This window comes from Mycobacterium sp. (assembly GCF_035697385.1).
GTDB lineage: Bacteria > Actinomycetota > Actinomycetes > Mycobacteriales > Mycobacteriaceae > Mycobacterium.
On record NZ_DASSCY010000103.1, the window covers coordinates 1 to 42880 of the forward strand.

Annotated in this window: 44 protein-coding genes; 15 read left to right on the forward strand and 29 right to left on the reverse strand. The window is 65.4% G+C overall.

Translation table 11 applies throughout. The features are described 5' to 3' along the window. The 9 genes from VFH65_RS09045 to VFH65_RS09085 all read right to left on the reverse strand — a co-directional run. On the reverse strand, positions 1-597 hold a 597-nt coding region (locus tag VFH65_RS09045), incomplete at its 3' end, for a ferrochelatase (protein WP_353320809.1). Further along, on the reverse strand, positions 597-1406 hold the full coding sequence (inhA, locus tag VFH65_RS09050) for an NADH-dependent enoyl-ACP reductase InhA (protein WP_353320810.1): 810 nt from the start codon (positions 1404-1406) through the stop codon (positions 597-599). The genes inhA and VFH65_RS09045, both read right to left, overlap by 1 nt. Positions 1407-1421: 15 nt before the next feature. Beyond that, entirely contained in the window at positions 1422-2186 is a 765-nt protein-coding gene (gene fabG1, locus VFH65_RS09055) for a 3-oxoacyl-ACP reductase FabG1 (RefSeq protein WP_353320811.1), read from the reverse strand. Between the two features lie 135 nt (positions 2187-2321). Continuing rightward, positions 2322-3329 carry a VWA domain-containing protein gene (locus VFH65_RS09060; protein ID WP_353320813.1) on the reverse strand — a complete coding sequence of 336 codons (1008 nt, stop codon included), beginning with the start codon at positions 3327-3329 and terminating at the stop codon, positions 2322-2324. An 88-nt stretch (positions 3330-3417) separates the two neighbouring features. Continuing rightward, positions 3418-4362: a DUF58 domain-containing protein gene (locus VFH65_RS09065; RefSeq protein ID WP_353320814.1), complete on the reverse strand. Its 945-nt coding sequence runs from the start codon at positions 4360-4362 to the stop codon at positions 3418-3420. Further along, the gene (locus tag VFH65_RS09070) at positions 4359-5498 is read right to left on the reverse strand and encodes an AAA family ATPase (protein ID WP_353320815.1); all 1140 of its coding nucleotides are present in this window, start codon (positions 5496-5498) and stop codon (positions 4359-4361) included. The genes VFH65_RS09065 and VFH65_RS09070 overlap by 4 nt, the downstream gene beginning before the upstream one ends. Positions 5499-5653: 155 nt before the next feature. Further along, positions 5654-6388, reverse strand: a complete 735-nt coding sequence (ripB, locus tag VFH65_RS09075; protein WP_353320816.1) for an NlpC/P60 family peptidoglycan endopeptidase RipB — start codon at positions 6386-6388, stop codon at positions 5654-5656. Then, positions 6382-7812 carry an NlpC/P60 family peptidoglycan endopeptidase RipA gene (ripA, locus tag VFH65_RS09080; RefSeq protein WP_353320817.1) on the reverse strand — a complete coding sequence of 477 codons (1431 nt, stop codon included), beginning with the start codon at positions 7810-7812 and terminating at the stop codon, positions 6382-6384. The genes ripB and ripA overlap by 7 nt, the downstream gene beginning before the upstream one ends. Positions 7813-8052: 240 nt before the next feature. Continuing rightward, the gene (locus VFH65_RS09085; RefSeq protein WP_353320818.1) at positions 8053-8631 is read right to left on the reverse strand and encodes a DUF6676 family protein; all 579 of its coding nucleotides are present in this window, start codon (positions 8629-8631) and stop codon (positions 8053-8055) included. A gap of 229 nt (positions 8632-8860) precedes the next feature. Here VFH65_RS09085 and acnA point away from each other — a divergent pair, with 229 nt between their 5' ends. Both acnA and VFH65_RS09095 read left to right on the forward strand, forming a co-directional pair. After that, positions 8861-11674 carry an aconitate hydratase AcnA gene (gene acnA, locus VFH65_RS09090; RefSeq protein WP_353320819.1) on the forward strand — a complete coding sequence of 938 codons (2814 nt, stop codon included), beginning with the start codon at positions 8861-8863 and terminating at the stop codon, positions 11672-11674. A gap of 6 nt (positions 11675-11680) precedes the next feature. After that, complete coding sequence (locus VFH65_RS09095; protein WP_353320821.1) at positions 11681-12250, forward strand: TetR/AcrR family transcriptional regulator; 570 nt, start codon at positions 11681-11683, stop codon at positions 12248-12250. On the opposite strand, the gene VFH65_RS09100 is transcribed toward VFH65_RS09095, so the two are convergent. The 9 genes from VFH65_RS09100 to VFH65_RS09140 form a co-directional block, all read right to left on the reverse strand. Then, positions 12247-12435 carry a helix-turn-helix domain-containing protein gene (locus VFH65_RS09100; protein WP_353320822.1) on the reverse strand — a complete coding sequence of 63 codons (189 nt, stop codon included), beginning with the start codon at positions 12433-12435 and terminating at the stop codon, positions 12247-12249. The two genes, VFH65_RS09095 and VFH65_RS09100, sit on opposite strands and share 4 nt — an antisense overlap. A gap of 90 nt (positions 12436-12525) precedes the next feature. After that, on the reverse strand, positions 12526-14163 hold the full coding sequence (locus VFH65_RS09105; protein ID WP_353320823.1) for an ABC-F family ATP-binding cassette domain-containing protein: 1638 nt from the start codon (positions 14161-14163) through the stop codon (positions 12526-12528). A gap of 39 nt (positions 14164-14202) precedes the next feature. Then, on the reverse strand, positions 14203-15057 hold the full coding sequence (locus VFH65_RS09110) for an enoyl-CoA hydratase (protein ID WP_353320824.1): 855 nt from the start codon (positions 15055-15057) through the stop codon (positions 14203-14205). Between the two features lie 31 nt (positions 15058-15088). Further along, positions 15089-15454 carry a thioredoxin gene (gene trxA / locus VFH65_RS09115; protein ID WP_353320826.1) on the reverse strand — a complete coding sequence of 122 codons (366 nt, stop codon included), beginning with the start codon at positions 15452-15454 and terminating at the stop codon, positions 15089-15091. A 66-nt stretch (positions 15455-15520) separates the two neighbouring features. Continuing rightward, positions 15521-15763 (reverse strand): anti-sigma factor family protein, encoded by a 243-nt coding sequence (locus VFH65_RS09120; protein ID WP_353320828.1) that lies wholly within the window; start codon positions 15761-15763, stop codon positions 15521-15523. Beyond that, entirely contained in the window at positions 15760-16392 is a 633-nt protein-coding gene (locus tag VFH65_RS09125; protein WP_353320830.1) for an RNA polymerase sigma factor, read from the reverse strand. Before VFH65_RS09125 ends, VFH65_RS09120 begins: the two co-directional genes overlap by 4 nt. Positions 16393-16412: 20 nt before the next feature. Beyond that, the gene (locus tag VFH65_RS09130; RefSeq protein ID WP_353320831.1) at positions 16413-17126 is read right to left on the reverse strand and encodes a flavodoxin family protein; all 714 of its coding nucleotides are present in this window, start codon (positions 17124-17126) and stop codon (positions 16413-16415) included. After that, positions 17116-17760, reverse strand: coding sequence for a hypothetical protein (locus tag VFH65_RS09135; protein WP_353320832.1), 645 nt, complete (start codon positions 17758-17760; stop codon positions 17116-17118). The genes VFH65_RS09130 and VFH65_RS09135 overlap by 11 nt, the downstream gene beginning before the upstream one ends. A 225-nt stretch (positions 17761-17985) precedes the next feature. Further along, positions 17986-18924: a methionyl-tRNA formyltransferase gene (locus VFH65_RS09140; RefSeq protein WP_353320834.1), complete on the reverse strand. Its 939-nt coding sequence runs from the start codon at positions 18922-18924 to the stop codon at positions 17986-17988. A gap of 320 nt (positions 18925-19244) precedes the next feature. On the opposite strand from VFH65_RS09140, the gene VFH65_RS09145 reads away from it, so the two are divergent. The 3 genes from VFH65_RS09145 to VFH65_RS09155 are packed head-to-tail and all read left to right on the forward strand — an operon-like array spanning position 19245 to position 22397. After that, entirely contained in the window at positions 19245-20633 is a 1389-nt protein-coding gene (locus VFH65_RS09145; RefSeq protein WP_353320836.1) for a UDP-glucose dehydrogenase family protein, read from the forward strand. Continuing rightward, positions 20626-21453, forward strand: coding sequence for a glycosyltransferase family 2 protein (locus tag VFH65_RS09150; RefSeq protein WP_353320838.1), 828 nt, complete (start codon positions 20626-20628; stop codon positions 21451-21453). Before VFH65_RS09145 ends, VFH65_RS09150 begins: the two co-directional genes overlap by 8 nt. 35 nt (positions 21454-21488) lie before the next feature. Beyond that, a complete protein-coding gene (locus VFH65_RS09155) occupies positions 21489-22397 on the forward strand; it encodes an ATP-grasp fold amidoligase family protein (RefSeq protein ID WP_353320839.1) in 909 nt (302 codons plus the stop codon). A gap of 12 nt (positions 22398-22409) precedes the next feature. Here VFH65_RS09155 and VFH65_RS09160 read toward each other — a convergent pair whose 3' ends face one another. Next, a complete protein-coding gene (locus VFH65_RS09160; protein ID WP_353320841.1) occupies positions 22410-23288 on the reverse strand; it encodes a bifunctional helix-turn-helix transcriptional regulator/GNAT family N-acetyltransferase in 879 nt (292 codons plus the stop codon). Positions 23289-23298: 10 nt separating this feature from the next. Then, entirely contained in the window at positions 23299-23853 is a 555-nt protein-coding gene (locus VFH65_RS09165; RefSeq protein ID WP_353320843.1) for a hypothetical protein, read from the reverse strand. A gap of 126 nt (positions 23854-23979) precedes the next feature. Between VFH65_RS09165 and VFH65_RS09170 the strand changes: the two genes are divergently transcribed. Then, complete coding sequence (locus VFH65_RS09170; RefSeq protein ID WP_353320844.1) at positions 23980-24270, forward strand: hypothetical protein; 291 nt, start codon at positions 23980-23982, stop codon at positions 24268-24270. Positions 24271-24272: 2 nt separating this feature from the next. Here VFH65_RS09170 and VFH65_RS09175 read toward each other — a convergent pair whose 3' ends face one another. The 7 genes from VFH65_RS09175 to VFH65_RS09205 are packed head-to-tail and all read right to left on the reverse strand — an operon-like array spanning position 24273 to position 30501. Next, positions 24273-24620: a metal-sulfur cluster assembly factor gene (locus VFH65_RS09175; RefSeq protein WP_353320846.1), complete on the reverse strand. Its 348-nt coding sequence runs from the start codon at positions 24618-24620 to the stop codon at positions 24273-24275. Continuing rightward, the gene (gene sufU / locus VFH65_RS09180; protein WP_353320867.1) at positions 24595-25074 is read right to left on the reverse strand and encodes a Fe-S cluster assembly sulfur transfer protein SufU; all 480 of its coding nucleotides are present in this window, start codon (positions 25072-25074) and stop codon (positions 24595-24597) included. Before sufU ends, VFH65_RS09175 begins: the two co-directional genes overlap by 26 nt. After that, entirely contained in the window at positions 25071-26321 is a 1251-nt protein-coding gene (locus VFH65_RS09185; protein ID WP_353320847.1) for a cysteine desulfurase, read from the reverse strand. Before VFH65_RS09185 ends, sufU begins: the two co-directional genes overlap by 4 nt. 1 nt (position 26322) lies before the next feature. Continuing rightward, positions 26323-27090 carry a Fe-S cluster assembly ATPase SufC gene (gene sufC / locus VFH65_RS09190; RefSeq protein WP_353320848.1) on the reverse strand — a complete coding sequence of 256 codons (768 nt, stop codon included), beginning with the start codon at positions 27088-27090 and terminating at the stop codon, positions 26323-26325. Beyond that, positions 27087-28265, reverse strand: a complete 1179-nt coding sequence (sufD, locus tag VFH65_RS09195) for a Fe-S cluster assembly protein SufD (protein WP_353320849.1) — start codon at positions 28263-28265, stop codon at positions 27087-27089. The genes sufC and sufD overlap by 4 nt, the downstream gene beginning before the upstream one ends. Then, positions 28265-29710 carry a Fe-S cluster assembly protein SufB gene (gene sufB / locus VFH65_RS09200; RefSeq protein WP_353320850.1) on the reverse strand — a complete coding sequence of 482 codons (1446 nt, stop codon included), beginning with the start codon at positions 29708-29710 and terminating at the stop codon, positions 28265-28267. Before sufB ends, sufD begins: the two co-directional genes overlap by 1 nt. Further along, a complete protein-coding gene (locus tag VFH65_RS09205; RefSeq protein ID WP_353320851.1) occupies positions 29707-30501 on the reverse strand; it encodes a helix-turn-helix transcriptional regulator in 795 nt (264 codons plus the stop codon). The genes sufB and VFH65_RS09205 overlap by 4 nt, the downstream gene beginning before the upstream one ends. Before the next feature lie 24 nt (positions 30502-30525). Here VFH65_RS09205 and mptB point away from each other — a divergent pair, with 24 nt between their 5' ends. The 6 genes from mptB (at position 30526) to VFH65_RS09235 (ending at position 36702) form a co-directional block, all read left to right on the forward strand. Next, a complete protein-coding gene (gene mptB / locus VFH65_RS09210; protein ID WP_353320852.1) occupies positions 30526-32235 on the forward strand; it encodes a polyprenol phosphomannose-dependent alpha 1,6 mannosyltransferase MptB in 1710 nt (569 codons plus the stop codon). Then, positions 32226-33164: an ABC transporter ATP-binding protein gene (locus VFH65_RS09215; RefSeq protein WP_414688387.1), complete on the forward strand. Its 939-nt coding sequence runs from the start codon at positions 32226-32228 to the stop codon at positions 33162-33164. The genes mptB and VFH65_RS09215 overlap by 10 nt, the downstream gene beginning before the upstream one ends. Continuing rightward, complete coding sequence (locus tag VFH65_RS09220; protein WP_353320855.1) at positions 33161-33934, forward strand: ABC transporter permease; 774 nt, start codon at positions 33161-33163, stop codon at positions 33932-33934. Before VFH65_RS09215 ends, VFH65_RS09220 begins: the two co-directional genes overlap by 4 nt. 52 nt (positions 33935-33986) lie before the next feature. After that, positions 33987-34883 (forward strand): DMT family transporter, encoded by an 897-nt coding sequence (locus VFH65_RS09225; RefSeq protein WP_353320856.1) that lies wholly within the window; start codon positions 33987-33989, stop codon positions 34881-34883. A gap of 10 nt (positions 34884-34893) precedes the next feature. Further along, entirely contained in the window at positions 34894-35682 is a 789-nt protein-coding gene (locus tag VFH65_RS09230; protein ID WP_353320858.1) for a hypothetical protein, read from the forward strand. Positions 35683-35760: 78 nt separating this feature from the next. Next, a complete protein-coding gene (locus tag VFH65_RS09235) occupies positions 35761-36702 on the forward strand; it encodes a COX15/CtaA family protein (protein ID WP_353320869.1) in 942 nt (313 codons plus the stop codon). On the opposite strand, the gene VFH65_RS09240 is transcribed toward VFH65_RS09235, so the two are convergent. Next, entirely contained in the window at positions 36640-37578 is a 939-nt protein-coding gene (locus tag VFH65_RS09240; RefSeq protein ID WP_353320860.1) for an ATP-grasp domain-containing protein, read from the reverse strand. The genes VFH65_RS09235 and VFH65_RS09240 overlap by 63 nt on opposite strands. Positions 37579-37599: 21 nt before the next feature. Between VFH65_RS09240 and VFH65_RS09245 the strand changes: the two genes are divergently transcribed. Continuing rightward, a complete protein-coding gene (locus VFH65_RS09245) occupies positions 37600-38571 on the forward strand; it encodes a quinone oxidoreductase family protein (RefSeq protein ID WP_353320861.1) in 972 nt (323 codons plus the stop codon). Positions 38572-38794: 223 nt separating this feature from the next. On the opposite strand, the gene VFH65_RS09250 is transcribed toward VFH65_RS09245, so the two are convergent. Continuing rightward, positions 38795-39718: a heme o synthase gene (locus tag VFH65_RS09250; RefSeq protein ID WP_353320863.1), complete on the reverse strand. Its 924-nt coding sequence runs from the start codon at positions 39716-39718 to the stop codon at positions 38795-38797. A gap of 194 nt (positions 39719-39912) precedes the next feature. Here VFH65_RS09250 and tkt point away from each other — a divergent pair, with 194 nt between their 5' ends. Together tkt and tal are read left to right on the forward strand one after the other, a co-directional pair. Beyond that, on the forward strand, positions 39913-42003 hold the full coding sequence (gene tkt / locus VFH65_RS09255) for a transketolase (protein ID WP_353320865.1): 2091 nt from the start codon (positions 39913-39915) through the stop codon (positions 42001-42003). A gap of 22 nt (positions 42004-42025) precedes the next feature. Next, positions 42026-42880, forward strand: an 855-nt coding sequence (tal, locus tag VFH65_RS09260; protein WP_353320866.1) for a transaldolase, incomplete at its 3' end; no start/stop codon positions are given.

Consider the following 42880-nt stretch of genomic DNA (forward strand, 5'->3'; position numbering starts at 1 on the left):
GGCAACAAGGCGCGACGCGTAGCCCACCTGGCGGCTGTAGAGGTCTGGGCCACAACGGGACTGGGCGGCCACCGGAATCGAGTGCGCGGTGAAGACCAACCGCGCATCGTCGGGCACGGTCTGCGCGGCGGCACGAATGGCCTCGGAGAACATGTCCACGAACAGCGGATGGTCGAAGTACTGGCGCATTTTCACCAGTTCCGGCGCGCCGTCACCGGCAGCCTGGCGCGCCCTCGCGATGTCCTCGACGTACTGCCTGCAACTGGAGTAGCCGCCCCACGCCGAGGTGGTGAACACCGCCGCGCGACGAATCCCGTTGTCGCGCATGGTCATGACGGTGTCCTCGACGTACGGCTCCCAGTTGCGGTTGCCGAAGTAGATCGGCAGGTCGATGTGCGCCCGCAATTGCTCAATCAGCGCGCGGTTGATGCCGTTGATCGGTGAGACCCCGCCGAAGTGCAGGTAGTGCTCGGCGACGTCGGCGAGGCGTTCCCGCGGGATGCCGCGGCCGCGGGTGACGTTCTCCAGGAACGGCATTACCTGTTCGGGACCCTCCGGCCCGCCGAACGACAGCAGCAGGACGGCATCAAAGTTCATTACAGCAATTGCGTGCTGGCGCCGCCGTCGGCGTAGATGACCGTTCCGGTGGTGGCGGGCAGCCAGTCCGAGATCAGCGCGCACACGGTGCGCGCGACCGGTGTGGGATCCTTCATGTTCCAGCCCAGAGGTGCCCGCTGATCCCAGCCCTCCTCCAGCAGCTGGATCTGATCCCCGGCCTCGGCGCCGAGCGCACCGCCGACGATGGCACTCATCGCGAGCGTGCGGATCGGTCCTGCCGCAACGAGATTGGATCGCACACCGTACTGCCCGGCCTCGCGCGCCACGAACCGGTTGACAGACTCCAACGCGCTCTTCGCAACCGTCATCCAGTTGTAGGCCGGCATCGCCCTGGTCGGGTCGAAGTCCATGCCGACGATGCCGCCGCCGCGGTTCATGATCGGCAGTAGCGCCTTGGCCAGCGAGGCGTACGAGTACGCCGAGATGTGGATGCCCTTGGCGACGTCTTCGTAGGGCGCGTCGAAGAACGGGTTGATGCCCATCCCCGACTGAGGCATATAGCCGATCGAGTGCACGACGCCGTCGAGCTTGTTGCCCTCGCCGATCACCTCGGTGACCCGCTCGGCCAGTGTGTCCAAGTGCTTTTCGTTCTGCACGTCGAGTTCGAGCAGTGGTGCCGGATTCGGGAGCCGATCGGCGATGCGCTGGATCAGCTTCAGCCGGTCGAATCCGGTGAGCACCAGCTCGGCGCCCTCTTCCTGGGCCACCCGCGCGATATGGAATGCGATCGACGAGTCGGTGATGATCCCCGTGACGAGGATGCGCTTGCCTTCGAGAAACCCTGCCATGTCAGTCCTTTGCTTCTAGTGGCCCATGCCCATGCCGCCGTCGACCGGGATCACCGCACCGGAGATGTAGCTCGCATCCTCGGACGCCAGGAAGCTGACGACCCCGGCGACCTCGTCGGCGGTGCCAACGCGCTTCGCGGGAATGAATTCCAGTGCGCCCGCCTGAATCCTCTCGTCCAGTGCGCGGGTCATCTCGGTGTCGATGTAACCCGGGGCCACCACATTTGCGGTGACGCCGGCCTTCGACAGCTCCCTGGCGATGGAGCGGGCCATGCCGATCAGACCCGCCTTGGAGGCCGCGTAGTTGGCCTGGTTGCCGATGCCCCAGGTCCCGGAGACCGAACCCACGAAGATCATCCGGCCGAACCGCTTCCTCTGCATGCTGCGCGATGCCCGCTGTGCCACCCGGAATGCCCCGGTGAGGTTCGCGTTGATGACCTTCTCGAATTTCTCTTCCGTCATCCGCATGAGGAACGCATCCGCGGCGATGCCGGCGTTGGACACCAGCACCTCGACCGGGCCCTGGTGCTCCTCAACCTCTTTGAAGGCGCGGTCGACAGCGTCGTTGTCGGTGACGTCACACTCGACGCCGAATAGCCCCTCGGGCACGCCCGATCCGCGGTGCGTCACGGCGACCTTGTGTCCGTCAGCGGACAGGCGCTGGGCGATGGCCAGCCCGATGCCCCGGTTTCCTCCTGTCACCAGCACAGATCGGGAAACGAAGGGTGGCCGGCCGCCGGCTGTTTGGCCAGCGGTATCGGCCAGAGCAGTGTCGGTCATGCCCGCCAACTTAATGCCTGGACTGGACGGACCCGAAATCGCCTCTTGCATGCGCCGAGATCGACACCAGCGCTGTTGTCGGCCAGAAATCACAACCCTCACGCAGATTTCGGCGATTCGGCGCCACTATCCGGCCTAGTTCGGCAGGCGCCGGTTGATCAGCAACGCCGCCAACGCGGCCAGCGCCAGCACCAGCGCGCCGAGCCGCAGCCAGCCCACGCTGGCGTCGCCCTTGATGGTCTCGTAGCCGATCTGCTCCTGCAGGTTGGTGAACACTTGCTTGAGCTGTTCGAGGCTGGAGGCGGTGTACGCCTCGCCGCCGGACAGGTCGGCGATCTTCTTGAGCATCTCGTCGTCGACCGGCACGGGCTGGCGCTGTTCGTTGATCTCGACGTAGCCGTACGGGGTGCCGAAGGAGACGGTGGATATCGGTACGCCCTGATCCTTGGCGGTGCGGGCGGCGGTATAGGCACCCTTGGGGTTATCGGGGTTCGACGGCACGGTCTCCTTACCGTCGGACATCAGCACGACCCGCGCCGGTGGTGGCTCGTCGCCGCCGCCGATCACCGCGCCGACGGTGGCGATGGCCTGCAGGGCGGTGAAGATGCCCTCACCGGTGGCGGTGCGGTCGGCCAGCTGCAGCTTGTCGATGGCGTTCTTGGTCGCTTCGCGGTTGGTGGTCGGCGATACCAACACCGTCGCCGTGCCTGCGTAGGCGATCAACCCGAGGTTGATGCCCGGCGTCAGCTGGTCGGCGAACTGCTTGGCGGCTTCCTGCGCGGCGGCCAGCCTGCTCGGTGAGACGTCGGTCGCCCGCATCGACTGCGACACGTCGATCACCAGCATCACGACCGCACGGTTGCGCGGAATCCGGACGTCATTGGTTGGCCCCGCCATCGCGACCGTGAACAGCACCAGCGAGGTCACCAACAGGATCGCAGGCAGGTGGCGCCAGCGCGTCGGCCGCTTGGGCGCCACGCTCTCCAGCAGCTCCATATTGGCGAACCGCAGCATGCGCCTCTGCCGGGCCAGCTGCACCACGATGTAAAGAGCAACGACCGCGAGGACCACAAGGAGGAAAAGGAAGAACCAAGCGTGTTCGAATCCCGACAGCGTCATCGGGCCGAGCAACGGTAAAGTCATGTGCTACTTATCATTTCAGTTGTGTCTAGCGAGGTCGCCGCTCTTCGCGCAAGCGCTCATCGTTGCCGTCTGCTCTTCGCGCAAGCGCTCATCGCCCGGCCATCGCCCCACGCCGACGCGTCGCCACGAACCGCACCACGTCGGCGATCCAGTCCCGATCGGTGCGCAGCGACAGCAGCGGCGCATCGCAACGCCGCAGAGTGCGCGCCACCTCGGCGCGGTGCGCGGCCGCGGCCTTCGCGAAGTCGGACCGCAACTGCTCGTCGATGGTGAACTCACGGGTGACCCCGGTTTCGGGGTCCTGCAGAATGACGTCCCCGATCGGCGGCAGTTCGACGTCACGCGGGTCCAGCACCTCGATGCCGAGCACCTCGTGCCGTCCGGCGATGGCCCGCAGCGGGCGCATCCAGTTGATCGGTCCGAGGAAGTCGCTGACGATCACCGCCATACCGCGGCGCCGCTCAGGCCTGCGTAGCGCGTCGATGGCGGCGGCCAGGTCGCCGCGCACCCCGGTCGGCGCCTTCGGCATCGTGGCAATCGTGCGCAGCATCTCCTGCTCGTGCATGCGACCCGACAGCGCAGGAACCCGCTTCACGGACTCACCGTTGGCGATGATCGCGCCGATCCGGTTGCCGCCCCCGCTGTTGAGGAAAGTGATCGCCGCCGCGGCGGCCACCGCCAGGTCACGCTTCTCGCAGCCAGCGGTGCCGAAGTCCAGGCTCGCCGACATGTCGATCACGAGCCAGGTCTCCAGCTCGCGGTCGGCGATCATCTGCCGGACGTGCGGATGCGTGGTGCGCGCGGTGACGGACCAGTCCATCCGGCGCACATCGTCGCCGGGCTGGTAGATCCGTGACTCCCCCGGCTCGGATCCCGGGCCGGGCAGCAGGCCCAGGTGGTCGCCGTGCAGCACGCCATCGAGCTTGCGCCGCACCGTGAGTTCCAGCTTGCGCAGCGCCGCCGTCAACGCGGGATCACGGATCTCCCCGCGTTTCAGTGACGGCAGATCGACTCCGCGTCGCGAAGTAGTCACCGACCGCTAGCCGCGGCCGCTGCGGCGGGCACCACGGGCTGCACCGAATGTCCTTGCTGCGGAATCGCATTCACCTGCGGCAGGGCGACGGTCTGCAAGATCCGGTTGATGACGGTCTCCGCCGAGATCTCGTCGGCCAGCGCGTCGTAGGTCAACACTAGGCGGTGACGCAACACGTCGGGGATCACCTCGACGACATCCTGCGGAACCACGTAGTCACGGCCACGGACCAGCGCGAGCGCGCGGGCCGCCGCGATGATGCCGAGTGAGGCACGCGGCGAGGCGCCGTATGCGATCCACGCCTTGGCGTCCGGCATGCCGAACTTGTCGGGTGTGCGGGTCGCGGTCACGACGCGGACCACGTAGTCGACCAGCGCGTGGTGCACGAAGTTGTTGGCGGCAACGTCCTGCAGACGAAGAAGGTCGCCAGGGGCGAGGACCTGCTTGGGCTCCGGCGGCTTGACGCCCATCCGGTAGATGATCTCGCGCTCTTCCTCGGGCGTTGGGTAGTCGATGTTGAGCTTGAACAGGAACCGGTCGCGCTGCGCTTCGGGCAGCGCGTACACGCCCTCCTGCTCGATCGGGTTCTGCGTCGCCATCACCAAGAACGGGGCGGGCAGCGGGAAGGTCTTGCCGCCGATCGAGATCTTGCGCTCGGCCATGACCTCCAGCAGCGCCGACTGCACCTTGGCGGGCGCACGGTTGATTTCGTCGGCGAGCAGGAAGTTGACCACGACGGGGCCGAGTTCGATGTCGAACTCCTCTTTACCCTGACGGTAAATGCGGGTGCCGACGATGTCGGTGGGCACCAGGTCGGGGGTGAACTGGATGCGGGCGAAGGTGCCACCAACCACCTTGGCGAACGTCTCGACGGCCAGCGTCTTGGCGACGCCAGGCACACCTTCGAGCAGCACATGGCCCTTGGCGAGCAAGCCGACCAGCATTCGCTCAACCAGCTGGTCCTGACCGACGATGATCCGCTTGACCTCGAAGATGGCGCGCTCGAGGGTGTGCACCTCCTGTTGGAGCCCGCCGTTGTTCGGCGCTGCGGCGTGGGAGCCGGGAGGGTAACCCTGCGCCGGACCCTGGCCGGAATACCCTCCGGCAGCCTGCGTCGGCCCACTCGGTGACGTCATCTAAAGGTCCTCCCAGATCGGTTCGCGGCACTTCTCGGCCACACGCTCGTCGTCAACTATTCCAGGCACTTCGGAATCCGTCGACGTTGCCCAGCGACGAACGCGTGGATGCTGAGCCATTCACCGGAGCGCCTCAGGTTCTGCTCAGGCCCCGCTCAGGATTCGATAATGCGTGCGGCATACGGCTGCAGACCGCCCCGCCGGACCGGGCTGACGGAGACTTTCCCGGCGCTGCTGGCGGACTCCAGCATCTGACCGCCGCCCAGATACATGGCGACGTGCTGCGTGCCGCCCGGTCCCCAGAACAACAGATCGCCGCGCTTGGCCTGCGACACCGGCACCTTGCGGCCGGTGTTGTACTGGTCGCCGGAGTACTTGGGGATCAGCACGCCGACGCCCGCATACGCGAACTGGGTGAAGCCCGAGCAGTCGAAGCCCACGGTGTTGGCGCCGGAGTCGACGCCGGTGCTGGGGCCGCTCGGCTTTCCGCCGCCCCACGAGTACGGCACACCCATTTGGGATGCGCCACGCCGAATCACGTACTCGATCGCCTGAGGTCCACGCACCCGGCCCGCGGCAGCGCCTGTCGGCGCCACACTAGCCGGTGCACCGCCAAGGCCGATGCTGCTCAAGAACTTTCGGCCGAGATCCATGGTGGCCTGGGTAGCCTGCGCCGTGGCCGCAAGCGATGCGTTGGCGATCGCCAGCGGATCTCCTGGCGCGCCAGAGCTGATCAGCTTGGGCAGCGTCGGATCCCACTGCCCGTCATTGGGTTCAGCGGCTGCCGGCGTCGCGAGACCGAACAATAGGGCCAACGTCGACACCAACAGCACAAAGGCTGTTCTGCCGCGAAAATGCCTGGGGCGCAAAATAATCCTTTTCGTCACCATTCAATGAGCCGGGTCGCGTACGGTGTCATGCCGCTGGTGCGGACGGGCGAGACCTTGACCACCGACCCGGTGTACGGAGCTTCGAGCATCTGGCCGTCGCCGAGATACATCGCGACGTGCTGGCTGGCGTTGGGCCCCCAGAAGAGCATGTCGCCTCGGCGCATTTGCGACGACGGGATCTTGCGGCCCGCGTTGTACTGCGAACCCGAGTAGTGGTCCAGCTTGATGCCGACGCCGGCGAACATGTACAGCATCAAGCCTGAGCAGTCGAATCCCACTGTGCCAGAACCGGAATCGATGCCACGGGCGGGGCCTGCAGCATTGCCGCCACCCCACGAGTACGGCACACCCAACTGCGACATGCCGCGCCGGATCACGAATTCGGTGGCCTCCCTGCCGTAGACGCGTGGAATCGCGCCGTTGGTATAGCCGGTGGGGGTTGGGATCAGGCCTAGCTTCTGCAGGAAGCTGCGACCCATATCAGCGGTCGCCTGCGCCGACGTCGACATGATGCCCAGGATCGTGTTGATGATCGCGATCGGATCGCCGCTGACGAAAGCGCTGGGTATCGCAGGCAGGAAGGGATCCCATGGCGTGGCCCAGTTGCCGGTGGCAGGGTCGACCCCTTCGGGTGCACGGTCCCAATCCCCTGCCGGGTTGGCACTCGGCGCTGGGGCGGGCTGTGCGGCAGGCGCAGCCGCTGGCCGTGCGGCAGGCGCAGCACCCGCGGGCGCCGACCAGTTGCGGGCCTCATTGAGCTTGGCCTGCGCGGCGGCGCGTTCAGCGGTCAGCCGCTCGAGGTCGGCCTGCTGCGCCTTGAACGTCTCCTGTGCTTCCGTCAGCGCGGAAACCGCGGTCTGCTGGCTGCTTTCCGCGTCCGCGACGGCCTGATCGGCGTTCTGCTTGGCCAGCCGCGCCGCCGACTCTTTGTTCACCTGTTCGGTGCGGGCCCGCTGCAGATTGGTGATGACCTGTTGGGAACTGACCGACAGTGTCTGGCCCGCGGCAGCGGCGTTGAGGATTTCGCCGGGGTCGCCGGCGGTCAGATACGAGTCCGACGGACCGTTGACATACGTTGCGGCAGCGAAGGTGTCGAATCGCTGCTGCGCGGAAGCTATCGCGATGTTGGCCTCTTCGACGCGTCGCTGGCTGGCTTCGACTTCCAGCTGTGCGGCCGCGGCGTTGTCGCGCGCTGTCTGCACGTCGACGATTGCCTTGTTGACGCTTTCCTGCTGCGTCTGAATCGCGGCGCCGAGGTCGACAAGCTTCTGGTTGACGTTTGCGACGGCGGTCACCAACGACGTGAGCGTGTCTGGCTGTGCGACGGCAAGACCCGGCGTGGCGAGAAACATGCAAAAAGTCAGCGGAACCGCGCAGACCCGCCACCACAGCCGGGAATTAGAGGCGCGAAGAGAGCGTCTCATTCGACTCAAGTCTCCTATGGCTCAACGCGAACGTGCCGGCACATTCGTCGGGATGCCATTGCACAGGAGTCACATAAAGAACATCTGCAACAAAGGCTCCGACTGCACCGTACGTCACATCTGACGCTAAGGAAACTTTAGTAACAAATTACAAGTTTGTAATTGAATGTAGCGTTATCACGCCGTGATATTTGAATTTGCCGAGGCGTGGGCCAACACCGAAGGTAGGGGATTAATGGTTCAGTCGGCGGAGCTGGATGCGGCACCCGCCGCGGCGGCACGTTTGCCGCGAACCTGCAGGACACGGGTGGCGACGACTGCCGCCACCACACCCAACACGACCACGATCGTGAATGGCGTCCACGGAAAATGCGGTGTCGTCAACTCACTGACGAAATTCTTCGTTCCCTGCACCGGACCGCGGCCTTCGGCGACGTCCTGACCTGCCTCCAGAGTCATCCGGTCGAATGTGGTGCTGAAGGTGCCGGACTCCGACGGACTCAGCACCAGCACGGTCGATCCCGGATAGGCCTCGCCGACCTCGGTGGCGATATCGCGAAGCGGCGTATCGATCCGAGGATTCTGCGCCAGCACGACAACTTTGAGATCGATGCCCTGCTGTTTGGCGTCGGCGACCACCTGCGCGACTTCTGCCGTCGGCGCGTCCTGCGACGCGCTCACCCCGTCGTCACCGATATCGGCGATCACCAGGTTCATGCAGGTGTCAACCGACGTTGTTGCCGGATCCTGCCCGACGGGCGTACACACCTCGGGCGGAATGTACGACGGAAGGAACGGGATCACGTGCGGTCCGGTCACGAAAAGCACGGTACTGCACGTCCGGCGGGCAGGCGCGCAGCGACTTGGGGCTCAGCGCAGTGGGTAACCAAGTGGCAGCGCGCGCCTGCAGGGACAAGACTCAGAGAAGTGTGAAACCAGCCCTGGGGTGTTTCACAGGACAAGCGTACTGTTAGGATTAGGAGCGCCGCCGACACAGCCCGTCGCGGCGATTATCGAGCCGGGAGTTGATGTGAGCAGCAAAGATTCGGTGAATTCATCCCTTAACTCTTTCGGGGCCCGCGACACGCTGGCCGTCGGGGACAACAGTTACGAGATCTACCGCCTCGACGCGGTGCCCGGTACCGAGAAACTTCCCTACAGCCTGAAGGTGCTCGCCGAGAATCTGCTGCGCACCGAGGACGGCGCCAACATCACCAAGGACCACATCGAGGCCATCGCCAACTGGGATCCCGAAGCCGATCCGAGCGTGGAGATCCAGTTCACTCCCGCGCGCGTGATCATGCAGGACTTCACCGGGGTGCCCTGCATCGTCGACCTGGCCACCATGCGTGAGGCCGTCGGCGAGTTGGGCGGCGATCCCGACAAGGTCAACCCGCTGGCACCCGCCGACCTCGTCATCGACCACTCCGTGATCGCCGACCTGTTCGGAACCGCGAACGCATTCGAGCGCAACGTCGAGATCGAGTACGAGCGCAACGGTGAGCGCTACCAGTTCCTGCGCTGGGGCCAGGGCGCATTCAACGACTTCAAGGTGGTGCCCCCGGGTACCGGAATCGTGCACCAGGTCAACATCGAATATCTGGCCAGCGTGGTGATGGAGCGCGACGGCGTTGCCTACCCCGACACTTGTGTGGGCACCGACTCGCACACCACGATGGAAAACGGCCTCGGCGTGCTCGGCTGGGGCGTCGGTGGCATCGAGGCAGAGGCCGCAATGCTCGGTCAGCCGGTGTCGATGCTGATCCCCCGCGTCGTCGGCTTCAAGCTGAGCGGCGAGCGCCCGACCGGCGTCACCGCCACCGACGTGGTGCTCACCGTCACCGAGATGCTGCGCAAGCACGGCGTGGTCGGCAAGTTCGTCGAGTTCTACGGCGAGGGCGTGGCCGAGGTGCCGCTTGCCAACCGCGCGACGCTGGGCAATATGAGCCCCGAATTCGGCTCCACCGCAGCCATTTTCCCGATCGACGAGGTCACCATCGACTATCTGCGGATGACCGGCCGCAGCGAGGAGCAGCTCGCGCTGGTCGAGGCGTACGCCAAGGAACAGGGCATGTGGCACGACCCCGAGCGCGAGCCGAAGTTCTCCGAGTACATCGAACTGGACCTGTCTGATGTCGTCCCGTCGATCGCCGGACCCAAGCGGCCACAGGACCGCATCGCACTGTCCGACGCAAAAACTGCCTTCCGCAAGGACATTCACAACTACGTCGAGGAGAACATGCCGGTCGAGCACTCCAAGCTCGACGAGGCCGTCGAGGAGAGCTTCCCGGCCAGCGACCCGGCGGTGCTGTCATTCGCCGACGCCGACGCCGTCGAGCCGTCGGCGGCCGTCGGCTCCAACGGACGGCCGAGCAAGCCGGTGGAAGTGCGCTCCGACGAGCGTGGCGAGTTCATCCTCGATCACGGAGCGGTGGCGATCGCGGCGATCACGTCGTGCACCAACACCTCCAACCCTGAGGTGATGCTCGGCGCGGCGCTGCTGGCGAAAAACGCTGTGGAGAAGGGCCTGACCTCCAAGCCGTGGGTGAAGACCACGATGGCCCCGGGGTCGCAGGTCGTCACCGACTACTACGACAAGGCCGGGCTGTGGCCGTACCTGGAGAAGCTGGGCTTCTATCTCGTCGGGTATGGCTGCACCACATGCATCGGCAACTCGGGTCCCCTGTCGGATGAGATCTCGAAGGCGATCAACGACAACGACCTGTCGGTGACCGCGGTGCTGTCGGGCAACCGCAATTTCGAGTGCCGCATCAATCCCGACGTGAAAATGAACTACCTGGCCTCGCCGCCGCTGGTGATCGCCTATGCGCTGGCCGGGACCATGGATTTCGACTTCGAGCATGACTGCCTCGGGAAAGACAACGACGGCAACGAGGTCTTCCTGCGCGACATCTGGCCGTCGCAGAAGGACATCACCGACACCATCGCCTCGGCGATCAACCAGGAGATGTTCGTCAAGAACTACGCCGATGTGTTCAAGGGCGACGACCGGTGGCGCAACCTGCCAACGCCCAGCGGCAACACGTTCGAGTGGGATTCCAACTCGACGTATGTGCGCAAGCCACCGTACTTCGAGGGGATGCCACCCGAGCCCGAACCGGTCAGCGACATCGCCGGCGCCAGAGTGCTCGCGCTGCTGGGTGATTCGGTGACCACCGACCACATCTCCCCCGCAGGCAGCATCAAGCCCGGCACTCCGGCCGCGCAGTACCTCGACGAACACGGAATCGACAAGAAGGACTACAACTCCTACGGCTCGCGGCGTGGCAACCACGAGGTGATGATCCGCGGCACGTTCGCCAACATCCGGTTGCGTAATCAACTTCTCGATGACGTGTCGGGTGGCTACACCCGCGACTTCACCAACGGCGGTGAGCAGGCGTTCATCTACAACGCCGCGCAAAACTATGCGGCGCAGGACATTCCGCTGGTGGTGCTCGGCGGCAAGGAGTACGGCTCCGGCTCCTCGCGTGACTGGGCGGCCAAGGGCACCAGCCTGCTGGGCGTGCGTGCGGTGATCACCGAGTCGTTCGAGCGCATTCACCGTTCGAACCTGATCGGCATGGGCGTCATCCCGCTGCAGTTCCCCGAAGGCGAGTCGGCGGCGTCGCTGAAACTGGACGGCACCGAGACGTTCGACATCAGCGGCATCGAGGCGCTCAACGATGGCAAGACACCGAAGACGGTGCACGTCACCGCCACCAAGAACAATGGAGCGGACGGTTCCGAATCCGTTATTGAATTCGATGCGGTGGTGCGCATCGACACCCCCGGCGAGGCGGACTACTACCGCAACGGCGGCATCCTGCAGTACGTACTGCGCAACATGCTCAAGTCGTAGGGCGCCATGCCCCGGGTGACGGACGACCATCTGGCGGCGCGGCGCCGCCAGATTCTTGACGGTGCCCGGCGCTGTTTCGCCGAGTACGGCTACGACAAGGCGACCGTGCGACGGCTCGAGCACACCATCGGGCTGTCGCGCGGCGCCATCTTCCATCACTTCCGGGACAAGGACACGCTGTTCTTCGAGCTGGCCCGCGAGGACGCCGAGCGGATGGCCGACGTCGCATCACGCGAGGGCCTGGTCCAGGTGATGCGCGACATGCTGGCCGCCCCCGAGCAGTTCGACTGGCTAGCTACCCGGCTCGAGATCGCCCGCAAGTTGCGCAACGATCCGGCGTTTCACCGCGGCTGGATGGAACGCTCTGCCGAATTGTCAGCGGCAACCACCGCGCGCCTGCGTCGCCAGAAACAGGCCGGGCGACTGCGTGACGATGTACCGAGCGCTGTGCTGCAGACGTACCTGGACTTGGTGCTCGATGGTCTGGTCGCGCGGCTGGCCTCAGGTGACGATCCCGAAAAGCTCAGTGCCGTACTGGACCTCGTCGAGGCATCGCTGCGCCAGCAGCAGTCCTAGCGACGGCTGCGGTGGTTCGGCCCGCCCCGGCTGCGCATCGTCGTACCCGACTCGCGCAACATGCTGTGGATCGAACCATACGAGCGCCCGGTGGATGCCACCAATGTCCGGATGCTCGCGCCCCCCTCATAAGCGCTGCGCAACTCGGTCACCAATTGGTCCCGGGACTTGTTCAGTTTCTTCATCGACGCCTCCCCGCGATTTCTACCCCGACGCAACGACGCATACCCAGCGTAGGAAGCATCCACACCACGGCGGGCGGGATTGGTGAAATGTCAGGCGAGTTCGATGAGATCCCGATAATCGTCGGACCAGAAGTCCTCGGTGCCGTCGGGCAGCAGCACCACTCGCTGAGGGTCCAGCGCCTCGGCCGCACCCGGGTCGTGGGTCACCAACACCACCGCACCGAGATAGCTGCGCAGCGCGTCGAGGACCTGCTCGCGCGACGCGGGATCGAGGTTGTTGGTCGGCTCGTCCAGTAGCAGCACGTTCGCCGTCGACGCGACGAGACCGGCCAATGCCAGCCGCGTCTTCTCGCCACCGGACAGCGTGCCCGCGAGCTGATCGAGCGCTGCGCCGCTGAACATGAACGCGCCCAACAGTCCCCGCAGATCCTGCTCGCCGGTGTCGGGCGCGGCATGGCGGATGTTCTCCCACACGGTCGCGCCGTCGTCGAGCGTGTCGTGTTCCTGGGCGAAGTACCCCACCTTCAGGCCGTGGCCGGGCTCGAGCGCGCCTGCTTCTGGCGTCTCCACCCCGGCCAGCAGCCGAAGCAGCGTGGTCTTGCCTGCGCCGTTGAGGCCCAGCACCACCACGCGAGAACCGCGGTCGATGGCCAGGTCGACACCGGAGAACACCTCGAGCGATCCGTAGTTCTTGGTCAAGCCCTTGGCCACCAACGGGGTACGCCCACACGGCGCCGGGGTCGGGAATTTGATGCGGGCGACCTTGTCGGCCGCCCGTTCGTCGTCGAGTGCGGCGATCATCCGGTCGGCACGGCGCAGCATGTTCTGTGCGGCAACGGCTTTGGTGGCCTTGGCGCCCATCTTGGCAGCCTGGGTGCGAAGCGCGGCGGCTTTGCGCTCGGCGTTGGCGCGCTCGCGGCGGCGACGCTGCTCGTCAGTCGCGCGCGCATCGAGGTACTTCTGCCAGCCCATGTTGTAGACGTCGACCTCGCCGCGGACCGCGTCGAGGAACCACACCCGGTTGACGACGTCGGCGAGCAGGTCGACGTTGTGGCTGATGACCACGAGCCCGCCCGTGTGGCCGCGCAGGAACTCGCGCAGCCAGCCCAGTGAGTCAGCGTCGAGGTGGTTGGTGGGCTCGTCGAGTAAGAGCGTGGTCGCGGAACCTGATGCGCCCGCTCCTCCTTCACTCGCGGCGAACAGGATGCGCGACAGCTCCACCCGGCGGCGCTGGCCGCCGGAGAGGGTGCGCAGCGGCTGTGTCAGAACACGCTCGGGTAGGCCAAGACTCGCGCAGATCCGGCCGGCCTCGCTTTCGGCGGCGTACCCGCCGAGCGCGGCAAACCGCTCCTCGAGCTGACCGTAGCGGCGGATCGCCTTATCGCGTGCGACGTCGTCGGCGACTTCGGCCATCAGGGCCTGCTGCTTTTCCAGGTCGGATAGCAGTGTGTCAAGGCCGCGAGCGGACAGCACTCGGTCGCGAGCCAAGACATCGAGGTTTCCCTCTTTGGGATCTTGTGGCAGGTAACCGATCTCCCCGCTGCGCGCGATCGTGCCTGCGTACGGCTCGCCTTCGCCGGCCAGGATGCGCATGGTGGTGGTCTTACCGGCCCCGTTGCGGCCGACCAGCCCGATGCGATCGCCCGGCTGCACCCGCAGGGCTGCCCCGTCGGTGGATAGCAACGTGCGCGCCCCGGCGCGGACCTCCAGGTCCGTTGCGGTGATCACGCTGCATCTCCTCTGTTGTTCCCCGGGCTCGCCCAGGCGCTACTTGTCGTCGCTGAAGACGGGGTCCCGCTTCTCGGCGCGCGCCACGACCGCTTCTTCGAAGTTGGCGGTGAGCAGACGCACGAAGAGTTGTCCCAGGCCCTCGGCCTGCATGTGCCCCTCCAGACTAGCGGCGTCCAGTCCACTCCACAGTGTGCGCTTGGTCAACTCGATTCCCGGCCGGGAGAACGCCGCCATCCCCTCGGCCATCTGGTAGCACACCTCCAGAAGGTCCTCTTCCGGCACGGCCCGTGACACCAGCCCGATACGTTCGGCCTCCTGTGCGTCGACGTCGCGGCCGGTCAGCATCAGCTCGAAGGCACGTGAGGATCCGATGGCGCGCGGCAGCAGATAGGACAGCCCCAGCTCGCTGGCGGTCAGGCCGTTGTTGATGCCGGCAGCGCGGAAGTATGCCCCGGTCGCGGCCACTCGGATGTCGCAGGCCAGGGCCAGGCACAGGCCGCCGCCGATCGCGGCACCGTTGACCGCGGCGATGACCGGCTGGTGCATCCGCCGCAGTCCCAGGATCACGTCGTCGAGCACCTGCATCGAGCGCAGCGCGAATGTCGGCCGGGTCAGCCCGTCGACGTTCGGCACCGAGCCTGCCGACTTGTGATCCGCGCCCGACGAGAACCCACGCCCGGCGCCTGTGAGCACAATCACCCGCACTGAGTTGTCGTAGGTCAGCTCTTCGAGCACCTTCTTGAGCGGAACCATGACGTCGAACGCCATAGAGTTCATCCGCTCGGGCCGGTTGAGCGTCACCAGCGCAACGTTCGGGCGCGGGCGGTCGACGAGGACGAAGTCGTTTTGCTCGGTCACGGACTGCACGCTATCGCCTGCCCCTGGGGGCAACGCGAAGCGCTTGGGGGATGAACCAGCTCTGTCAGTCCGGCTGGCCGTTGCTTTGAGCGGCGATCGCGGCGTCGATGTCGAACTCCTTGACCCGCTGGACGAGTTCCTCGAGCGCCGGCGCCGGCAGCGCGCCGGCCTGGTTGAACACCAGCTTGCCCTTCTTGAACGCCATCAACGTCGGAATGGAGCGAATGTCGGCCGCGGCCGCGAGCTGCTGCTCGGCCTCGGTGTCGACCTTCGCGTAGACGACGTCGGGATGCTGTTCGGACGACGCGGCGAACGTCGGCGCGAACGCCTTACACGGGCCACACCACGATGCCCAGAAGTCCACCAGCACGATCTCGTTGTCGTTGATGGTGTCGTTGAACTGTTCAGCGGTGATGTCTTGCGTAGTCACGATATTTCCTAACGCTGGGATCTAGCTGTGTGTTCCCACCCTATGATCAGCGCAAACTGGCGGGCGTCATCGGCGGAAGTCTTTGAATGCGTCCAGCAGGCGGTTGCGGAACGCGGGGTCGAGTTCGTCGTCGGAGATCTTTCCGACCGTGCGCACGGTCTCCCGGAACTGTCGAAGGTAGTTCTCGCAGCCGTCGCAGTCGAGCAGATGGGCGTCGAAGCGGGCCCGGGTATCCGGGTCTAGTACGCCGTCGAGGTAGGCGGTGACGAGCTCGACAAGCTCGTTGCAATCCATCGGTCCAGTACTCATGAGCTGTCCACTAAGTAGGTTTCGAGCACCTGTCGAACCGCGGCCCTTCCGCGATGCAGCAGCACCCTTTGGTTGGCCATGCTGATGTCGAGCAGTTCACACACCTCACTTGAGTCGAATCCGAGCATGTCGCGCAGAGTGACGACGATGCGCTGCCGTTCGGGCAGCTTGTCCAGTTCGCGGCGCGCGACATCGACCAGTTCGCTGCCCAGCACCGAACCCTCTGGGGTGTCCGGGAAGGGTGACGGCGTCTCGTCGGGCAGCCAATGGCCGGGATACGGGTCGTCGCTGCCGCGGAAGCGCGCAGGGTCGACGGTGCCGCCGGTATACGCCGCGATCGCCGTGTCCGCATCGCGTCGCTCGCGCACGCCGCGCGCCTTGGCGATGTTGATCATCACGGCGAAAAGCCAAGTGCGAAGCGATGATCGGCCTTCGAACTTCTCGATGCCCTTGAGCAAGGCGATCCAGGTTTCCTGCACCACCTCTTCGGCGATCTCATGGCTCGGCACGTATCCGCGGGCGACCCGCAGCATGGACGGGGTGTGCTGATCGACGAGTTGGGCGAATGCCGTCTCCTCGCCGTCGCGCAGCGCGGCGATCAGTGACCCTTCGTCCACGGTCCCGGTCATCTGGACCTGATGGTATCGGCTCAACGGTATTCCGGATTGGCAAAGTCGTACCGACATCCCGCATCCCATCCGGATCGAATGTTGCCGTAGGCGGGAACGCCACCCGCAGCGCGCAGCATGCGTGCCAAGTGCATCAAGTTCCATGTCATGAAAGTGGTGTTGCGGTTTGTGAAGTCGTTCTCCGGGCCGCCGGATCCAGGATCCAGGTACGACGGGCCTGGGCCCGCCTCCCCGATCCACCCGGCGTCGGCCTGCGGCGGAATCGTGTATCCGATGTGCTGCAGTGTGTAGAGCACGTTCTGTGCGCAATGCTTGACGCCGTCTTCGTTGCCCGTGATCAAACAGCCGCCGACCCGGCCGTAGTAAAGGTATTGACCGGCGTCGTTGAGCAGATGCGAACCTCCGTAGAGCCGCTCGTGCACCTGCTTCATAACCGAGCTGTTGTCGCCTAACCAGATCGGGCCCGCCAGCACCAGAATGTCGGCGGCGAGCACCTTCTCGAAGATCGCGGGCCAATCGTCAGTCACCCAGCCGTGCTCGCGCATGTCCGGCCAGACCCCGGTCGCGATGTCGTGGTCGACCGCACGTACCACGTCGACATCGATGCCGTGCTGGCGCATGATCGCGGTGCTGATATCAACGAGACCTTGTGTATTGCTGCGCTCAGGCGAGCGTTTCAGCGTGCAATTGATGAAAAGCGCTCTCAGGCCGCTGAAATCGAGGTTATCGGTCACGATGTAATTCCCTTCGGCCGCGCTCGAAGAAGTCGGCGATCCGCGAGGTGAGCGCGTCCACGTCGTGGGCCGGATTCAGCGGGTACAACGCCCCGAACGGAGCGTTCCAGAACGGGCCGCTGGGCTTGGTCCATGGGCCGACGTAGGCGTATGGCGTCGGGTGGTCGTCGTCGCCGGCCGATACGCCGTAGTTCACTTCGTTATCAGTGGCTGCCACGTCGAAGTGCTCCGGCCAGAGCACCGGATGACATTCGGGCAGAAGATGTTTGAGCGCGTGTCCGCCGGCGTAATGACTTCTGTGTACCCAGTCGGTCGCCGCCACGTCGAGGTCGAGGACGGCGTCGGCTGGCAATGGATCGACGACGTCGTAGGCGCCGTCGGGTGGCCCTGGCTCGACGCCTGCTTCGTTCGCGATTGCGCCGAGATGCCCCTTGAGCGGCGCGGCGCCGTTCGGCCACACCAATTCGGTGCCGTGCACAGACAGCGGGATCGCCACACCAGTGAAGCCGTCAGGGCGCACCGCGAGCCGCACGGTGCCCGACGTTCGGTATTGCGGCCCGGCGATCAGGCTCTCGGCTACCCCGCGCAACTGGCGGCGGGTATCGACGTAGACGTCGTCGAACCCATCGGCCATCGTGGCTCCTCTCCGCACTTCCACGTCTGTCGTGCTCGGATCACGCACAAGCGTTACGCGGGCGGCGCCCGAAGTCATGGCGCGCAACTCCTGCCGCACGGTCAACCTTAGGCGGATGGCGAGACTCGATATCTGAATTGGATTCGCGGTTCGGCACCGGTCATTCGATACGCGATGCAAATGCTCGACGTGGAGTCGGCACTCACCAAGCGAAGTCGAGTGGATCTACGGCCTGTCGGTCAGGTATCCGCCATACAAGAAGAAGTCGTCTCCACTGTGCTCGGTTCCATCCGCGCTGCGGACGCGGGTGATCACTAGGCCGCGATTGCGCCCGCGATATGCGTCCACACCGCACACGACTGCGCCGCCGCCCTCCTGCACGATCACCCGGCCCGCCGTACCGCCGTAATGAGGTTCGGAAACACGCGCCTCGAGCACTTCGATCCGCTCACCGCGATAGAAGGTGAAGGCGCGAGGATAAGGCTCGGACAATGCGCGCACGAACCGTTCGAGGTCCTCGGCCTGCCAACTCCAGTCGATCAAACTGTCGCGCTCAGAACGCTTGTGGAAGTAGGTACGTTCGGCCTTGTCCTGCGGTCGGAATACCGCGGTTCCCGACTCCAAAGCAGTCAGTGCGTCTCGCAATGCACCTGGTATCAGGTCCATCGCCCTGATCACCAACTCGGTGCCGGTATCGGTGGGGCCGATGGGCAGCGAATGCTGAATCAAGATGTCGCCGGTGTCTAGTCCGTCGTCCATCCGGTGCACCGTCAAGCCGAACTCGGACGCACCGCTGATCAACGTCCACAGCACAGGCGAGAATCCGGTGTATTTCGGCAGCAGCGAGTCGTGGAAGTTCAACGTGCCGTGGGGCGGAAGGTTGTACAGCTCGACCGGCATCCGGGTGTACCAGCTGTTGACAACGGTGACGTCGGGGTCTGCGCGCTTGACCATATCGATTGTCTCGGCATCAATGCGATCGGTGACGTGCACCGGAATTCCGTGGTCGTGCGCGAGCTCCTCTACCGAGTCCGACCAGATTGCCTTGTATGACTGCGAGCTAGCGGAATGCGTGACGGCGAGCACCACGTCATGGTTCTGATCGATCAGAGATTGCAGGGTCTTTTGCCCCCACGTCTGGAAGCCAAAGAACACGACGCGCATCACACGAAATCCTTCCAAGTTGGGACATTCGGCGAGGTCAGCTACCCGCCACCCATTCAGCAAATTATGTTAGCCTTCGCTAACTTACACGCCCCGCCGCCCCGTGCGCGTCGGATCGAATCGCGGCTGGACGGGCTGCGCTGGACCGATGCGGCGAATGTGGGCAACGCGACCGAGAGGTAGGTGCGCATGGCGCGCAAGCAAGGGTGGATCTGGCAATTCCACCAAAGGTTGCCCGGCCGTCTTCCGCTGCATGCCTTTTCCCAAACCGGGGCCGACGCAGATCCCAAGCTCGGCTCGTTGGAGCGGAATGACGCTGTATGCGGATAAGCGTGATGGGTACGGGCTATTTGGGTGCCGTTCATGCCGCGTGCATGGCACATCTCGGCCACGAGGTGTGCGCATACGACACCGACGCGTCGAAGATCGCGATGCTCTCGGCGGGCACCTCGCCGTTCTACGAACCTGGTTTTGAGGACCTGCTCACCACCGTTCTCGCCACCGGCCGACTCCGTGTCACCCACGACGTTGAAGAAGCCGTCTCCGGGGCATCCGTGCACTTCGTCTGTGTCGGCACCCCGCAACTGCCGGGTTCGAACGCGGCCGACGTCCAGTATGTCGACAGCGCCGTGAAATCCATTGCCGCCCACAGCGACTGCCCCGGCTTGATCGTCGGCAAGTCAACTGTGCCGGTGGGTACGGCTCAGCGGCTGGCCAGCGAGTTGGCTACGATGTCGTCGCAACACGCACTTGAGCTGGCATGGAATCCAGAGTTCCTTCGCGAGGGAAAGGCGATCGAGGGCACGTTTCACCCGGATCGCCTGATATTCGGCGTGACTTCCGAGTACGCGGAAAAGCTGCTGCTCGAGGTGTACGGCAGCCTCATCGACGAGGGAACGCCGCATCTGACGACAGATCTGCCAACGGCGGAGATGGTCAAGGTGGCAGCGAATTCCTTCCTGGCGACCAAGATCTCGTTCATCAACGCGATGGCCGAGGTGTGCGAGCTCGTCGACGCCGATGTCGTGACACTAGGCCGCGCGCTGGGTTACGACGATCGCATAGGTCATCGATTCCTCCACGCCGGCTTGGGATTTGGCGGCGGCTGCCTACCGAAGGACATCCGGGCGTTCAGCGCACGGGCAGGCGAGCTCGACGCGTCGGACTCCCTTAGATTTCTGCACGAAGTCGACAAGATCAATATCCGTCGGCGCGAAAAGACCGTCTCAGTGGCCAGCGCGCTTTTGGGCGGCGAATTTCTCGGTAGGAGCATTGCCGTTCTGGGCGCCGCGTTCAAACCGAACAGCGACGACGTCCGTGACTCCCCGGCGTTAAACGTCGCCGCGGCAATGCATCTGAAAGGCGCCGACGTCCGAGTCCACGATCCGCGGGCGATCGTGAACGCGAAAGCGATGTTCCCGACGCTCACGTACTGCGAGTCTGCCGACGAAGCCTGCCGGAACGTGGATTTGATCGCGTTGGCGACCGAATGGGACGAGTACTGCAGGATCGATCCTGCACAGTTGCGATTGATCGTCAGGGCGCCGCGCTTGCTCGACGCACGAAATGCGATCGACCGCGATTATTGGACCAATGCGGGCTGGCAGGTATATGCGCTGGGCCGCGGTCGATTACCGCGTAATTCCCACGATACCGCCTTTTATGCTGCCGCGTCAGGCCAGGAGAGGACTATCAACCACAATGTATAAACAATTGCCCGTAATCGCTGCAATCCCTAACTTCAATATGGGCAGTCATCTCCGCAGGCTGCTTCCCCAGCTGCTGGGTCAAGGTTACGACCGCATTTATGTGCTCGACGATGGATCCACTGACGAAAGCGTCGACGTAATCAGCGAATTTGCAGGGGAAGTCAAATTAGTGAGAAGTCCTGAAAACCAAGGTTGCACCGCCAACCGCAACCAGATAATCGACCACGTCGGCGACGACGAACTGATCCATTTCATCGACGCCGACATGGACCTGGAGACCGCCGACACCGCCTCGGTAGCCAGGGAAGTGGTCGCGCGCTATGCCGACCAAGGGGTGGGCGCGGTCGGTGGGTTGGTGTGCCGGGTAGATGGCAGTCAGGAACCATACAATTATGGTCCGGCATTCGCACTAAAGACTCATCTCACAAGCATTCCGCCATTAATCGACCGGGTCAGGAAAAGGCCGCAGATCGCAAATGCCGTACGGCGCGTTAACGTGCCGGCAATGAAATATTGGCCCAATGTGCTTGAACCTCCGGCTCCGGCGGAGGCGTACTGGCTACACGAAGGAAATATGCTCATCTATTCCTCGGTCTATAAGGCGATCGGTGGCTACGATCCGCTAATGCGAAATCACGGCGCGCAGGACTTGGCAATACGACTCGAGATCAGGGGGATCAAAAGGCAGTTTGATCCCAGCATCAAGGTCGTTCATCACTACATTGACGTCCGCGGCAGGAAACGCCGACGGCAACAGCATGAGTCCGTGCGTCATCTATTGCGCAAGCATGGATTAGCACGCTATTTGACCAATAGGTAGCGCAACACCGCCAGCGTCGATGAACTGAGGATCCGATGCCGTTGCTGATGAACAAGACCGCCCCTTCGATGTTGCTTGCGGCGCACCGACGGCTGCTCGGTGTGCTACCGGTGCCACTGGTCCGCCACGCCTTCCACCTGACGATGATCCACAAGCCAGGCAACTTCCGTCAGCCGCGGACCTTCAACGAAAAGGTCAACTGGCGGATCCTCTACGACAGGCGGGACCGGATCGTCGCCGCCTGCGACAAGATGCGCATGAAGGCGATGGCCCGGGCGGCGTACCTGGGGGCGGATCTAAGGATCCCGGAGACCTACTGGTACGGCACCGATCTGCGCGACGCCCCGGACCTTGCCGGACTACCGCCATGGGTGCTGAAACCCAACCACAGCAGTGGTCACGTGGTGCTCGGGCCGGACCCACAGACCGATGTCGCGGCCCTGCTGGAGCAGACGCGGGACTGGTGGAAGCGCACCCCGCTGGAACTGGGTGAGTGGGGCTATGGTGAGGCCCGGCCCCTGCTGCTGCTCGAGGAACGTATCCCGACCCGGGATGGCAGCCCGCCGGCCGACTACAAATTCTTCGTCTTCGACGGCCGGGTGGAGCTGATTCAGGTGAACCGGGGCCGGTTCGACGATCAGACCGCCACCTTCCTCGACGCGGACTGGAACCGGCTGCCCGTGCGTTGGCGCATCCGCCCGGTCGCCGACGAGCCGCGGCCGGCGGAGCTGGACACCATGCTGGAGATTGCCAGGACCCTCGGTTCGGGCTGGGACTTCATCAGGGTCGACCTGTACGCCGTCGACGGCTCGGTCTGGTTCGGGGAGTACACCCCCTACCCGGGCGGTGGGTTGCTCCGCTACACGCCGCGGCAATTCGACGCCGAGCAGGGCCGGCACTGGCAGCTGCCGGCGCCGGAGCAGGTGCGGCGCGGCCAGCCGTAGCTCCTCGGAGCGTCACAACGGCTTCTCGAACCAATGGTCGGCGTAGGGCTCGTCGTTGAACGGGGTGACCTCGCGATAGCCGGACGATCGGTACATCTGGACGGCTTCGGCGAGCTCGTCCTTGGTCTCCAGCCGCATCAGTTGCACGCCATGGGAGCGGGCGCGGTCCTCCAATTCGGCGAGCAGACGGCGGCCGAGGCCGAGCCCGCGCACCGAAGGAGCCACCCACATGCGCTTCACCAGGCCCACGTCGTCGGGATAGAAGATCAGCGCACCGCAGCCGACGGGCTCGCCGTGCAATGATGCGATGAGCAAAAGCCCTGCGGGAGAAGTCATTTCGGTGTCCTCGACGGGACTGACGGCAGGGTCGTATCCCTCACGGAAGCGTACCGAGAGTTCGGAGTAGTAGGTCTGCAGGCAGAACCGGGCGTCGGGGTGGCGGGGATCGCACTCGCGCACCTCGACCGTCGAGGCGATCAACAGCCGTTCCACCTCCGCCATTGCGGTGACCAGTCGATCGCGCTGGCGGGCGTTGAGCGGCCGGAGCATCGCCGCGGCGGCATCGTCGGAGCGGCGGTCCAAACTGGCGAGTTCACGGCGACCGGCGTCGGTGAGCCGTGCGGTGCGGACCCGGCCGTCGGCCGCGCTCTGCTCGATGGCGATCAGTCCGCCGGCCTCAAGCGCCCGCAGCAACCGGCTGAGGTATCCCGAGTCGAGGTCGAGATGCGCGCGCAAGGAGCGAATGTCGCAGCCGTCGACGCCGATCTCCCACAGAAGCCGGTTCTGACCGAGTGAACGGTCGCTGGCCAGGAAGTTCTCATTGAGCACGCCGATCCGCTGCGTGACGGTGCGGTTGAACCGCCGGACCTGCGCGACCATCTCCGCGGTCATATGTCTGACCTTAGTCAGAGGTTTGGATTTGGCGAGCCATTTCCGCAGCGCGGTCGGCATTGGCCACAAGCTGGGCCTGCCTCCTCGGCCACCAGAACAGTTCGAGCGGCAGCAGCACGAGGTAGATACCCGACACCACGGCATTGCCCCACGAGCCATACACCGCGTCCCACACCGCCGTCCCGATAGCCACGACGAGCACAAGCGGTATTACCCAGCGAAATGGGCGTGCCTTGTCGGCGGCCGCGTGCAGACCGTTGCTGTAGTCGATAACGGCCTGGGCCAGCCGCGCGTCCGCGATCCGTTCGCCGCGGCGGGCGGTGCGGGCAACGGTCACACGTTCCTCACCGGTGAGGTCCTTGGCTCCAGGCCAATAGCGCGCCATCCGGCGATGCATCCAGATGCCGTAGAACACACCGGTGATGACGAGCGCGATGACGCCGCCGAGCAAGAACCCGGAATCGATCCACGCCAACGCACCCAAGCTGATGCCGAGCGCTCCGCCAACAGTCAATGCCCTACGAAAGGAACCGCCTCGCCATGCGAAAGCCGGCACCGTGACCACAGTGCAATTGTGACGTCAGTGTCGCTCTGAGGTGGGCAAACTGCGAGGGCGCCAGCCAACGCAGTTATCCACAGGGCCTCGCACTCACCACGCCCGCAGCGCCTGCGTTGCCCTAATGTAGGTGACGTGGCGACGCTAGAGGATCTCGAGGCGCGGGTAGCGGCCCTTGAAGCGTCACACGCCGACTATCGGGCGGTGTTGGCGGCCGTCAACGCGTTGGGTGCGAATCAACGCGAGCATTCGCTTCGGCTAAACGGGGTTGAGACACGCCTTTCCGAGGTCGAAACCGGCCTGGCTGATTTCCGAGTCGAGATGGCCGACTTCCGTCAAGAAACAGGTGCCCGTTTCCGCTCTGTCGATGAGCAGCTCACCGAGATCAAGGACCTCATCATCGGCGGCCGGAATGGTACGTCCTAGACCTAGACCGTAAAGCCCAGCGCGCGTAGCTGTTCGCGGCCGTCCTCGGTGATCTTGTCGGGACCCCACGGCGGGTTCCACACCCAGTTGATCTTGATCTCGTTCACCAGGCCGCTGCCGACCAACGCGGTGCGCGACTGATCCTCGATGACATCGGTCAAGGGGCAGGCCGCCGACGTCAGCGTCATGTCGATCAGCGCCACCTGCCCAGTGTCGCCCTTCTCGACGTTCAGCCCGTATACCAGGCCCAAGTCGACGACATTGATCCCGAGCTCCGGGTCGACGACGTCGCGCATGGCCTCCTCGAGGTCGGCTAGCAGCTCGTCACCCTGCGCGGCTGTTTCGCTCATCGTCTGTCTCCTCACTGGCGTGCGCCAACGCGTCCTTGAAAGCCATCCATCCCAGCAGCGCGCATTTCACCCGCGCCGGGTACTTCGCGACGCCGGCGAACGCGACGCCGTCGCCCAATACATCTTCGTCGCCTTCAACGGTGCCGCGCGACGAAATCATCTCGCTGAACGCCGCGACCGTCTTCATCGCGTCGCCGATGCTCTGGCCGATCACCTGATCGGTGAGCACCGAGGTCGACGCCTGGCTGATCGAGCAGCCCTGCCCGTCGTAGGAGATATCGGTGACCGTATCGCCGTCATCCGACAGCGCCACTCGCAACCTGACCTCGTCGCCGCACGTCGGATTCACCTGATAGGACTCGGCGTCGTATGGCTCCCGCAGGCCGCGGTGGTGCGGGTGCTTGTAGTGATCGAGGATCACTTCCTGATAGAGCTGGTCCAGTCGCACGGTCAGTTCCTACCGAAGAAGTCGACGGCACGCCGCACGCCAGCCACAAGTCGGTCCACCTCGTCGAGCGTGTTGTACACGGCGAACGACGCCCGCGCAGTCGCCGCAATGCCGAACCGGCGGTGCAACGGCCACGCGCAGTGGTGTCCCACGCGCACCGCGACACCGTCGTCGTCGAGGACCTGCCCAACGTCGTGGGCGTGCACTCCGTCGAGCACGAACGACACCGGTGAGCCGCGGTTCTCGAGCGATGCCGGGCCGATGATGCGGACACCCTCGATGCCGGACAGCCCGTCAAGTGCTGCGGCAACCAACTCGGCCTCGTGCGCCTCGACGGCGTCCATGCCCAGCTCCCGCAGATACCGTGCGGCCGCCGCCAGCCCGACCACCTGTGAGGTCATCGGGGTGCCTGCCTCGAACCGCTGAGGCGCAGGCGCATAGGTGGTGGCCTCCATCGTCACGGTCTCGATCATCGAGCCGCCGGTGATGAAGGGCGGCATCGCGTTGAGCAGTTCACCGCGGCCGTACATCACGCCAATACCATTGGGGCCCAGCATCTTGTGACCGGAAAACGCCGCATAGTCGACGCCGAGCCCGTGGAAGTCGACGGGCTGATGCGGCACGGATTGGCACGCGTCCAGCAGCGTCAGCGCACCGACGGCCTTCGCGCGGTCGACGAGCTCTGCAACCGGCGCGACAGCTCCTGTCACGTTGGAATGATGGCTGAACACAACGACTTTCACGCGGTCGTCGAGCTGTAGCGAATCCAGGTCGATGCGTCCATCGTCGGTCACGCCGTACCACTTCAAGGTGGCTCCCGTGCGGCGGGCCAGCTCCTGCCACGGAATCAGGTTCGCGTGGTGCTCGAGTTCGGTCGTGACGATCACATCGCCCGGACCGACGGCATGCTCAAACCGGTTGTCACCCAACACGTACGACACGAGGTTGATCGCCTCGGTGGCGTTCTTGGTGAACACCAGCTCATCAGGTGCCGCGCCGACGAACGCGGCGACATCGGCCCGCCCCTGCTCGTAGGCGTCGGTGGACTCCTCCATCAGCTGGTGCGCACCGCGGTGCACCGCCCCGTTGGACGTCAGCAGGAATTCGCGTTCGGCGTCAAGCACCTCCAGTGGACGCTGAGACGTTGCACCGGAATCCAAGTACGCCAGCTGATTTCCGCCACGCATCACCCGCTTCAAGATCGGGAAATCAGCCCTGATCTTGGTGAGGTCAAGCGTCTGCGCGGCGGTCATGTCAGGCTCCGACCGCCTGGGTGAAGCGCTCGTATCCGTTGGCGTCGAGCTCGTCGGCCAACTCAGGACCACCCGACTCGACAATGCGACCGCTGACGAACACGTGCACGAACTGCGGCTGGATGTAGCGCAGGATGCGCGTGTAGTGCGTGATCAACAGCAACCCGCCATGCGCCTCTGCGGCGTAGCGGTTGACGCCTTCGCTGACCACCCGCAGCGCGTCGACGTCCAGACCGGAGTCGGTCTCGTCGAGAATCGCGATCTTGGGCTTGAGCAATTCGAGTTGAAGGATCTCGTGGCGCTTCTTCTCGCCGCCGGAGAAGCCTTCGTTGACACTGCGTTCGGAGAACGACGGGTCGATGTCGAGGCCCTCCATCGCGCCCTTGACCTCTTTGACCCAGTGCCGCAGCTTGGGCGCCTCGCCGCGCACGGCGGTGGCGGCGGTGCGCAGGAAGTTCGACATCGACACTCCCGGTACCTCGACGGGGTACTGCATCGCCAGGAACAGTCCGGCACGTGCGCGCTCGTCGATGCTCATCTCGAGGACGTCCTGCCCGTCCAGCGTGATTGAACCCGACGTCACCGTGTATTTCGGATGGCCCGCAACCGCGTACGACAGCGTCGACTTTCCTGACCCGTTCGGACCCATCAGGGCGTGGGTCTCCCCCGAATTCACGGTGAGATCCACGCCTTTGAGGATCGGGATGTCGGTCCCGTCCTCCTTGGAGACGACGCTGACGTGCAGATCCTTGATTTCCAGTGTGGTCATGAGGTGGCTGTTCTCGATTCCGTTATCTCTAGTTCGTGTTCGATGGCGTCTGTGAGGCGCTCGCGCACCGCAGGCACCGCGATCTTCTGAATGAGCTCGCCGAAGAAGCCGCGGACGACGAGGCGCCGGGCCTGGTCTTCCGGGATGCCGCGAGCCTGCAGGTAGAAAAGTTGCTCGTCGTCGAAACGTCCGGTGGCGCTGGCGTGTCCGGCGCCGACGATCTCGCCGGTCTCGATTTCAAGGTTGGGCACCGAGTCGGCGCGGGCGCCGTCGGTGAGCACGAGATTGCGGTTGGTTTCAAAGGTATCCGTGCCCGTTGCGGCCGCACGGATCAACACGTCGCCCACCCAGACGGTGTGTGCGTCGGGCTTGTTCGAATCCGGATCGCCTTGCAGCGCACCCTTGTACGTCACGTGCGAGCGACAGTTCGGCTGAGCATGGTCGACCAGCAGGCGTGATTCGAGATGCTGGCCGTCGTCGGCGAAGTACAGTCCGAGCAGCTCGGCGTCGCCGCCCGGCGCACAGAACCGGACCCGTGCCGTCAGGCGGACCAGGTCGCCGCCGAGGGTGACCGCGACGTGGCGCAGAACGGCATCCTTGCCCAGCGTGGCGTGATGGCTGCTGACGTGCACGGTGTCGTCGGCCCAGTCGGCGATCGAGACGACCGTCAGGCGGGCCGCATCGCTGACGACGAATTCGACGTTGTCGGCGTAGGTTCCGCTGCCTCGGTGGTCGATGACGACGACGGCCTCGGCCAGCTCACCGACCCGCACCTGCAGATGCCCGTAGGCGACCTTGCCCTCGCCGGGCCCGGTCACCGTGACCTGGATCTGATCCCGCAGAGCCGTCTGCTTCGGGATCTCGATCAAGGTCGCGGTCTCGAACGACGAATAGGCTTGTGCGGCAATGCGGTCGGCGGGTGCGCCGGCCTCACCCAGACGCGAGTCGTCACGCGACACCTGGTCGACCCGCACACCGTCCAGTGTTTCCACATCGATCGTCGCGGTGCCATTGGCAGGCGCGGAGCCGTCGTGCAGACCGCGCAGCCGCCGCAGTGGAGTGAACCGCCAGATCTCGTCACGACCGTGCGGCACCTCGAAGGCGTCGACGTCGAAGGAGGTGAACAGTTCGCCCTTGGTGCGGCCTTCCAGCGTCGTGGTCAAATCCTGCGCCACTAGCCCACCGCGCCTTCCATTTGCAGCTCGATCAGCCGGTTGAGCTCAAGTGCGTACTCCATGGGCAGTTCCTTGGCAATGGGCTCGACGAAGCCGCGCACCACCATCGCCATCGCTTCGTCCTCGGTCATACCGCGGCTCATCAGATAAAAGAGCTGGTCCTCGCTGACCTTGGACACGGTGGCCTCGTGACCCATCGTGACGTCGTCCTCGCGGATGTCGACGTATGGGTAGGTATCGCTGCGGCTGATCGTATCGACAAGCAGCGCATCGCATTTCACGCTGGAGCGCGATCCGTGCGCGCCCTTGTTGACCTGAACCAGGCCGCGGTAGGACGCGCGGCCACCGCCGCGGGCCACCGACTTGGAGACGATGTTGCTCGACGTGTTCGGTGCCAGGTGCAGCATCTTGGCGCCCGTGTCCTGGTGCTGGCCCTCGCCGGCGAACGCCACTGAAAGCACCTCGCCCTTGGCGTGCTCGCCGGTCATCCACACGGCCGGGTACTTCATCGTGACCTTGGACCCGATGTTGCCGTCGACCCACTCCATGGTGGCGCCGGCCTCGGCGCGCGCCCGCTTGGTGACCAGGTTGTAGACGTTGTTCGACCAGTTCTGGATCGTCGTGTAACGGCAACGGCCACCGGGCTTCACGATGATCTCGACGACCGCCGAGTGCAGCGAGTCGCTCTTGTATATCGGCGCGGTGCAGCCCTCGACGTAGTGCACGTAGGCGCCTTCGTCGACGATGATCAGCGTCCGCTCGAACTGCCCCATGTTCTCGGTGTTGATCCGGAAGTAGGCCTGCAGCGGAATGTCGACGTGCACACCCGGCGGGACGTAGATGAACGAACCACCCGACCACACCGCGGTGTTCAGCGCGGAGAACGTGTTGTCCCCCGCCGGGATCACGGTGCCGAAGTCCTGCTTGAAGATGTCCGGGTGTTCCTTCAGCGCGGTGTCGGTGTCGAGGAAGATGACGCCAAGCGCCTCCAGGTCCTCACGGATGGAGTGGTAGACGACCTCGGACTCGTACTGCGCGGCGACGCCGGACACCAGGCGCTGCTTCTCAGCCTCGGGGATGCCCAGCTTGTCGTAGGTGTTCTTGATGTCCTCGGGCAGGTCGTCCCATGTCGCTGCCTGCTTCTCGCTGGAGCGCACGAAGTACTTGATGTTGTCGAAGTGGATGCCCTCGAGGTTAGAACCCCAGTTCGGCATCGGCTTCTTGTCGAACGTCCGCAGCGCGCGCAACCGGGTTTCGAGCATCCACTCCGGCTCGCTCTTCTTGGCCGAGATGTCGCGCACCACCGCCTCGGACAGCCCTCGCTGCGCGCTGGCGCCTGCGACATCGGAGTCCACCCAGCCGTAGCCGTACCGGCTCAGCGAGGCGATGGCCTCGTCCTGGCTGAGCGGTTCGCCTAGCTTGTGAACCTCGGGGGTGGTCGTCATGTCGACGCTCCTTGTGTGGTCGTGGCGGCTTCGACGCGGGCTGTGCGCCGAAGGGTTGTTGGCTTGTCCGTGCGCTGTTCAATGAGCGGCACGTGGGTGGTGCAGGCGCAGTCGCCGTTGACAATCGTGGCCAGCCGCTGCACGTGGGTACCGAGGATCTCGGCGAACGCTTCTCGCTCGGTCTCGCACAGCTCCGGGAACTCCTCTGCGACGTGCGACACCGGGCAGTGATGCTGACAGAGCTGAATCCCGTGGATCGGGCCGGTCACCGGCGTCGTGGTGGTCGCATATCCGGCCTTGGTCAGCGCCTCGGCCACCCTATCGGCAGTGCTTTCAACGTCATCGGGCCCGCCGGTTACTCCCGCGAGGATGCTGTCGATGCGGCCCCGGGCGAAGGTCCGCACCGCGTCGTCGCCGCCGATCTCCCGCAGCTGCCGCATCGCGGCCACGGCAAGGTCGTCATAGGTGTGGCCCAGCTTGCCGCGGCCCGCGGCGGTCAGCCGGTAGCGCTTGGCAGGCCGGCCGCGGCCACTGTGCTGCCACGCCGCCGCGGCGCTGGACTGCGCATCGCCTGCATCCATCAGGGCATCCAAATGCCTGCGAACGCCCGCGGCAGAAATGCCGAGCCGCTCACCGATCTCGCCTGCTGTGATGGGTCCCGCCTCCAGCAAGAGCTGGACGATCGCGCCACGCGTGTGGCGATCAGCGTCGGGACGGAATTTCACAACACCATTGTGTCGGAATTCCGAAACCCGGTAAAGCAAGGGCACCCTTAGCGTGACAGGCGCCATAGGGCCGGCGGCTACGCTGCTGTGATGGCCGCCCGGCTCCGGTCCCTCAGCTCGTCGATTGCCCGATGGCATGCCGACGAACGCACGGTCGGTTCGCCGCTCAACGATGGCCAGCTCGTTGCTCTCCGCCGAACGCGGCTGTTCGGGGCCACCGGCACGGTAGTGATGGCCATCGGCGCGCTCGGTGCCGGCGCCCGGCCGGTCGTTCAGGATCCGACGTTCGGGGTGCGGCTGCTCAACCTGCCGTCTCGGATCCAGACCGTATCGCTGACCATGACCACCACCGGCGCAGTGATGATGGCGCTGGCCTGGTTGATGCTGGGCCGATTCGCGCTCGGCAGCAGGCGGATGACGCGCAGCCAGCTGGATCGCACGCTGCTGTTGTGGGCGTTGCCGCTGCTGTTCGCCCCGCCGATGTACAGCAGAGACGTCTACTCCTATCTGGCCCAAAGTGAGATCTCACTGCAGGGGCTCGATCCGTACCGGGTCGGGCCTGCCACCGGACTGGGCCTCGACCATGTGTTCACGCTGTCGGTGCCCAACCTGTGGCGAGAAACACCCGCGCCGTACGGGCCGCTGTTCCTTTGGATGGGCCGCGGGATCTCGGGCATCACCGGCGAGAACATCGTCGAGGCCGTGCTGTTCCATCGCCTGGTCGTGCTGGCCGGTATCGGGCTGATCGTGTGGGCCACGCCTCGGCTGGCCCGGCGATGTGGTGTCGCGGAAGTCAGCGCCCTGTGGCTGGGGCCGGCGAACCCGCTGCTGTTCATGCACCTGGTAGCAGGCATCCACAACGAAGCGCTGATGCTCGGTCTGATGCTGGCGGGGACCGAGTTCGCGCTGCGTGGTGTCGACGCCGCGGGGCCGCTGCTGCCCCGGCCGCTGACCTGGCCACATGGTCGCGAGCGATGGGCGCGCTGGTATCCGATGGCCATGCTGGTCTTGGGCGCCGTGCTGATCTCATTGTCGTCCCAGGTAAAGCTTCCTTCACTGCTGGCGTTGGGCTTCGTGGCGATGGCGCTGGCCTGCCGTTGGGGCGGCACGTTCAAGGCGTTCCTGATCGCCGGGGGATCGCTGACCGCCGTGTCAGTGGCGGTGATGGCGGTGATCGGCTGGGCCAGCGGCCTGGGCTTCGGATGGATCTTCACGCTGGGCACCGCGAACGTGGTGCGCAGCTGGATGTCCCCGCCGACGTTGCTGGCGCTGGGAACAGGTCAGGTCGGCATCCTGCTCGGGCTCGGCGATCACACGACCGCGGTACTGGGCCTGACTCGTGGGATCGGCGTGTTCCTGATCGCGGTCGTCGTCACTTGGCTGCTGCTCGCCGTGTTGCGCGGACGCCTGCATCCGGTCGGCGGGCTCGGCGTCGCGCTGGGGGCCACCGTGTTGCTCTTCCCCGTCGTGCAGCCCTGGTATCTGCTGTGGGCGATCATCCCGCTGGCGGCATGGGCCAGCCGGCCGCGGTTTCGCACTGTCGTGATCGTCGTCACGCTCGTCATAGGGATCTTCGGGCCAACGGCGAACGGAGACCGCTTCGCGCTGTTCCAGATCGTCCTCGCAACCGCGGCGAGCGCGCTGATCGTGGTGCTGCTGGTCGCGCTCACCTACTACCGGCTGCCGTGGCGAAGACTGCCCGATGCCGACTTTGGCCCAGAGCCGGCGCCCGCTGCGACCGAATCGCCACGACCGCCGCAGCAGCCCGCCAAACCCGACGCCTACGCTGAATCCCCGTGACCTCCCGCGCACCCGCCCCCGTGCAGCTGCGCGGGGTCATCAAGCGGTACGGGTCGACGACCGCCGTGTCGGATCTCGACCTCGATGTGCAGGCCGCCGAGGTGCTCGCGCTGCTGGGCCCCAACGGTGCGGGCAAGACCACGACGGTGGAGATGTGCGAGGGCTTCATCAAGCCCGACGCCGGGAGCATCGAAATACTCGGCCTTGACCCGTTCGCCCAGAACGCACTCGTACGCGAGCGTATCGGTGTGATGCTGCAGGGCGGCGGCGCGTATCCGGCGGCGCGGGCCGAAGAGATGCTCAACCTCGTTGCCGCATATGCCGCCAACCCGCTGGACCCGCAGTGGCTGCTGGACACGCTCGGGCTGACCGAGGCGGCGCGCACGACGTACCGTCGCCTTTCCGGCGGACAGCAACAGCGGCTGGCGCTGGCGTGCGCGGTGGTGGGCCGCCCCGAGTTGGTGTTCCTCGACGAGCCGACGGCAGGCATGGACGCGCACGCGCGAATCGTGGTGTGGGAATTGATCGATGGGTTGCGCCGCGACGGCGTCACGGTGGTGTTGACCACCCACCAGCTGACCGAGGCCGAGGAATTGGCCGACCGCATCGTGATCATCGACCACGGCATCGCGGTCGCGGCAGGCACGCCGGCGGAGCTGATGCGCAGCGGAGCGGAGAATCAGCTGCGGTTCCGAGCTCCGCGGATGCTCGACCTGTCGCTGTTGGTGTCGGCGCTGCCGGAAAGCTACAAGGCGACCGAGACGGCGCCGGGCGAATACCTCGTCGAGGGTCACATCGATCCGCAGGTGCTGGCCACCGTGACGGCGTGGTGCGCCCGGCTCAATGTGCTGGCCACCGATATGCGGGTGGAGCAGCGCAGCCTCGAGGACGTGTTCCTGGAGTTGACGGGCCGGGAGCTAAGAGGATGACCAATCGTTTTGCGCCGGGGACGTTTACACCCGACCCCCGCCCAGCGAGCGTGCCGAAGATGTTGACCGCGCAGTTCGGCCTTGAGCTCAAGCTGTTGCTGCGCAACGGCGAACAGCTGCTGCTGACCATGTTCATCCCGATCACCCTGCTGGTCGGATTGACCCTGCTTCCGCTGGGCTCGTTCGGCCCCGACCGGGCGGCGACGTTCGTACCGGCCATCATGGCGCTGGCGGTGATCTCGACGGCGTTCACCGGGCAGGCCATCGCGGTGGCGTTCGACCGTCGCTACGGCGCGCTCAAACGCCTTGGTGCGACCGCGCTTCCGGTGTGGGGCATCATCGCCGGCAAGTCGTTGGCGGTGGTGGCCGTCGTGTTTCTGCAGTCGATGTTGTTGGGCGCCATCGGTTTTGCACTGGGGTGGCGACCCCATATCCTCGGGCTGGTGTTGGGCGCGGCGATCATCGCGCTCGGCACTGCGGGCTTCGCCGCGCTGGGCCTGTTACTGGGCGGCACGCTGCGCGCCGAAATCGTGCTGGCGGTCGCCAACCTGCTGTGGTTCGTCTTCGCGGGCCTCGGCGCGCTGACGTTGGAGGCCGGGATGGTGCCGCACGGCGTCGAGTGGGTGGCGCGCCTGACGCCGTCGGGCGCCCTGACCGAGGCCCTGTCGCGAGCGATGACGCTGTCAGTGGACTGGTTCGGGCTGGCCGTGCTCGCGGTATGGGGCGCGGTCGCCGCGCTTTGCGCGCTGCGCTGGTTTCGCTTTACCTGACATTTTCGACGTTTGCCAGTGAAATATCGGCGACGTCAATACGATGTTGCAGATGCCAAGCGCCGGCGTCGGTCACCGACAAGAGAACCTGGTGCTGGGCGGCACATTCACCACTCTGTCGTTTCTGTGCGTCGCGCTGGTGAGCGCTTTCGGAAAAGCCGCGGGCCAATACACGTCGACCGGTGTCGTCGTGTTGTTCCAGAATCTCATCGCCCTTCTGTTCATCGGTCCGATCGCCGTCCGCGGCGGTTTCGCGTCGGTGCGGACGGACAAGATCGGCCTCCACATCGTGCGCGCGGCAGCTGGAACCGCTTGCTGGTACGCACTTTTCCTCGCGATGACGATGATGCCGCTGACCAACGCGATCCTGCTGACATTCAGTGCTCCATTGTGGATGCCGGTGATCGCCTGGCTGCTGTCTCGCCAAAAGGCATCGATGGCAACGTGGGCCGGCGCGGGGCTCGGCTTCGTCGGCGTGGTGCTTGTGCTCCAGCCCCACCATCAGCACTTCACAGTCGGCGCGCTGTTCGCGCTCGCAGGTGCGCTTCTACTCGCCGTTGCGCTGATGTCGGTCCGGTGGCTGGGGGCGACCGAGCCGATGTTCAGGATTCTCTTCTACTACTTCCTGCTGTCCACCGTGATGGTCGTTCCGTTCGCGGTCATTCAGTGGCAACCGTTGCAGGCACGCGCGTGGATCTATCTGATCGGCGTGGGATTTGCGCAGCTTTTCTCTCAGGTGTTCATCGTGCTGGCGTATCGCTACGCGTCGTCGGTCAAGCTCGGCCCGTTCGTCTATACGACCATCGCCTTCACGGCATTGATCGACTGGGCTGTGTGGGACCATCCGCCGACACTGTTCGTATTCCTTGGGATGGCACTCGTCATCGGTGGCGGACTCGTCGCGATTCGCGGTAAGCCCACCGCGCAAGTGGCCGGCATCGAAACGTGAAGGCTCACTTATGAGTCAGTGGATCGTCAGCCACGTGCCATCCTGGTTGTTCCTCATCGTGCTCGTCGTCGGTATTGCCGGCGGCACAGTGGCGATCCTCGCCTTTGTTCGGCGCCGGTTTTCCGGACTGGCCGAGGGTACGCAGAACGAGATCGCGAAGGTCGGATTCTCCGTCGTCGGTCCGGTCTACGGCTTTCTGACCGGGTTCATCATCGTCGTGCTCTGGGGCCAGATCGGCGCGGCAGACGACGTCGTGCGGACGGAAGGATCTTCCGCGGTGCAATTGGTCAGGGAGCTTGACGTGTTCGCGAAGGCCGATGGCGACCGGATGCGGCAAAGCCTTCTGGAATACGAACAGGCGGCCGTTGCCGAGTGGCCACAGGCCGCACGCGGACATGCGACACCCGAGGCCGAGGCCGCTTTGGGGCGGCTCTACACGACTTATCAGAGCGTTCAGCCGTCCGACGACAAGCAGCGAAGCGCTCTCTCGCGCTCGCTTGATTCGCTCAAGCAGATGAGTACATCGCGCACCGATCGGCTGCTCATGGCACGCACGAACACCGGCCCACCGTGGACGTTGTGGGCAGTGATCTTCCTGACCAGCGGGCTGGTCCTGGGCTTCGCAGTCATCCTTGGCGAGACGCAGGTCCGCATGCACTACGTGACGGCCGCCGCGACGGGCGCCCTCGTCGCCGTCATCGTGTACCTCCTCACACAGTTCGCGCATCCGTTTTTCGGCGAGATGTCGACATCCCCTGAGCCGCTGCGTGCGGCGATCGAGGTTCTGGAGTCCCACTAGCCGGACGCCCGCTACTACGGCGTGTAGTTGGAGTGCTCTACGATCGAGGCCGTGCCCGTCGGACGATATTTCCTGCGACTGGTCGACCTGCTGCCCTTGCCGAGCCTGCGGGCTCAGCGCGTCATCGCGTTCCTGGTCATCCTGACTCAGGGCGGCATCGCGGTCACCGGCGCGATCGTCCGCGTCACCGCCTCTGGCCTGGGTTGCCCGACGTGGCCGCAATGCTTCCCTGGCAGCTTCACCCCCGTTCCGGTGGCCGAGGTGCCCGTCGTGCACCAGGTGGTCGAGTTCGGCAACCGGATGATCACCTTCCTCGTGGTGCTGACGGCCGCCCTCGCGGTGCTGGCCGTCACCCGTGCCCGTCGCCGCCGCGAAGTGTTGATCTACGCCTGGCTGATGCCGGCGTCGACGGTGGTGCAGGCGGTGATCGGCGGCATCACGGTGCTGACCGGCCTGCTGTGGTGGACGGTGGCGATCCACCTGCTGGCATCGATGACCATGGTGTGGCTGTCCGTACTGCTCTACGTAAAGATCGGCGAGCCCGACAGCGGTGTTCCGGTGCGCAGGATTCCGAAGCCGTTGCGGCAGTTGACGTTTCTCAGCGGTGTCGCGCTGGCGGCGGTGCTGGTGACGGGCACGCTGGTGACCGGTGCCGGACCCCATGCCGGCGACAAGAGCGTCGACCGGACGATCCCGAGGCTTCAGGTGGAGATCACCACCCTGGTGCACACGCACTCTTCGCTGCTGGTGGCCTACCTATCGCTGCTCGTGGCGCTCGCCTTCGCACTGCTGGCCGTACGCGCCCCGCGGCCGGTGATGATCCGGCTGGCCGTGCTGCTGGTGCTGGTGTGCGCGCAGGGGCTCGTCGGCACCATCCAGTTCTTCACGGGCGTGCCCGCCGCACTGGTGGCGATCCACGTCGCCGGCGCTGCCGCGTGCACCGCGGCGACGGCCGCGCTATGGGCGTCGATGCGAGAGCGGGCCGAGCCCGAGCCGCTCGAGGGCGGCCTCAACACCTAACGCGAACTCGCGCTGCTGACGGCCGCGCGCGGCGGAATCCAGCTGCTGCCACCCCAGCGACGGTTCGACGAGCTCCAACTCCAGCAGCTGCACATCGCCTGCGCCGCCGAGCACGTCGACGCGGGCGTACAGGAACTCGTCGGCGCCGATGCCAAGGTGTGCGGCCGCGGCGGCCAGCGCCGCATGACCAACGTCCCACAGCTCGAAGTCCGGCTCGGCCGGCGTGAGCGATTCCTCCGCGTAGGTTCCCGACTCGTCGAAGACCGGCCGCTGACCGGGCGGCGGCAGAATCGGCGCCTTCGTGAACGCATGCGATTGCTGGCCGTGCAGAAACACCAGCGCCGTTTCGCCGTCTTCAACTCGCGGGTCGTACGGCTGCACGAGCACGGTGCGGCCTTGGTCCTGCAGCACCGTGGCGTGCTCGCGGGCCGCGTCGACGTCGCTAAACCGCAGGGCGCCAACGGATCCGGCGCCGACAGCCGGTTTCACGACGACTTCACCTTTCGGCAGCCGCAGCTTTTCGCCCGGCGAGAAGAACCGGCTGGGCACCGTCGGAACGCCGGCCGCGGCAAGGTCGGCCAGATACCGCTTGTCGGTGTTCCACGCCACCACCGCCGGAGCGTTCAGCAGATGAGGCACACGGGCCGTCCACGCGAGGAACTCGTCGAGGCGGTCGATGTAGTCCCACGCGGCGCGAAGGATCACCAGGTCGGCATCGAGCGCCGCGGGGTCGTCCCATGACAGCCAGCGGGCGTGCAGGCCGCGCTTGCGCAGGGCGTCCACCAGTTCGGCGTCGTCGCCGTCGCCCTCGGGCAAGGCCGGGCAGCCCGCGAGCACGATGCGGGGATGGAACACGTCGGGCCTGGCAAGTTTCATGACGCATGGATGATAGTCAGCATGAAGGCCATCGAAGTCGCCGAGACCGGCGGACCCGAAGTTCTGACCCACGTCGACACGCCCCAGCCCTCCCCCGGCGCCGGTGAGGTGCTGATCAAGGCCGAGGCCATCGGCGTCAACTTCATCGACACCTATTTCCGGTCAGGGCAGTATCCGCGCGAGCTGCCGTTCATCGTCGGCACGGAGGTCTGCGGGACCGTCGAGGCCGTCGGCGACGACGTCGCGGCGCTGAGCGTCGGCGATCGCGTTGTCACGTCCCAGGCCGTAGGTGCCTATGCTGAATACTGCATCGCCCCAGCCGATTTCGTGGCCTATGTGCCCGAGGGGGTGAGCCCCGACGCGGCGGCGGCGTCCCTGCTCAAGGGCATGACCGCGCACTATCTCATCAAGTCGGTGTATCCGGTGCAACAGGGCGACGCCGTGCTGGTGCACGCCGGCGCAGGAGGGGTCGGCCTGATCCTGACGCAGTGGGCCACCAGCCAGGCCGTCCGGGTGATCACCACCGTGTCGACGCCGGACAAGGCAGAACTGTCGCGCAAAGCGGGCGCGGTCGAGGTGCTCGACTATCCGGAGGACCCCGAGGAGTTCGGCGCCAAGATCAAAAACCTCACCGACGGTGGTGTCGCGGCGGTGTACGACGGTGTCGGAGCGGCGACCTTCGACGCCAGCCTGGCCAGCCTGCGGATCCGCGGCACCCTGGCGCTGTTCGGCGCGTCCAGTGGACCTGTCCCGCCGTTCGACCCGCAGCGGCTCAACGCCGCCGGTTCGCTGTTTCTGACGCGGCCGACGCTGTTGCACTACACCCGAACGGCAGACGAGTTCGCCTGGCGTGCTGGGGAACTGCTGAATGCGATCGCCGACGGCACACTCACCATCACCATCAGCGAGCGTTACCGTCTTGAGGACGCCGAGCAGGCCCACCGCGACCTGCAGGGCCGCAAGACCGTCGGGTCCGTCGTTCTAGTGCCCTAGGCGACTTGTGCCTCGGTTGCCACACCAGTCACGATTCCGACCGCTCCTCAGAGCGCCCGCCTCGAAGCGACTTTCGAGCAACACGGATGACGGCCGAACGCTGTCGCTCAGTTGTCGCTCGAAGGCACGCACAAACACACATGCTTCCGGCATGTAACTCATGAGAGGCATGCGAACGGTGCGACAATGAGGCGCCCATACGTCGCGACGGCGGGTTGCGGTGCTAGTGCCCTAACAGCGTGGGCAGCGCCAGCGCCGAGTCGATCGCCAGCGCGCAGAACACCACGGCCAGGTAGTTGTTGGACTGCAGGAACAATCGCAGCGGCTTGACCGGCTCACCGCGGCGAACGCCGGCGTTCAGCTGGTGGGCCATCACCAGGAACCAGCCGCCTGCCAGCAGTGCGACGGCCGCATACAGCCAGCCCGTCGCCAGCGCCAGCGCCAGCGTGGCCGCCACCGTCAGCCAGGTGTAGATCAGGATCTGCTTGGTGACCTGCCGCTCGGTGGCCACCGTCGGCAGCATCGGCACCCCGGCCGCGCGGTAGTCCTCCTTGTAGCGCATGGCCAGCGCCCAGGTGTGCGGAGGCGTCCAGAAGAAGATGATCGCGAACATCGCAAGGGCGGGCCACTCGATGGTTCCGGTGACCGCGGACCAGCCGATCATCACCGGCATGCAGCCTGCCGCCCCACCCCAGACCACGTTCTGGGAGGTACGACGCTTGAGCAGCAGGGTGTACACCAGCACGTAAAACGCGATCGTCGCGCCCGCAAGGTGCGCCGACAGCAGGTTCGTCGTCCACCACAACCAGAAGAACGAGCCGACGGACAGCGCGAGCCCGAACACCAGCGCGTGACTTCGCGGCACCGTGGCCCGGGCCAACGGGCGCCGCTCGGTGCGCTTCATCACCTTGTCGATGTCGGCGTCGGCCACACAGTTCAGGGTGTTGGCGCCAGCAGCCGCCAGCAGGCCGCCGAACAGCGTGTTGAGTATCAGCAGCGGATCGACAGTCCCACGGTCGGCCAGCAGCATCGCCGGAATCGTCGTGACCAGCAGCAGCTCGATCACGCGAGGCTTGGTCAGGGAGAGATAACCCAGGAGCGCGGTGCGAATTCGGCTCGGCGCCGCAACGCCTTCGCGAATGCTCACGCAGTTGACTCCTCAAAAATGGCGCTGCCGCCGACTTCTACTACAGACGATGGTAGACCGCGCGAATGCGTTGCCGTCACCGCAGGGTGGATTCGGGTAAACGGCGGGTCAATCGTGGGCGACTGCGCCTGCAGCGGCCCACCGTCCCGCACTAGGGTGGGTAAGCGGATTGCCGAGATCAAGGAGTGCGCCCTGTGACCACACTCGAAGACATTTCTGCCCTCACCCGTCCGAATCACCCGGACGACTGGACCGAGTTGGACTCGGTCGCCGTCGACACGGTCCGGGTGCTGGCGGCCGACGCAGTGCAGAAGGTCGGCAACGGCCATCCCGGCACAGCGATGAGCCTGGCGCCGCTGGCGTACACGCTCTTCCAGCGCCAGATGCGCCACGACCCCAGCGACGTCCACTGGCTGGGCCGCGACCGCTTCGTCCTTTCCTGCGGGCATTCCAGCCTGACGCTGTACATCCAGCTCTACCTCGGTGGCTTCGGCCTGGAACTCAGCGACATCGAGTCGCTGCGGACGTGGAAGTCCAAGACGCCCGGGCATCCGGAGTTCCGCCACACCAAAGGCGTGGAGATCACCACCGGACCTTTGGGTCAGGGGCTGGCCTCAGCCGTCGGCATGGCGATGGCATCGCGTTACGAGCGCGGCCTGTTCGATCCCGACGCGCCGGCAGGTGAGAGCCCGTTCGACCATTACATCTACGTCATCGCCTCCGACGGAGACATGGAGGAGGGCGTCACCAGCGAGGCGTCGTCGCTCGCCGGCACCCAGCAACTCGGCAATCTGATCGTGTTCTACGACCAGAACCAGATCTCGATCGAGCACGACACGAACATCGCGCTCTCCGAGGATGTTTCGGCACGCTACCGCGCCTACGGCTGGCATGTGCAGGAGGTCGAAGGTGGCGAGAACGTCGTCGGAATAGAAGAAGCCATCGAGGCCGCACGGGCTGTCACCGACAAGCCGTCGTTCATCGCGGTGCGGACGATCATCGGCTATCCGGCACCCACCAAGATGAACACAGGTGGTGTGCATGGCTCCGCACTCGGCGAGGAAGAGGTCGCCGCCACCAAGAGGGTGCTCGGCTTCGACCCGGACAAGACGTTCGAGGTGCGTGACGAAGTCATCGAGCACACCCGCAAGCTGGTGGTCCGCGGCAAGGAAGCCCACGAGAAATGGCAGCCGGCGTTCGACGCCTGGGCGGAGCGCGAACCCGAGCGCAAGAAGCTGCTCGACCGGCTAGTGGCCCAGGAGCTCCCCGACGGCTGGGACGCCGATCTGACCCACTGGGAGCCCGGCTCCAAGTCGGTGGCAACCCGTGCCGCATTCGGTCAGGTGCTCAACGACGTCGCGCCGAAGCTGCCCGAACTCTGGGGCGGCTCGGCCGACCTGGCCGGCAGCAACAACACCACCATCAAGGGCGTGAAGTCGTTCGGGCCACCGTCGATTTCGACCTCCGACTTCACGGCCGACTGGTACGGCCGGGTGTTGCACTTCGGCATCCGCGAGCACGCCATGGGATCGATCCTGTCCGGCATCGTCCTGCACGGGCCAACTCGCGCGTTCGGTGGAACGTTCCTGCAGTTCTCCGATTACATGCGCCCCGCGGTCCGGCTGGCGTCGTTGATGGACATCGACACCATTTACATCTGGACCCACGATTCGATCGGCCTGGGTGAGGACGGCCCCACTCATCAGCCGATCGAACATCTCGCGGCTCTGCGGGCGATCCCGAACCTGTCAGTGGTGCGGCCGGGTGACCCCAACGAGACGGCCTACGCCTGGCGCAGCATCATCGCGCGCGGCAGCGGCAGCGGGCCGGTCGGCTTCATCCTGACCCGCCAAGGCATTCCGGTCCTGGAAGGCACCGACGCCGAGGGCGTCGCCAAGGGCGGTTACGTCCTGGGCGGCACGCCTGCGGAGAACCCCGACGTGGTTCTGATCGGCACGGGATCTGAGCTGCAGCTCGCCGTCGCGGCGCAGAAGATATTGGCGGACAAGGGAATCACCGCCTCGGTGGTGTCGATGCCGTGCGTGGAGTGGTTCGAGTCCCAGCCCGTCGAGTACCGCGACAGTGTGCTGCCGCCTGCGGTGTCTGCCCGGGTCGCCGTCGAGGCGGCAGTCGCGCAGAGTTGGTACAAGCTGGTCGGCGACACCGGCGAGATCGTCTCGATCGAGCACTACGGCGAATCCGCCGACGACAAGACGTTGTTCCGCGAGTTCGGGTTCACCCCAGAGGCAGTGGTGGCCGCCGCGGAACGATCACTAGACAACTGAACTGAAACCGAAAGGCAACACCATGGCTCAGAATCCGAATCTCGCGGCACTGTCCGCGGCGGGTGTGTCCGTATGGCTGGACGACCTGTCTCGGGACCGACTGCAGACCGGCAACCTGCAGGAGCTGATCGACACCAAGTCCGTCGTCGGCGTCACCACCAACCCGTCGATCTTCCAGGCCGCGTTGTCGAAGGGAACGGCCTACGACGCGCAGGTCGCCGAACTCGCAGAGCGCGGCGCCGATGTGGACGCCACCATCCGCACTGTCACCACCGACGACGTGCGTAACGCATGCGACGTGCTGGCCAAACAGTACGAGCGCTCCGACGGCGTCGACGGCCGGGTGTCCATCGAGGTCGACCCGCGCCTGGCCCACGACACCGACAAGACGATCCTTCAGGCCATCGAGCTGTGGAAGATCGTCGACCGGCCCAACCTGCTGATCAAGATCCCCGCCACCTTGGCAGGATTGCCGGCGATCACCGCCGTTATCGCCGAAGGCATTTCGGTCAACGTGACGCTGATCTTCTCGGTCGAGCGCCACCGCGCCGTGATGGACGCCTACCTGGCAGGCCTGGAGGCGGCCAAGGCGGCTGGCCACGACATCTCGAAAATCCATTCGGTCGCATCGTTTTTCGTGTCCCGGGTGGACACCGAGATCGACAAGCGGCTGGAGAAGATCGGCGGCGACGACGCGTTGGCGCTGCGCGGTCAGGCCGGCGTCGCCAACGCGCGACTGGCCTACGCGGCCTACGAGGAAGTGTTCGTCGGCGGCTCACGGTACGAAGCCCTTGCAGCCGACGGCGCACGCGTGCAGCGTCCGCTGTGGGCGTCGACCGGCGTGAAGAACCCGGACTACTCCGACACGTTGTACGTC

Excerpts from the sequence above, each read along its gene's own strand:
- inhA (WP_353320810.1), bottom strand. The coding sequence starts at position 1,406 with ATGGCAGGGTTTCTCGAAGGCAAGCGCATCCTCGTCACGGGGATCATC.
- fabG1 (WP_353320811.1), bottom strand. The coding sequence starts at position 2,186 with ATGACCGACACTGCTCTGGCCGATACCGCTGGCCAAACAGCCGGCGGC.
- VFH65_RS09060 (WP_353320813.1), bottom strand. The coding sequence starts at position 3,329 with ATGACTTTACCGTTGCTCGGCCCGATGACGCTGTCGGGATTCGAACAC.
- VFH65_RS09070 (WP_353320815.1), bottom strand. The coding sequence starts at position 5,498 with ATGACGTCACCGAGTGGGCCGACGCAGGCTGCCGGAGGGTATTCCGGC.
- ripB (WP_353320816.1), bottom strand. The coding sequence starts at position 6,388 with ATGGTGACGAAAAGGATTATTTTGCGCCCCAGGCATTTTCGCGGCAGA.
- ripA (WP_353320817.1), bottom strand. The coding sequence starts at position 7,812 with ATGAGACGCTCTCTTCGCGCCTCTAATTCCCGGCTGTGGTGGCGGGTC.
- VFH65_RS09095 (WP_353320821.1), top strand. The coding sequence starts at position 11,681 with ATGCCCCGGGTGACGGACGACCATCTGGCGGCGCGGCGCCGCCAGATT.
- VFH65_RS09100 (WP_353320822.1), bottom strand. The coding sequence starts at position 12,435 with ATGAAGAAACTGAACAAGTCCCGGGACCAATTGGTGACCGAGTTGCGC.
- VFH65_RS09120 (WP_353320828.1), bottom strand. The coding sequence starts at position 15,763 with ATGAGTACTGGACCGATGGATTGCAACGAGCTTGTCGAGCTCGTCACC.
- VFH65_RS09125 (WP_353320830.1), bottom strand. The coding sequence starts at position 16,392 with ATGACCGGGACCGTGGACGAAGGGTCACTGATCGCCGCGCTGCGCGAC.
- VFH65_RS09135 (WP_353320832.1), bottom strand. The coding sequence starts at position 17,760 with ATGGCCGATGGGTTCGACGACGTCTACGTCGATACCCGCCGCCAGTTG.
- VFH65_RS09140 (WP_353320834.1), bottom strand. The coding sequence starts at position 18,924 with ATGCGCGTCGTGTTCTTTGGCTTCCAGACGTGGGGGCAAAAGACCCTG.
- VFH65_RS09145 (WP_353320836.1), top strand. The coding sequence starts at position 19,245 with ATGCGGATAAGCGTGATGGGTACGGGCTATTTGGGTGCCGTTCATGCC.
- VFH65_RS09150 (WP_353320838.1), top strand. The coding sequence starts at position 20,626 with ATGTATAAACAATTGCCCGTAATCGCTGCAATCCCTAACTTCAATATG.
- VFH65_RS09155 (WP_353320839.1), top strand. The coding sequence starts at position 21,489 with ATGCCGTTGCTGATGAACAAGACCGCCCCTTCGATGTTGCTTGCGGCG.
- VFH65_RS09160 (WP_353320841.1), bottom strand. The coding sequence starts at position 23,288 with ATGACCGCGGAGATGGTCGCGCAGGTCCGGCGGTTCAACCGCACCGTC.
- VFH65_RS09175 (WP_353320846.1), bottom strand. The coding sequence starts at position 24,620 with ATGAGCGAAACAGCCGCGCAGGGTGACGAGCTGCTAGCCGACCTCGAG.
- VFH65_RS09185 (WP_353320847.1), bottom strand. The coding sequence starts at position 26,321 with ATGACCGCCGCGCAGACGCTTGACCTCACCAAGATCAGGGCTGATTTC.
- sufC (WP_353320848.1), bottom strand. The coding sequence starts at position 27,090 with ATGACCACACTGGAAATCAAGGATCTGCACGTCAGCGTCGTCTCCAAG.
- sufB (WP_353320850.1), bottom strand. The coding sequence starts at position 29,710 with ATGACGACCACCCCCGAGGTTCACAAGCTAGGCGAACCGCTCAGCCAG.
- VFH65_RS09205 (WP_353320851.1), bottom strand. The coding sequence starts at position 30,501 with ATGGCGCCTGTCACGCTAAGGGTGCCCTTGCTTTACCGGGTTTCGGAA.
- mptB (WP_353320852.1), top strand. The coding sequence starts at position 30,526 with ATGGCCGCCCGGCTCCGGTCCCTCAGCTCGTCGATTGCCCGATGGCAT.
- VFH65_RS09220 (WP_353320855.1), top strand. The coding sequence starts at position 33,161 with ATGACCAATCGTTTTGCGCCGGGGACGTTTACACCCGACCCCCGCCCA.
- VFH65_RS09225 (WP_353320856.1), top strand. The coding sequence starts at position 33,987 with ATGCCAAGCGCCGGCGTCGGTCACCGACAAGAGAACCTGGTGCTGGGC.
- VFH65_RS09230 (WP_353320858.1), top strand. The coding sequence starts at position 34,894 with ATGAGTCAGTGGATCGTCAGCCACGTGCCATCCTGGTTGTTCCTCATC.
- VFH65_RS09240 (WP_353320860.1), bottom strand. The coding sequence starts at position 37,578 with ATGAAACTTGCCAGGCCCGACGTGTTCCATCCCCGCATCGTGCTCGCG.
- VFH65_RS09245 (WP_353320861.1), top strand. The coding sequence starts at position 37,600 with ATGAAGGCCATCGAAGTCGCCGAGACCGGCGGACCCGAAGTTCTGACC.